At 66.0% G+C, this 57,671-nt stretch carries 43 protein-coding genes and 1 riboswitch (2 of these 44 running past the window's edge); of the genes, 18 read left to right on the top strand and 25 right to left on the bottom strand.

Annotation, left to right across the window (positions count from 1 at the left end):
* Together ACETPF_RS12160 and ACETPF_RS12155 are read left to right on the top strand one after the other, a co-directional pair.
* Positions 1–1,658, top strand: partial view of a putative porin gene (locus ACETPF_RS12160; RefSeq protein WP_373934748.1) — the 3' portion only. It extends 232 nt beyond the left edge of the window; 1,658 of the gene's 1,890 nt are visible here — the last part of the coding sequence; its start codon lies beyond the left edge, outside the window; its stop codon occupies positions 1,656–1,658.
* A 39-nt stretch (positions 1,659–1,697) separates the two neighbouring features.
* Positions 1,698–14,339, top strand: coding sequence for a filamentous hemagglutinin family protein (locus tag ACETPF_RS12155; RefSeq protein ID WP_373934747.1), 12,642 nt, complete (start codon positions 1,698–1,700; stop codon positions 14,337–14,339).
* A 21-nt stretch (positions 14,340–14,360) separates the two neighbouring features.
* On the opposite strand, the gene ACETPF_RS12150 is transcribed toward ACETPF_RS12155, so the two are convergent.
* The 11 genes from ACETPF_RS12150 to ACETPF_RS12100 are packed head-to-tail and all read right to left on the bottom strand — an operon-like array spanning position 14,361 to position 24,040.
* On the bottom strand, positions 14,361–15,221 hold the full coding sequence (locus tag ACETPF_RS12150; RefSeq protein ID WP_373934746.1) for a type II secretion system minor pseudopilin: 861 nt from the start codon (positions 15,219–15,221) through the stop codon (positions 14,361–14,363).
* Complete coding sequence (gene gspD, locus ACETPF_RS12145; RefSeq protein ID WP_373934745.1) at positions 15,208–17,220, bottom strand: type II secretion system secretin GspD; 2,013 nt, start codon at positions 17,218–17,220, stop codon at positions 15,208–15,210. Before gspD ends, ACETPF_RS12150 begins: the two co-directional genes overlap by 14 nt.
* Positions 17,221–17,228: 8 nt before the next feature.
* Positions 17,229–17,723, bottom strand: a complete 495-nt coding sequence (locus ACETPF_RS12140; RefSeq protein ID WP_373934744.1) for a hypothetical protein — start codon at positions 17,721–17,723, stop codon at positions 17,229–17,231.
* Complete coding sequence (gspM, locus tag ACETPF_RS12135) at positions 17,683–18,234, bottom strand: type II secretion system protein GspM (RefSeq protein ID WP_373934743.1); 552 nt, start codon at positions 18,232–18,234, stop codon at positions 17,683–17,685. Before gspM ends, ACETPF_RS12140 begins: the two co-directional genes overlap by 41 nt.
* Positions 18,231–19,253 carry a PilN domain-containing protein gene (locus tag ACETPF_RS12130; protein WP_373934742.1) on the bottom strand — a complete coding sequence of 341 codons (1,023 nt, stop codon included), beginning with the start codon at positions 19,251–19,253 and terminating at the stop codon, positions 18,231–18,233. The genes gspM and ACETPF_RS12130 overlap by 4 nt, the downstream gene beginning before the upstream one ends.
* Positions 19,250–19,903: a prepilin-type N-terminal cleavage/methylation domain-containing protein gene (locus tag ACETPF_RS12125; RefSeq protein ID WP_373934741.1), complete on the bottom strand. Its 654-nt coding sequence runs from the start codon at positions 19,901–19,903 to the stop codon at positions 19,250–19,252. Before ACETPF_RS12125 ends, ACETPF_RS12130 begins: the two co-directional genes overlap by 4 nt.
* Positions 19,900–20,253, bottom strand: a complete 354-nt coding sequence (locus ACETPF_RS12120; protein WP_373934740.1) for a hypothetical protein — start codon at positions 20,251–20,253, stop codon at positions 19,900–19,902. The genes ACETPF_RS12125 and ACETPF_RS12120 overlap by 4 nt, the downstream gene beginning before the upstream one ends.
* A complete protein-coding gene (locus ACETPF_RS12115) occupies positions 20,250–20,645 on the bottom strand; it encodes a GspH/FimT family pseudopilin (protein ID WP_373934739.1) in 396 nt (131 codons plus the stop codon). Before ACETPF_RS12115 ends, ACETPF_RS12120 begins: the two co-directional genes overlap by 4 nt.
* 6 nt (positions 20,646–20,651) lie before the next feature.
* Positions 20,652–21,098 carry a type II secretion system major pseudopilin GspG gene (gene gspG, locus ACETPF_RS12110; protein WP_373934738.1) on the bottom strand — a complete coding sequence of 149 codons (447 nt, stop codon included), beginning with the start codon at positions 21,096–21,098 and terminating at the stop codon, positions 20,652–20,654.
* A gap of 2 nt (positions 21,099–21,100) precedes the next feature.
* A complete protein-coding gene (locus tag ACETPF_RS12105; protein ID WP_373934737.1) occupies positions 21,101–22,300 on the bottom strand; it encodes a type II secretion system F family protein in 1,200 nt (399 codons plus the stop codon).
* A gap of 6 nt (positions 22,301–22,306) precedes the next feature.
* Positions 22,307–24,040 carry a GspE/PulE family protein gene (locus tag ACETPF_RS12100; protein ID WP_373934736.1) on the bottom strand — a complete coding sequence of 578 codons (1,734 nt, stop codon included), beginning with the start codon at positions 24,038–24,040 and terminating at the stop codon, positions 22,307–22,309.
* A 391-nt stretch (positions 24,041–24,431) separates the two neighbouring features.
* Between ACETPF_RS12100 and ACETPF_RS12095 the strand changes: the two genes are divergently transcribed.
* Together ACETPF_RS12095 and ACETPF_RS12090 are read left to right on the top strand one after the other, a co-directional pair.
* A complete protein-coding gene (locus ACETPF_RS12095; RefSeq protein ID WP_373934735.1) occupies positions 24,432–26,189 on the top strand; it encodes a substrate-binding domain-containing protein in 1,758 nt (585 codons plus the stop codon).
* A 203-nt stretch (positions 26,190–26,392) separates the two neighbouring features.
* Positions 26,393–26,872, top strand: a complete 480-nt coding sequence (locus ACETPF_RS12090) for a hypothetical protein (protein ID WP_373934733.1) — start codon at positions 26,393–26,395, stop codon at positions 26,870–26,872.
* 413 nt (positions 26,873–27,285) lie between these two features.
* On the opposite strand, the gene ACETPF_RS12085 is transcribed toward ACETPF_RS12090, so the two are convergent.
* Positions 27,286–29,067: an aminopeptidase P family protein gene (locus tag ACETPF_RS12085; RefSeq protein WP_373934732.1), complete on the bottom strand. Its 1,782-nt coding sequence runs from the start codon at positions 29,065–29,067 to the stop codon at positions 27,286–27,288.
* A gap of 109 nt (positions 29,068–29,176) precedes the next feature.
* Between ACETPF_RS12085 and ACETPF_RS12080 the strand changes: the two genes are divergently transcribed.
* From ACETPF_RS12080 to ACETPF_RS12070, 3 genes are all read left to right on the top strand, one after another.
* Positions 29,177–31,237, top strand: coding sequence for a S9 family peptidase (locus ACETPF_RS12080; protein WP_373934731.1), 2,061 nt, complete (start codon positions 29,177–29,179; stop codon positions 31,235–31,237).
* On the top strand, positions 31,237–31,638 hold the full coding sequence (locus ACETPF_RS12075) for an acyl-CoA thioesterase (RefSeq protein WP_373934794.1): 402 nt from the start codon (positions 31,237–31,239) through the stop codon (positions 31,636–31,638). The genes ACETPF_RS12080 and ACETPF_RS12075 overlap by 1 nt, the downstream gene beginning before the upstream one ends.
* 62 nt (positions 31,639–31,700) lie before the next feature.
* Positions 31,701–32,318: a hypothetical protein gene (locus ACETPF_RS12070; RefSeq protein ID WP_373934729.1), complete on the top strand. Its 618-nt coding sequence runs from the start codon at positions 31,701–31,703 to the stop codon at positions 32,316–32,318.
* 19 nt (positions 32,319–32,337) lie between these two features.
* Here the strand turns inward: ACETPF_RS12070 and ACETPF_RS12065 are convergent, their stop codons facing one another.
* The 6 genes from ACETPF_RS12065 to ACETPF_RS12040 all read right to left on the bottom strand — a co-directional run bounded on the left by ACETPF_RS12065 (position 32,338) and on the right by ACETPF_RS12040 (position 38,754).
* Entirely contained in the window at positions 32,338–34,185 is a 1,848-nt protein-coding gene (locus ACETPF_RS12065; protein WP_373934728.1) for an ABCB family ABC transporter ATP-binding protein/permease, read from the bottom strand.
* A 168-nt stretch (positions 34,186–34,353) separates the two neighbouring features.
* Positions 34,354–34,644: a LysR family transcriptional regulator gene (locus ACETPF_RS12060; protein ID WP_373934727.1), complete on the bottom strand. Its 291-nt coding sequence runs from the start codon at positions 34,642–34,644 to the stop codon at positions 34,354–34,356.
* 28 nt (positions 34,645–34,672) lie between these two features.
* Positions 34,673–35,077: a type II toxin-antitoxin system death-on-curing family toxin gene (locus ACETPF_RS12055; protein ID WP_373934726.1), complete on the bottom strand. Its 405-nt coding sequence runs from the start codon at positions 35,075–35,077 to the stop codon at positions 34,673–34,675.
* Positions 35,078–35,305, bottom strand: coding sequence for an AbrB/MazE/SpoVT family DNA-binding domain-containing protein (locus tag ACETPF_RS12050; protein ID WP_373934725.1), 228 nt, complete (start codon positions 35,303–35,305; stop codon positions 35,078–35,080).
* A gap of 410 nt (positions 35,306–35,715) precedes the next feature.
* Entirely contained in the window at positions 35,716–37,611 is a 1,896-nt protein-coding gene (thiC, locus tag ACETPF_RS12045; RefSeq protein ID WP_373934724.1) for a phosphomethylpyrimidine synthase ThiC, read from the bottom strand.
* Positions 37,612–37,651: 40 nt separating this feature from the next.
* Positions 37,652–37,779, bottom strand: a riboswitch (TPP riboswitch).
* A gap of 105 nt (positions 37,780–37,884) precedes the next feature.
* Positions 37,885–38,754: a substrate-binding domain-containing protein gene (locus ACETPF_RS12040; RefSeq protein ID WP_373934723.1), complete on the bottom strand. Its 870-nt coding sequence runs from the start codon at positions 38,752–38,754 to the stop codon at positions 37,885–37,887.
* On the opposite strand from ACETPF_RS12040, the gene ACETPF_RS12035 reads away from it, so the two are divergent.
* Complete coding sequence (locus ACETPF_RS12035) at positions 38,659–40,701, top strand: TonB-dependent receptor (RefSeq protein ID WP_373934793.1); 2,043 nt, start codon at positions 38,659–38,661, stop codon at positions 40,699–40,701. The two genes, ACETPF_RS12040 and ACETPF_RS12035, sit on opposite strands and share 96 nt — an antisense overlap.
* Positions 40,702–40,909: 208 nt before the next feature.
* Here the strand turns inward: ACETPF_RS12035 and ACETPF_RS12030 are convergent, their stop codons facing one another.
* The gene (locus ACETPF_RS12030) at positions 40,910–41,851 is read right to left on the bottom strand and encodes a GlxA family transcriptional regulator (protein ID WP_373934722.1); all 942 of its coding nucleotides are present in this window, start codon (positions 41,849–41,851) and stop codon (positions 40,910–40,912) included.
* A gap of 126 nt (positions 41,852–41,977) precedes the next feature.
* On the opposite strand from ACETPF_RS12030, the gene ACETPF_RS12025 reads away from it, so the two are divergent.
* Complete coding sequence (locus tag ACETPF_RS12025; RefSeq protein ID WP_373934721.1) at positions 41,978–42,778, top strand: SDR family NAD(P)-dependent oxidoreductase; 801 nt, start codon at positions 41,978–41,980, stop codon at positions 42,776–42,778.
* Positions 42,779–42,823: 45 nt separating this feature from the next.
* Positions 42,824–43,588: an SDR family oxidoreductase gene (locus tag ACETPF_RS12020; protein ID WP_373934720.1), complete on the top strand. Its 765-nt coding sequence runs from the start codon at positions 42,824–42,826 to the stop codon at positions 43,586–43,588.
* 124 nt (positions 43,589–43,712) lie between these two features.
* Here ACETPF_RS12020 and cofC read toward each other — a convergent pair whose 3' ends face one another.
* Genes cofC through ACETPF_RS11990 form a run of 6 tightly spaced genes read right to left on the bottom strand, consistent with a single transcriptional unit; the run spans position 43,713 to position 49,962 of the window.
* Complete coding sequence (gene cofC / locus ACETPF_RS12015) at positions 43,713–44,321, bottom strand: 2-phospho-L-lactate guanylyltransferase (RefSeq protein WP_373934719.1); 609 nt, start codon at positions 44,319–44,321, stop codon at positions 43,713–43,715.
* Position 44,322: 1 nt separating this feature from the next.
* Positions 44,323–45,126, bottom strand: a complete 804-nt coding sequence (locus tag ACETPF_RS12010; RefSeq protein WP_373934718.1) for a crotonase/enoyl-CoA hydratase family protein — start codon at positions 45,124–45,126, stop codon at positions 44,323–44,325.
* On the bottom strand, positions 45,123–46,052 hold the full coding sequence (locus ACETPF_RS12005; protein ID WP_373934717.1) for an LLM class F420-dependent oxidoreductase: 930 nt from the start codon (positions 46,050–46,052) through the stop codon (positions 45,123–45,125). Before ACETPF_RS12005 ends, ACETPF_RS12010 begins: the two co-directional genes overlap by 4 nt.
* 22 nt (positions 46,053–46,074) lie before the next feature.
* A complete protein-coding gene (gene npdG, locus ACETPF_RS12000) occupies positions 46,075–46,731 on the bottom strand; it encodes an NADPH-dependent F420 reductase (protein ID WP_373934716.1) in 657 nt (218 codons plus the stop codon).
* Positions 46,732–46,744: 13 nt separating this feature from the next.
* Positions 46,745–49,120 (bottom strand): 5-amino-6-(D-ribitylamino)uracil--L-tyrosine 4-hydroxyphenyl transferase CofH, encoded by a 2,376-nt coding sequence (cofH, locus tag ACETPF_RS11995; protein ID WP_373934715.1) that lies wholly within the window; start codon positions 49,118–49,120, stop codon positions 46,745–46,747.
* An 11-nt stretch (positions 49,121–49,131) separates the two neighbouring features.
* Positions 49,132–49,962, bottom strand: a complete 831-nt coding sequence (locus ACETPF_RS11990; protein WP_373934714.1) for an IclR family transcriptional regulator — start codon at positions 49,960–49,962, stop codon at positions 49,132–49,134.
* Positions 49,963–50,116: 154 nt separating this feature from the next.
* Here ACETPF_RS11990 and ACETPF_RS11985 point away from each other — a divergent pair, with 154 nt between their 5' ends.
* The 8 genes in view from ACETPF_RS11985 to ACETPF_RS11950 are tightly spaced (at most 26 nt apart) and all read left to right on the top strand, a layout consistent with a single transcriptional unit that may run on beyond the window.
* Entirely contained in the window at positions 50,117–51,772 is a 1,656-nt protein-coding gene (locus ACETPF_RS11985) for an AMP-binding protein (protein WP_373934713.1), read from the top strand.
* Positions 51,773–51,775: 3 nt separating this feature from the next.
* Positions 51,776–52,570, top strand: coding sequence for an enoyl-CoA hydratase/isomerase family protein (locus ACETPF_RS11980; protein WP_373934712.1), 795 nt, complete (start codon positions 51,776–51,778; stop codon positions 52,568–52,570).
* Positions 52,571–52,596: 26 nt separating this feature from the next.
* Entirely contained in the window at positions 52,597–53,487 is an 891-nt protein-coding gene (locus ACETPF_RS11975) for a 3-hydroxyacyl-CoA dehydrogenase NAD-binding domain-containing protein (protein WP_373934711.1), read from the top strand.
* A complete protein-coding gene (locus tag ACETPF_RS11970) occupies positions 53,484–54,665 on the top strand; it encodes a thiolase family protein (protein ID WP_373934710.1) in 1,182 nt (393 codons plus the stop codon). Before ACETPF_RS11975 ends, ACETPF_RS11970 begins: the two co-directional genes overlap by 4 nt.
* Before the next feature lie 24 nt (positions 54,666–54,689).
* Positions 54,690–55,691, top strand: a complete 1,002-nt coding sequence (locus ACETPF_RS11965; protein ID WP_373934709.1) for an aldo/keto reductase — start codon at positions 54,690–54,692, stop codon at positions 55,689–55,691.
* On the top strand, positions 55,688–56,869 hold the full coding sequence (locus tag ACETPF_RS11960; RefSeq protein WP_373934707.1) for a thiolase C-terminal domain-containing protein: 1,182 nt from the start codon (positions 55,688–55,690) through the stop codon (positions 56,867–56,869). Before ACETPF_RS11965 ends, ACETPF_RS11960 begins: the two co-directional genes overlap by 4 nt.
* On the top strand, positions 56,866–57,309 hold the full coding sequence (locus tag ACETPF_RS11955) for a Zn-ribbon domain-containing OB-fold protein (protein ID WP_373934706.1): 444 nt from the start codon (positions 56,866–56,868) through the stop codon (positions 57,307–57,309). The genes ACETPF_RS11960 and ACETPF_RS11955 overlap by 4 nt, the downstream gene beginning before the upstream one ends.
* Positions 57,306–57,671, top strand: the beginning of a protein-coding gene (locus ACETPF_RS11950) for an acyl-CoA dehydrogenase family protein (RefSeq protein ID WP_373934705.1). The gene runs 786 nt beyond the window's last position; only the first 366 of its 1,152 coding nucleotides appear in the window; it begins with the start codon at positions 57,306–57,308; the stop codon falls past the right edge of the window. Before ACETPF_RS11955 ends, ACETPF_RS11950 begins: the two co-directional genes overlap by 4 nt.

The following is a 57,671-nucleotide window of genomic DNA, read 5'->3' as shown; positions in this document are numbered from 1 at the left end:
CCGCGCCGCCGCCCCCGCCGGCTGATGGCGCGGTGCGCGTCCCCTATGTGCCGCAGGTGGTGAAGGACCAAATTCGCGACGAGGTGCGGCAGGAAGTTCTGGCGCAGGCCAAGACCGAAGGCTGGGCGACGCCGGGCAATGTCCCAGACTGGGTGCGCCGCGTGAAGATCACCGGTGATGTGCGCTTCCGCAGCCAATCCAACCTGTTCGCCCGTACGAACGCAAACGACTTCATCGACTTCCAGCGGTTCAATATCAACGGGCCGACCGACTATCAGGAAACCGCTGACGCCAACACCCTGCCGCTTCTTAACACGCGGGAGGACCGGATCAGCCAGTTGTCGATCCGGGCGCGCCTCGGCATCGAAGCCGATCTGGTCCCCGGCGTGCGCGCGGGCATCCGCCTAGCCAGCGGGCAGGACAATGGCCCGGTATCGACCACCAGCCTGCTCGGCGGCGGCTTCGGCAAGAAGGACATCTGGCTCGATCAGGCGTTCATTGCCGTCAGCCCGACCGATTTCGCCACGGTCACCTTCGGTCGTATGCCCAATCCCTTCGTCAGCGGCGGGCAGCGCACCAATACCACCCTCACCAACGCGCTGCTGGCGGGCAGCCGCGATCCTTCGCGCTTCGGCGTCAGCGATCTCATTTTCGACGAAGACGTGAATTTTGACGGCGTGGCCGTGACACTCGACAGCGGCGAGCGCTTTGGTTCGGGCCTCAACCTTGCCGTCACCGGCGGCGCATTCCCGTTCGAGCAACTGGGCGACGATGACCCGGTCACTGCCTTCGACAAGACCGACGCACCGTCCAAATGGATTTTCGGCGGTCAGGCGCGGCTGGCCTGGAATGCCGAGGATTTCGGCGCGAAGCTTGGCGTCGGCTATTTCGACTTCTTCAAGGTGCGCGGCCAGGTTTCCGAGCCCTGCCTTGCCTATGTCGGGCAGGTCGATTGCTCGACCGACTATACCCGCCCGGCATTCGTCACCCGCGGCAATACGCTCATGTATCTGCGCCAGATCGTCGCGGATCCGAGCAACCCCAATTTCTATCCCAAGCCGCAGTATGTCGGCTTGGTCGGTGACTATAATGTCCTGGAGGTTACCGGCCAGCTTTACGCCAATGTCAGCGAAGACATCCGCGTCTCCATCAACGGCAGCTATGTGAAGAACCTCGCCTTCGACCGCAAGGACATCTGCGCCAACCAGCCTTTTGGCATTCCCCTGACCAATGTGACCGGCGTGACCGTCTCGGTCCCGGCGACCACCGGCGGGCGGACCAATGTGCTGAACTTCAACCCATGCACCGCGCTTAAGGACAGCACTTCGGTCAATGGCGGGCCGCTGCTCGCCCGCTATGACAGCGGCGACACCGCATGGATGGTGCAGGGCTGGGTCGGCAGCCAGGGGCTTCGCAAGGGTGGCGAATGGAGCCTGGGCCTGGGCTATAAGCGGATCGAGCCCGACGCGGTGCTCGACAGCCTAGCCGACAGCGACTTCCACTTGGGTGGCACCAACGCGCAGGGCTATATCGTGACCGGCAACTACATGCTGTTCGATAATCTGCGCATTACTGGCCGCTATCTCAGCGCCAATGAAATCTATGGCAATCCGCTCGCCATCGACGTGCTGCAGATCGATCTGGTCGCGGCCTTCTAAGCCGCGCGCAGAGCCAATCGAAACAGGGTGAACAAGGGCATGATGCTGGACAGTCGCAACCGCCGCCGTACGGGCTTGCTGATCGGGGTGAGCCTGGCGGGGATGTGCGTGGCGATGCCGGCGATCGCCCAGGTCGGCGCCCTGCGCGGCGCGGCCGGCGTGCGCGCTCCAATACCCTCGCCGGTGCCACAGCGCCCGACCAGCGCCGGCCCGCTGGCCGCCGCGCAGCAGCAGGCGCTGGCCGCGGCGCAAGCCAATCAGGCGAAGGCCGCCGCGCAGCTCAACCTCGCCCAGCAGGCGCAGGCCGCCGCCCGCGCGGCAGTGGCGGGCGCAGTGCCCAACGGCCTGGTCAAGGGCGGGCTGATGCCCGTGCCCAGGGTGGTGCGCGCCGCCGCTGACCTGACCGGCAATCAGACATGGGAGGGCGCGCTCGCCCCCGTCGAAACCGTGTCAGGCGGTAAGAGCGATATCGTCGTCACCCAGACCACCAAGCGCGCGATCCTGTCCTGGGAAAGCTTCAACGTCGGGGCGAACACCACGCTCACCTTCAGTCAGAAGGAGAATGGCGTCGCGCAGAAGGACTGGGTGGCGCTGAACCGCATCGTCGGGGAAATCGACCCCGCGACCGGCCAGCGCACCGGCGCGGCGATCGATCCGACCCGGATATTGGGATCGATCAAGGCCGACGGCACCGTCCTGATCCTCAATCAGGCGGGCGTGATGTTCGGCGCGAGCGCCCAGGTCAACACCCACTCGCTGCTCGTGTCGAGCATGGAGATCGGCCGTGCCACCGCGCTCCAGGGATCAACCAGCCGCGCCCTGACGCTGGCGCAGCGCAATCAGGAATTCCTCAGCTATGGCCTGCTTGGCTTTCGCGACCAAGCATCAGCGATCGAGCGGACGTCGGCATACAGCTTCTCGCCGATGGCTAACGCGATCGGCACCGAGGGCGGCATCCGTATCGACCGGGGTGCGCAGATCACGAGTGGCGACTCGGGCTTCATCCTCGCGCTCGCCCCAACCGTCACCAATGCCGGCACGCTGACATCGCCCAACGGACAGGTCACGCTACAATCGGGCCGTCGCTTCTTCCTCGACCGGTCGGAAGGGACGAGCACCAGCATCAATCCGTTCGTCCGCGGGCTGATTGCCAGCAGCCAGGCCGTGACCGGCGACGCGCCTGATTATGTGACCAACAGCGGCATCCTGAACGCCCCTCGCGGCTATGTCTCGCTCGGCGCATCGGAAACCGGCGCGGTGCTGCAAGGCGGCATCCTTCAGTCCAGCACCAGTGTCGCGCGCAATGGCTATATCGGCATTTCGGCTGGCGACATAAGGCTCGATCCCGGCAGCCTCATCCTGCTCAATCCCGACAGCGGTGGCGAGACCATTCCCCAGTCGGCCGATTCGGTCTCCAGCTTCAAGACGTCGCAGATCACGATCGGCAGCGCGACCTCCCGGATCGAGATCGGCGGCGGTAGCCTCCTTCTCGCGCCGAGCGCGGACGTAACGATCGGCGCTTCCTCGGGCGTCGACGGCCTCCTGGTTGATGATGCGGGTGCGCTGCGTTCGCGGGTATTCATGGACAGCGGCGCGACGATCGATGTCGGCGGGGTCAAGGACTATGTCGTCCCCGCCAGCCGCAATCTCATCCGCATCTCGCCGGTCAAGGGCAACGAACTGCGGGACACGCCGCTCTACCGTGCGGAATTTCTGAACGGTACGACGGTGCTGGTCGATCCCCGCCTGTCGGGCGTGCGCGAGGATGGCGTGCGCTGGATTGGGTCGCCACTGATCGAAGCGGCAAGCTATTACGCGCAGGTCGGCGTGACCGCGTCCGAGCTGATGACCAGCGGCGGCAATGTCACGCTGGGGGTGGCCGGCTTTGGCGGCGGGACGGCCGCGAACGCATCGGACATCATCGTAAAGGCGGGCGCAAAGATCGACATTAGCGGCGGCTGGGTGCGCTACGAAGGCGGATCGGTGCAGACCACCCGCCTCGTCACCCGATCCGGCCAGATCGTAGATATCGGCGCGGCAAACCCGAACGGCGATTATATTGGCGTGCTGGAAGGCTTCACCGAAAGCCAGCCGCGCTTCGGCCTTTCGACGACCTATGCCAACCCCGTACTGCTCGGCACCCGCGCACAGGCCGCCTATAGTGAGGGTCGCGATGCGGGGTCGCTGACGCTCAAAGGATCGGCCATCGCCTTCGATGGCACGCTGAGCGCGCAGGCCTATGCCGGTGCATTGCAGCGCGCGAGTGCCGATGTCGGCACGGCGATCTCCAGCGTCTATGGCGACACCCGCACGCTCCAGGGTGCGCCTTCCGAACTGCCAGCCTCGGGCTATCTCAACGTCCAGGGACTGTCGCGCTTCACCGACGACGTGCTGACCGGCGCGGGCGACATCGTCGTCACCCGCGCGGCGGCGATCGAGGCGGTGCCAGCCGATCTCAGCTTCGGCCAGTCGTTCGCCTTCGACGAAAGCGGCGGATTGGTCATTCCAGCCCGCGACAGCGACAGCCTGCTGGCCGAGGGACGGCGTGATCGGATTAAGCTGTCCGCCGGCCTCATCAATGACGCCGGGCTCAGCAATGTGACGCTTCAGACGTCGGGCGGGATCAGCATCGCTAGTGGAGCGGACCTGACCCTCGCGGATGGCGGCGCATTCACCGGGATCGCAGGGCGCGCGATCACAGTGGACGGCAGCCTCACGGCGCTTGGAGGCCGCATCGATCTGCGGACGCTTCAGATTACCGAAGGGTCGGCGTTCGCCGACGACCTGCCGGCCGCCGGCAGCTTCGACATCGCGATCAACGGCACACTGTCCACGCGGGGGCGCTGGGCCAATGACTATGGCAATAGCGGCCTCATCGATGGCGCGGCCTATCTGGACGGCGGTTCGATCAGCCTGCGCGTCGCGCCGCGCGTGGCTGTGGCGATCCCCGGCGACGATTCGGCGCGCACAGATATTTCGGGCAGCATCCTCATCAACGACGGCGCTCTGCTCGACGTGTCTGGCGGTGGCTATGTCGCGGTTGATGGGCGGGTCGATACCAGCGCGCGCGGCGGCGACATCAGCCTCGTCAACCAGACCAGCTATTTCCAGATTTCGCCGGTCCCGATCATCGGCCTGGAAACCGACGGCAATGTGCCCGGCATCCGCGTGACCAACCATCCCGCGATCGACGCCGCCGCCAACCCCGGCGCGATCACCGCGCGCGTGACCATCGCCGACGGCGCGATCAAGGCCCATGGCTTTGCCGGCGGCGGCACCTTCTCGCTGGAAACGCCTGCCATTTCGCTAGGCGAGGGCGCGGTGGACAGCGGCACGCGGCTGTCGCTCGACTTTTTCGAAAAGACCGGCTTTGCCGATTACGCCATCACCTCCTACGGCACGGCGCTGATCGAGAACCGGTTCAACAATGGCCTTGGCGGCTATAATGCGCTGCTGGCGACCCAGACGCTGACGATCGGTGCGGGCGAGACGCTGCGCCTGACACAGAGCCGCTTCAACCCAATTCTCACCACCGACTCGCAGTTCGCGCTCATGAGCCTGACGACCGGGGGCGATCTCTATTCGGTGCTGACGCCGCAGGTGCCTGGCAACGCTTATGACCGGCTGGGGGTCAGGCTGACGCTGGGCGGGCTCACCGAACTGCATGTCGAACAAGGCGGCCGCATCGCCGGCGACGCCGGATCGGCGCTCACGATTTCCAAATTGTGGAACGAGGGCAGCATCCGCCTGGTCGGCGGCAGCCTCACCCAGTCGGAAGCGCTGCCCTCGCTCTATGCCGGCGCGCTCGGCGGACGCAGCCTGTCCGACTTCTTCACCGCCAATGCAGACGGCAGTTTCGACGAAGCCGCGCTGAACGCGGCGGGCGCCACCGATGCCGGGCGAGTGCTGACCAACGCCGAACTAGCGCTCCGCCCGCTCTACCTGACCGGTCTGCTGGACCAAGGCGAAGGCGTGCGCCTGTCGGCCGGCAGCACCATCGACCTGTCGGGCGCGAGCATCCGCAATCCGCGCGCGCCGTTCATCGCCGGCACCAGCGGGATTCGCGCTGCCGGCAAGATCATCGATGGCGGGACGCTCACCACCGCGACGACCCTGATCAACGCCGGCGCAGCCTTCGACCGGCCGTTGCTGGGCGAAGGCGTCTATGCGAGCGATCTCATTACCCTCGACACGGTGCGGATCGCCCGCGCGATCGATGCAGGCCAGGGCGCCAATATCGACCTGTCCGGCGTCAGCGACACCTATGAAATCGTTAACAGCGCCAATCGCTACGTGGATCAGCCGGTGTGGAGCGCGGGCGGGACGCTGGCGATCGGCGGGGGCGGCACGATCAACGGCGCGGCCATCAATGCCCGTGGCGGCGCGGCGGTGGCGCGCGGCGGCACGCTGAGCTTTGTCGATCCGACGCTGGTGCAATCGACCGCCGACGTAACTTCGGCGGGGCAGATCGCCGCTGACCAGATCTCGGCCTCCGGCTTCGACACGATGATCGCCTATGGGTCGCTGGCGGGCCAGGGCAATGTGGCGCTGACGCTGGGGCGGGGCTTTTTCCTCGAATCGCGTCCCTTTACGGGCGATGACACCGACTTCACCCCCTATCTGCCGGTGGTGTCCGCGACCGGCGACCTGTCGATCACGGCGCCCTTCATCGGCTTTTCCAGCCTGTTGCAGCAAATGGTCGATCCGAATGTCGGAACGGCGGGCACGGCCAGCGCGCGCTTTTCGGCCAGCGCCTTCGACCTGCGCGGCGCGGTGCTGTTCGACCGCAGCATCGGCAACGTGACGCTCGAGAGCAGCGGCGATCTCCGGCTGAGCGGCGCGGTGCCGATCGAACTCAGCCTTGGTCTCGACAGCTCGGTGAGCAGTTCGCTGCTGGGGCAGCTGGTCGTGAACGGCGACCTGACGCTCAATTCGGCCCGCACTTATGCGACCACTGGCTCGTCCTTCCTGATCGCCTCGACCGCCGAGGACGGGTTGATTCGCTTCGGCCGCGCCGCCGGCACATCGGCGAGGACGCCTTATTCGGCCGGCTCCAATCTGCTGGTCCAGGCCGCGACGATCGAGCAGGGCGGCGCGCTCTATGCCCCGCTCGGCACGTTGACGCTTGGATCGACCAGCGCGTTGGTCGGGGGCAGCGGCTTCGTGTCGGCGGGCGAGGGCTGGTTCGCGCCGGCGACCAGCTCGGTCACGCTCGATCCGGGCAGCACCACCTCGGTCTCGGCCAAGGGGCTGTCCATTCCCTACGGCACCACCACCGACCAGATCGAATATTATTTCAGCCCGACCAGCACCAATCCGCTGACCGCCGCGCCGGTGGGCACGCTGAAGCTCGCCGGCACCGACGTGACGGTGAGCGCGGGCGCCGGCGTCGACATCAGCGGCGGCGGTGACGTCTTCGCCTATGAATTCGTCCCCGGCACCGGCGGCTCGCGCGATGTGCTGGACCGTTTCAACGCCGACCCGTTCAGCGGCAATGACGGGTTGGCCTATCCCGACGGGCGGCAGGTTTATGCGATCGTGCCGGGCCTCAGCGCCGATGCGGCGGCGGCTTTCGATCCGATCTACGGCGCCGACTATGCCGATCTTTACGGCGCGTCGGCCGTGGGGCAGAGCGTCTATTTCGACAGCGTCAGCGGCCTGACGCCCGGCTGGTACACGCTGCTGCCGGCCAAATATGCGATCCTGCCGGGCGGCCTCCGTGTCGTCGAGCAGACCGGGATGCAGGCCGTCGCCGGCGGCACCGAATCGCTGCTCGACGGATCGCAGATCGTTACCGGCTATTTCGGGTCAGCGGCCACCGGACAGCGCGAATCGACGCTACGGACCTTTTCGGTCCAGACATCAACAACATTCCGCCAATATTCCAACATCGTCACGACGTCGGCGACCAAGACCTTCAACGATCGCGCGACCCGCGACGGGCTGGCGTTGCCGCGCTCGCCGCTCGATGCCGGGCGGATCGTGCTGGAGCCGATCGCCAAGCTGGTGCTCGAAGCGTCGCTTTCCACCCAGGCGGGCAGCGGCGGACGCGGCGCGCAGGCGGACATCAGCGGCCAGGCCTTCCGTATCGTCTCGCAACTGAGCGACGATGCCGGCAATGGCGGTCCCATCCAGTTGACGGCAGACGGGCTGACCGGGCTCGGCGTCGAAAGCTTGCTGATCGGCGGCATCCGAACGCAGGGCAGAGACGGCGTCACATCGCTGGCGATCCGCGCCAGCAGCATTTCCATCGAGAATGACGCCACTCATGTGCTCCGCGCGCCCGAACTGCTGTTCGCGACGGACGGCAGCGGATCGGCCCTGACCGTCGCCGACGGCGCGGTCGTGACCGCAAGCGGCACTTTAAGCGACGCCTCGACCAGCGATTATCTGATCGACGGATCGGCCGACGGCATGACCGGCCAGGGGGCGTTCCTGCGCCTCGCGAGCGGGCCGGAGCGGCTGGTGACGCGTATCAAGCGCGATGCCGTCGCCGCAACGCCGACCATCGCAGTTGGCGCGGCAAGCCTTACCGCCACGTCCGTGCTCATCAGCTCGGCCGGCGAAGTCGGCATCGATCCCGATGCGCGGATCGGCGCGGACAATCTCGCGCTCGACGCCGCGCAAATTAGCTTCGCGGCGTCCGCTGACGGCCTAAGCGGGCTTGTCATCACGCCGGGCCTGCGTGCCGCCTTTGCCGCCGCCGACCGGCTTACCTTCCGCTCGCCCGGCGCGATCCGGTTCGAATCGACGGGCAGCGGCGGCACTAGTTACAGCTTCGGCGCGGTGACCTTCGACGCGGCGGGCTTCGGCACGCTGGGCGGTGTTGACGCCGATGTCACCCTCAGGGCCAGCGCGCTGCGGATCGCCAACAGCAGCGGCGCCGCCGCGCTTTGCACCACCCTCTGTGGCGAGGGCGCGCTGACCATAGAGACGGGGAGCCTCAGCTTCGGGTCGGGTACGGTCGGGCTCGACGGTTTTGGCCGATCGCTGACGATCCGCGCGAGCGAGGGCATCCGCTTCGATGGCGTCGGCGGCCTTAATGCCGGCGCGGCCGACATTGCCATCACTGCTCCCTATATCGCCGATGCGGCCATCACCTTGCTGCCGGGGGTGGAAGCGACGCTGCCCTCGCTCGGCATCGCCACGACCGGCGCTCTGCGTATCGACGGCGCGGCAGGCGCCGCCCTGCCGGACGGCACGCCCGGCGCAAAGCTGGCGCTCAGCGCGGGCTCGATCAACATCAGCGGCGCGCGGCTGCGCGCAACGGCCGGGCTGCTCGACGTCAAGGCGAGCGGCAGCATCAGCGTGGGCGACGGGGCTATCCTGGAAGCGCCGTCCTACGCCAAACAGTTTGGCGACGACGCCGATCCCTATTTCGTCTCGGCCGGCGGTGGTCGCCTTTCGCTCACCAGCCTGACCGGCGACGTCGTGACGGGCGCGGGCACGCTGCTCGACGTGGGCGGCGCGCAGGGCCGCGCGGGCAGCCTGACGCTGCGCGCGGCGGGGCTCGTGACGCTTGGCGGCGCAATCAACGGCGCGGCTCCGGCCGGCGGCGGATCGCTCGGCATCGACAGCGGGGGCGGCTTCGATTTCGACGCTTTCGCCGCCGCGCCAAAGGGCTTTACCGGCGCAATCGACATCAGGGTCGGCGCGGGCGACCTCATACTCGGTAGCGGACGGCGACTGGCAGCGACCAGCCTGCTGCTGGCTGCGGAGGATGGCCGGGTCGCCATCGACGGCACGATCGACACATCGGGCGTCAATGGTGGCGATGTGTCGCTTTACGGCCGCAGCGGCGTGCGCCTTGGCGCAAGCGCGCGGATCGACGCCAGCGCCGACGGCTATGCCGCGACCGACTCCCGGCAGGCGAGCGCTGGCGACATCATCCTTGGCACCGATGGCGACGGCGCGGTGAACGTCGCAAGCGGCGCGCAGATCGATCTGCGCGCGCTTCGCACCGGCAATCGGCTGGTACCGGTGATCCGCAACGGCGAGACATTGTTCAGCTATGTCGACAGCGACCAGGGCGGCACGCTGACCTTGCGCGCGCCGATCATCGAACAGGATGGACCGGACAGCGTCAACATCGTCTTTGGCGGGACGGTGACCGGCGCGCGGGGCGTGGCGGTCGAAGCCTATAAGCGCTGGGATTTGGGCGCGGTCGCGGCCGACAGCGGCTTTACCGGCGTCACGATCAGCAACGGCGCGGCAGTGCTCGACACGGCGCAGACAGCCGGCGGGGCGGTCAATTTCCTGTCCGGTCGCGGTGCCGGCACCTTATCCGATTTCATCCAGGGCTTCGATATTTCCACCGCCTATGCCGCGCTCGGCGGCCTCGCCGCTGATCCCGCCTTCGTCGCGCGGCCGGGCGTGGAACTCGGCTATGACGGCGATATTCGCCTACGCTCGAACTGGAACTTTGCTGCCGCCGACATCGACGTCGACGGGGCGCTCGCTGCCGGCGTGCTCCGCAACTCGGCCGAACTGACGGGCAAGCTTGTCGTCAATCCGGGCCGCGAGGCTGAGTTGCTCGAAAATCATGCCAACTTCCTCTACCGGGTGGGCGGCAGCATCCATGGCGCGGCGGGCGCGCTGACGCTGCGTGCGGGCGGTGACCTCACCATCGCCGGATCGATCAGCGACGGCACCTTCACCTTCTATGACCAGAGTGACCCCGATTATCTGGGCACGGTCCTGGGCGGCGGCGGTGGCGGGCGTCAGGTGGTCGTGCCTTTCAGCTGCTTCGGTCCGCAAAGCTGTCGCGGCGTGGTAAACTTCACCAATTCGACCCAGTTCCTGCGTGCGCTGGTCAATTTCAGCGGCATCACAGCGGCCAGCACTGGCGGCGCGACGCCGGCCCGGCCGCTTCCCAACGATATGCCGTTCAACCCGCTGGCGAACGGCGCGGCGGCGCTGGGCGCGGGCACCGATGGCGCGGGCGATCCACTTGGTTCCGCCAGCCTTTTCCCAATTCTGTCTGACGGCAGCTTCGCCTCCTCCTGGAGCTACGCCTTCGTCGGCGGGGCCGACCTTTCGAGCGGCGGCAAGAGCAATGCGCCGTCGATCGATCCGCTCCGTACCGATTTCGCCACTTCCGGCTCGGTCTCGGTGGAAGGGCAGCGCCAGTATAGCTATGGCGGACGATCGGGAGGGTCGGTCGCCGACGAGGTGCTGCTCAGCAACGGCGGCTTCACCTATCAGCTCGACGAATTCGTCACGCGCGACAATGATCCGCGTCGTCCGCGCGCGACCGGCTATTCTACTATCAACCTGACCGCCGGCCGCTTCGGTGCGATTACCAATTTCCTCAAGGCGCGCGCCATCGCCTTCTTCCGCACCCGCCCGGCCGGCACCTACCGTTATGACGGGGCGGCGACCAATCCCACGGCCGTCAGCACCAGCGCGGCCGTCGCCGAGCAGTTCTTCGCATCGATCGAAGCGGACCTGACTGCACTGGTGCTCGACCCGACGACCGGCCTGGTCAGCGACGGGACGCCGCAAAATGTGATTACCGCGACGGTCCGGTCGCTGGTCCGCACCGGGACGGGCGATATCGCCATCGCCGCATCGGGCGATGTTGATCTGACCAATGGCGCAGTCACGACGACGCGCGTCGGCGCGACCGCCTATCAGAATGGCGGAACGGCGGTTTATACGCTGGGGCGTCTGGCCGACAGCCGAGCGACGACGGCCACCGACATGACGACCGGCGTTGCCTATCAGGTCGATCCGACCGCCTATCTTGCGACAGCGCCGAGCGATATCGAAACCGCCGCTTTCCGCTATGGCCGGGGCGACCAGAGCGCGCTTGCAGGACTGGTGGTGACCGACCCGGTCTATCTGACCGGTGGCGGCGACCTGTCGATCGGGGCGGGCGGCAGCGTCCTTGGCCGGCGCGACGTGTTCAACGAAGCGCGCGCGACCAGCGCCGGCTTCTCCTTCATCGGCGCGAGCGACCAGCCCTGGCGCATCGGGTCGGTGGGCACAACGGTCAATCTGCGGGTCAATCCACAGCTCTTCACCTCCGGTGTCGGCGCGCTTGGCGGCGGGTCGATCGACCTCGGCGCTGGCGGGGACATTACCGACCTGACCCTGTCGGCTCTGTCCAGCGTCACGACGGCCGATGCGACCAGCGGCAGCGGCGCGGCGGTAAAAACGCTCGTCACCTGGGGCAGCGGCAATCTTTCGGTCAATACCGGCGGTGATCTCGCCGGCGGCACGATCGATCTGGCGCATGGCGAAGGCGCACTGGCGATCGCCGGGTCGATCCGCACCGGCAGCGCGCTCAGCGCGGTGCCGACCGGCGACTTGCTCGGCAATCTGCTGCGTGTTCGAGTGAGCGACGCGCGGATCCGGTTCGACGTGGGCGGATCAGCCACGCTTCAGGGCATCGCCGCGCTCGGGGCACGGGGCGATGGCGCCAACCCCACAAGCGTCCTTAACAGTTTCGGCTTCTATTCAGCGGCTTCGGCGATCGACCTGACCGCCAATGGCCGCATCAGCATAGCTGACCGTGGCATCAGCGTTGTCACCGGCCGCACTGGTGAGCCGGAGACGGCCGTCTATCCCGCGACGGTCAATTTCGCGTCGCTGACCGGCGATCTGGTGCTGAACGCCGACCGCAGCTTGCCGGGCGGGGCGCGCTCGATCAATCTCTTCCCCAGCAGCACAGGCCAGCTTCGCCTGTTCGCTGGCGGCGACATCACGACCGCGACCATCACCATGGAGGATCGCGATCCCGGCCAGTTACCGGGTTATTTCTCGGCCTACAGCGTGATCGAGCCGTCGATCCGCGTCGCAGGTCAGGATTTCAACTTCCCCGTCGTCCTGCCCGACACAAGCTCGGCCGAGCGGGCGGCGCTGCACAACAGCGCGATCACCCATTTGAACGATGCGGAGCCGGTACGGATCGCGGCGGGCGGCGACGCGCTCGACCTCATCCTTTCGCTGCCGAAGCAGGCGCGGATCAGCGCTGGGCGCGACATCATCAACATGATGCTGTTCAGCCAGAATATCAGCAGCAGCGACATTACCCGAGTGACCGCCGGACGCGACATCGTCGCCACGACCCAGCTGACCCGCGCCTTCCTGCCCGGTGGGACATTCGGCGATCCGCTGCCCGCGCTTCAGGGCAATAGTTTTGTGATCGGCGGGCCGGGCTCCTTCATCCTGGAGGCGGGCCGCGACGCAGGACCGTTCCTCAATTCCGCCGTGGTCGATCCCAGCCGCATGAAGAATGGAGAGATCGACTTTTACGGCAGCCTGTCGGTGGGCGGCGGCATCCTGTCGCTGGGCAATGAATGGAACCCGGCGCTGCCCGAGGCGGGCGCGGACCTGACCGTCCTGTTCGGCGTCGCCAAGGGCGCGGACTATGCCGCGCTGCGCGACACTTATCTCAATCCGGCCAGGATCGACGCCCTGCCGGACGATCTGTTCGTGCAGCTGGAGGATGTGAACGGCAATCTGATCGCCGACCGCACCCGGCCCATCTACAGCCCGCTGCTGGTCGCGTGGATGAAGGCGAATGCCGCCGACCTGCTGACGCAGACCTATGGCTCGACCAATGTCACCGCGCAGCAGGCTTACGACGCCTTCGTTACCCTGCCTGATCTCCGCCAGCGCAGCTTCCTGCTCAAAGATGTTTATTTCAACGAGCTGGAGATGACCTCACGGCCCGACGGCCCCTCCTATCTCCAATATAGCCGTGGCTATCGGGCGGTGAACATGCTCTTCGCGCCGGACCTCGGCTATACCAAGAATAATCTGGAGGGCGGGGAAGCGGGGGCGTCCGGCACGGTGCTAACCGGCAATCTCGACCTGCGTCTTGCCACCATCCAGACCGCGCGCGGCGGCGATGTGGCGCTGCTGGGGCCGGGCGGGCGTATCCTCGCCGGTTCGACCGTTCGCACCTCCGACCAGGCGGCGCGTCGCACCTATGACGGCACCCGGCTCTATTCGGGCGACCGCGCCATCGGCCTTGGCGCCAATGACAATCCGCTGCTGGGCTTCAGCCAGGCGAGTCCGTCGACCATATCGGCGATCCCGACAGGCTATGAAGGCATCATCACCCTGCGCGGCGGCCGGGTGCTCAGCTTCACCGACGGCAGCCTGCTGCTAAACCAGAGCCGCCTCTTCACCCAGGGCGGTGGCGACATCACGCTCTGGTCCTCCAATGGCGACCTGAACGCCGGCCAGGGTCCGAAGAGCGCGGCGAGCTTCCCGCCGGTGGTCGTGCGGATCGACGAAAATGCCTTCAGCCAGGTCGATGCGGTTGGCGGTGTGTCGGGCGCGGGCATCGCCGCCTTCTCGCCGGGCGTGGGTATCACGCCGCCCGACGTGTTCCTGATCGCGCCGCGCGGCACGGTGGACGCGGGCGACGCGGGTGTGCGCGTCGCGGGCAATCTGTTCGTCGCGGCGGCAGCGGTAGCCAATGCCGACAACTTCCAGGTCGGTGGTTCCTCGATCGGCGTTGTCTCCTCGCCCGTAGTGGATGCAGGCGCGGTAGCGGCGTCCAACGCCGCCTCCGCCGCCGCGACCGAAGCGGCGCAAGCGGCGACGGCGGGCCAGAACAACGAGCAGCGGGTGCAGATTTTCGTCGATGTGCAGGGCTATGCCGGCGGCGGGGAGGCGGATCGCTGCAAGCAAACGCCACGCCCGGCCGACTGTCCGGACCGCTGAGGGGGCGCGCCGGGCGCGCCCTCATTCCTGATAGCGTATCTCCCAGCGTCGCAGCGTCGCGTCGGGAAACTCGATGATCGTCGCCCGCTCCAGCCGCGCGCCCTGTCCGTCCTCAGCCAACACCCGCACCGTGAGCGGCCGGCCGCCAAGCAAAGGCGGCGCATCCGGCTCCAGCGCGGTGCGTTGTCCCGCAAGCGCGCGCTGCCGTTCGATCACCTCGGGCGATCCCATGCCCGTTTCCAGCATCACGGCAAGCGCCAGCGGATGAGCGTTGGCGGGGTCGAATCCGCCGGCTCCGCCGAAGAACACGGTCGCGGCGGGCGCGATCCGGTCATAGATGGCGCGGTCCATTCCCCGTATCAGCGCCAGTTCGCTTATGGTCCGCAGCCCGCCATTACGCGGCTGATAGCCGAGCCAGGCATAGTCCGCCGCCTCGGCGCCATAGGGGCGGGGTTCATCGTCCGCGTCGGTCCAGTCGAGAAAGGCGTCGGTTATTTCGTCCAGCCGCCGCCCGCCGACGCCCGCGCCCTCGAACATCAGCCGCGCTTGCGCTTCGGTAAGGTCGTTAAGGCGGATCTTGCCGCGCTCATCCTCGATGCGGATGGTGAGCGATACGCCGCCAAGAGTGGCCCGATAGGGGCGACCGTCGATCCGCCAGCCGACAAGGCCCGTGTCTCGGCCCGAAAGATGCGCCGCGGCCAGTACGACGCCCGCGTCCGCCGCCGTCGTCAGCCGCGCCTGCTCGGTCTGCGCCACCGTGCCGGCCAGATTGCCCTTCTCCGCCGCCAGCATGGCGAATGCGACGCCGGCGAACAGCGCCAAGGCGATCAGCGAGGCAACCAGCGCGAAGCCGTCCTCGGACGCGGGCTTAGAGGTCCGCACCCCGGGTGCCCGGCTTGAGCGACTGGATCTTCTCTTTCAGTTCTTCGGTGATGGCGCGGCCGTCGTCGCTGGTCCGCACCACGCGCGGGCGCAGCAGCACCAGCAGTTCGGTGCGGCGTTCCTCGTTGGTCTTGGTGCCGAACAGCGCGCCGAGCACCGGAATACGCGAGAGCAGGGGTATGCCCTCATTGCCCCGTGTCTTGATCGCGCGAATGAGGCCGCCGAGCGCGATCGTCTGATTATCCTGCACCGCGATCGAGCTGGCGAGGCGGCGGGTGGAAATGGTCGGCGAATCGATGTTGGAGCTGCTGGTGGTCGACACGTCGCTGACCTCCTGGCTGATGTCGAGCAGCACCAGCCCGCCGCTGTTCACGCGCGGCGTGATCTTCAGGATGACGCCGGTATCCTTATATTCGATCGCGTTGACGATGGGCGCATTGGGATTTTCGACACTGACCGCCGACGAGGAGGAGATCGGCACCTGATCGCCGACCTGAAGCGAGGCGGTCTGGTTGTTGATGACGAGCAGCTTGGGCGCGGACACGACGTTGATCTTGGTCAGCCCCTCCAGCGCGTTGAGCGTCGCCTGCACGCTGCCGCCGTTGGAATAGCCGAGCGACAGGCCGGGGAAAATGCGCGTGGGCGTCGCGGTGGTGCCCCGCGTCAATGCCGCTTCGTCATTGCCGTCGCGAAACAGCCATTGCACGCCGTAGCGCAACTGGTCGTTGAGCGAGACTTCGGTGATCGCCACCTCGATCATCACCTGAAGCGGCGGAATATCGAGTTTTCGCAACGCATCCTCGACGATCGCGTAGGTCTGCGGCGTTGCATAGACGACCACGGCGTTGTTCGCCTCGTCGCTGGTGATGGTCATGCCGTTGGGTGGCCCGCTGGCCGGCTGCTGCGCGTTCGCGGCGGCGGAATCGGCGGGTGGGGAGGGATTCAGTGGCGATCCGGTCGGCGTCGCGCTCTGGCTCTGGTCTGGGGTAAAGAGGCCGGGGGCGATGCCCCCATTCTGCCCCTGCGGCCCCGGCTGCGCTCCCGTCGACCGACCCCCCATGCCGAAGGCGGCGAGCAAGGTCTTGGCAAGGTCCGACGAGCGGCCATTCTGCACCCGATAGACGAACAGGCGGGGCTGGCTGTTCTCTCCTTCGCGGTCGAGAATATCGACCCAGCGGCGCACATCCTGAAGATATTGGGGCTGGGACGACACGGCGAGAATGCCGTTCAGCCGGTCCATCGCGATCAGCTTGACGAGGCCAGCCGTCGGCGCGCCGGGGCTGTCGACCAGCTTCTCCAGCTCCGGCACGATCAGCCGCGCATCGGTCCGGCGCGGCACGTAGAGCGCGAAGGACATGTTCCGCAGCCAGTTGACGTCGAACCGCTCGACCAGGTCGCGCACCGCGCGGCGTTGCCCGGTGGTGCCGGCGACGGTCAGGATATTCTGGCTTTCATCGACACTGGCGACGAGGCCGGGCAGCACCGATTCGAGCACCTGCTGGAGCAATTTGGCGCTGACGAACCTGAGTGTGAAGGCTTCGTTGCCAAAGCCGCTATTGGCTTCGCCCACGAGGCCTGCCTGCTGCCGCGCCTGCTCGACCGTGGTGACGACATAGGTCCCGTTGCTGTTGAGTATGGCAAGGCCCGATGCCCGGAAAGCGCCCTCCAGGAAAGGGAGAACGGACGATCGGGCGATCGGTCGGTCGGACACGACCGTCACTGGCGTGTCGAGCGACGGGTCGATGCTGAATGGCACGCGCAATATGTCACCGAACACGGCGCGCGCAACCTGCTGTACGCTGACGCCGGGGAAGTTGAGCGTGATGTCGCCGCGCGCGATCGGCTGGTCGGGCAAAGGCGCGCGGGGATTGGGGATCTGACCGCTGCCCGGCACGATCGTCGCGCGGACATCGCGATCGCCGGCAGGTTCTGCCTGCTGCGCCGGCGCGCCGCTGGCGAGCGAGGCCAGCGCGGCCAGGGCGACGCCGCGGTTCAGCATCGCCCGCCTCATTCGTCGCCGTCCGCCGCTGATGGCGCAGTGCTATCCCCCACTCGCAGCGTCAGGCTGCGCGATCCATCGTCTATCCGAGCGGATGCCGCGCCGATGCCGGTCACGCGCCAAGGGCCGACGCGCCCGCCGAGGGGAACCGCAACCGCAGCCCCGTCAGCGCCGCGCAGTACCGCTGCGCCGCCCCGCCTCGATCGCGCAACGCCCAGCAGGGTGATCGCGCCCGATCCAGCCGCTGTCGCCTTGCCGCCGCCGCCTCCGCCGGGCGCGAAGATGTCGCGTGCGGCCAGCGCCGGGGGAACCGAGGCCGGCAGCGACTCGGCCGTGCGAAGCTCCGGCGCCTTCATCGCCCGCATCGGCACGTCCGGCAGGTCGACTGCTGTCGGCAGCAGCGACTGAAACAGCAGGGTCAGCGCCAGCAGCGCCGTCAATGCAGCCGGCAGGGGCGCTTCCTCAACGGATCGCCGCAGCGTCGAAAGGCGCGGAAATTTCAAGTTGGACCTCCATCGGCGCGGCGGTTCCGGCCTGGAACGCCGCGTTGGCGGCGATGTTGGTCGCGTCGATCAGGAGGAGAGGCTGCTCATTCTGCACGTCCGCCAGGAAGCGCGCGAAAGGAGCCATCCCCACCACCATGGTCACGCGCAAACTTGCCCAACCCGCTTTGCCATCGGCGCTTTGCGACATTTTCGTGACGATCTCGTGACGCAAGGCCGTGCGACGAATCAGATCGCGCAACCGATCGGTCGCCTCGTCCTGATTGCGCGCCGGCAGACCGAAACGCGGCGAGTCAGCGCGCTGGCGGCGTGCTGCGGCGCGCAGCAGCGGCAGCGACGCGGCGATCTGCTGGTTGCGCTGATGCTGCGCCAGCAATTGCGCTTTCGCTTCGCGCCGTTCCGCAAAGCCGTCGACGATCGGCTGGACGATGCAGAGCCAGGCCAGCGCCACCAGAGCAACGAGGATGAGGATGGCGATCAGCCGCTGCTCGCGCGCGTTTGGCGTCTTCATCTGCGCCGCTCCGGAAGATAGACGGCGCTGATGTCGAAGGCGCGCATCTGGTCAGCGGCGGCAGCCGGTGCGCCCTCCGCGTCATTTTCCACGATCGCCCGCAGCCGGGGCGACTGGCGCAGCGCTTCTGCCACATCCGTCGCGCCCGGCGCAAAGCCGACCAGCCGCACCTGCCGCCGCCGATATTCAAGCCGCTGGACCCAGGTGCCGGGCGGCAGCGCGGCGCTCAAGGCGGCGAGCAGCGGCAGCGGGTCTTGCTCGGCGCGCGATCGCACCAGTCCTTGCCGCCGCTGCTCCTCCTTTTCGATCCGCTGGCGGATCAACAGCGCGGTGCGGCCGGCAGGCGCCTGCTCCTCGACCGCTGCCTGCGTGGCTTCGAGCGCGGAGACGTCGCGCCAGATCAAAGCGCCGATGTTGAGCGCGAACAGGGCGGCGACCGCGACCCACCAGCGCCACGCGCCGCTGTCGGCCTGGGCGATGCCTGCAGCCTTCAGCAAGTCGAAATGATAGCCGTCCTCCTCCGCCAGCGCGATCCGCGAAGGGCGGATGTCGATGGCGTCCAGCGCCTCGATCCAGGCCATCAGCCGGTGGCGCGGCACCATGCCCACCCGCACCGACAGACGCGCGTCTGTTCGTTCGACCATCTCGAAATCGAAAGCGGCCTGCTCGTGCGGGATCGGACCGATCCGGTCGATGTCCATCGCCAGCATCTGTCGCAACTCGCCACGCCCCAAGGGAGGCACGTCGATGGTGCGGCAGAGAATGTCGCCGGGCTGGAGGGCGGCGAGCAGCCCCCGCCGTTGCCCCGCGCTCAGCATGTGCGCGCTCTGCCCGGTCCCGACGATTTGCCAGCCGGAGGGATCGGCGGGATCGCGGATGATCACGGCCCCGCGATGCCGGTGCCGCCATGCCCCGCCGGGCAGCAGCGCCGCCAATTGCCCGGTCCACCATTCCCATCCCTGCGCCAGCCAGCGGCGCAGCGTCGGCATGTCCGCCGCCAGCAGTTCGCGCAGCGTCATGCCCGACCCCGGCATTTGCCCGTTGCGGGGACATAGACGCACAGAGTGTCCACGGTCGCGGCGGGTTGCACGATCAGGTCGGGCCAGACCCGCCGATCGCCGTTCGCGAAGCGCACGCGCACGCGAATCATCTGGGGCAGGGCGCTCTGCCCCGCCCACCGCCCGCGCCAGCGGGGTCGCATGTCCGGCGCGGCCGGGCCGTAATAAGCGAACTCCAGCCCGGTGATGCCGGTGGTGAGGGTCGCCCGTTCGCTCATGCGGTCCGGTGTCAGCGTCAATGTCGGCTGGCTGTCAAGCACCAGTGCGCCATCAGCCGCCAGCCCGAGCCGGTAAAGCTGAGGCGGGGCGGGCGCTTTCGCGTCGGGGGAGGCGGACTGGAACAGCATCTCGCGCGCATCCCCGGAAAAAAGGATGCGCGGCTGGCTGCCGTTGAAGCTGCCCTGCGGGAAGATGCGCCAGACGAGCGTGCGCAGCGCGGCCTGTGTCGCCATCACGTCCTCGCCGGCGCGGGTGCGCGCCTCGATCCGCCGCCAGCCGCTGCGCCCGCTGGCAAGGCCGGTCAGCAGCATCGCCGAAACCATGGCGAGGATGGCAAGGCTGACGAGCAGCTCGATCAGCGTGAAGCCGCTTTCGGACCGGCCTTTGTTCATATCGCGGGACGCAGACTGTCGAGCCGGACGCGGAGCGAAGGGTCGCGCGGGCTGGTGATTGATACAGCGACTTGGACAGTTGTTTGGCGGTCGCCGCCGTCCGCCGGGACGACATCGACGCGCCAGAGGAAGCCCTGGTCGGAACCGCTGCGGCTGCCGCGGGCGGCGGGGCGGTTGAGCGGATATTCAGCAAGGCGCGACTGGGCGATCAGCAGGGCGATGCGCTGGTCCGACACGCGCCGGGCGCGGCGGGCGCTGTCGTGCAGAGTCTGGAAGGCGGCGGCCAGGATCATCGCCAGGATGGCGGTGGCGATCAGCGTTTCGACCAGGATGGAGCCGCGCTCGTTCACCGCGCCGGCGCTTCCGCTTCAACCAGCCCGGTCACAGGGCGGATATGCAGCATCTGCGTCGCGCGCGGGCCGGTCAGCGCCAGCTGGGCCGCACTGGCCGAGCCGTCGGGATAGAAACTGATCCGGGCGGGCCGGGCGCGCAGCACCAGCGGATCGGGCAGGTCCACGACGGTCGCGCCGATGCTGTAGCGCCTGCCGTCGGCGGAGATCGCCATCGCGACAGGCTGGCCGCCCCGCACAGCCTGTGCCCGCGCGACGCGCAGATTGGCGAGGAGGGTGGAGGCGGCGCTCGTCTGCCGGCTGCTTTCCCATGCGCTGTCCATCGCCGGGAAGGCGATGGAGGCGATCAGCACCGATATGGCGACCGCGATCAGGGCTTCGATCAGCGACATGGGGGTTTACCAGTTGCCGACATCCTTGGCCTCGCCCGTGCCGCCTGGCGCGCCGTCCGATCCCAAGGTGAAGATGTCGTAATCGCCATGCTCGCCTGGCGCTTTCAGCGCATAGGGCTTGCCCCAGGGATCGATGAGCGCGCTTTCCTGCGGCAGATAAGGGCCGTTCCAGGCGGCCGCGCCCGGCGGCGCCTTGACCAGCGCCTGCAACCCCGCGTCGGCGGGCGGCAAGCCGCCATTGTCGAAGCGGTAGAGTTCCATGGCCGACGCAATATTCTTGATCTGCACCTTTGCGGTCTGGCTTTTGGAGCTGCCCAGATAGCGCAGCGCCTGCGGCGCGACGATGGCGGCGAGCAGTCCCAGGATCGCGATCACGACCAGCAGTTCGAGCAGGGTGAAGCCGCCTTCGCCGGGGCGGCCGGGCCGATGCGGGGGGCGGGGCGAGGATGGCATGGTTACTCCAGGGCGAGATCGTTGAAACCCAAAATGGCCGTCATGATCGACCCGATCACGGTCGCCACGATGATTCCCATCACCACGGTGATGACCGGCGTCAATATTGTGACAAAGCGTTTCAGTTTGACGGCAATTTCGTCATCCAGCGCATCCGCCAGCCGTTCCAGCATGGCGTCGAGCCGCGCCGTCTCCTCCCCCGTCCGCATGAAGCTGATGGCGAGGCGCGGGAACAGGCCCGATTCGGCCGCCTGTTGCGAAAAGGTCGCACCCTCGCGCACCCGTTCGACGATGCGGGCGACGGCATCCGCCATCACCTGGTTGCCGATCGTGCGCTGCGCCAGCGCCAGCGCGGGGGCGAGCGCCACGCCGCCGCTCAACAACGTGCCCAACACGCGCGCGAACCGGCCCGTCTCGATCCGGCGGATGAGGTCGCCGATTCGGGGCAGGGCGATCAGCCGCCGGTCGAGCATGGCGCGGGCGGCCGGCTGACGCAGCCAGCTTCGCACCAAAAAGCCGATACCGACCAGCGCGCCCAGCATCAGCAGGCCATAGGCGCGGAAGGTGCGGCTGGCGTGCATCACGATCTGCGTCATCGGCGGCAAGCGGTCCTCGCCGCCCGCGAACAACCCTTCGAACTGGGGCACGATGAACAGCAGCATCAGAATGATGACCGACAGGCCGATGCCGGTCAGAATGATGGGGTAGATCAGCGCCGACACGATGTCGCTGCGCAGCTTCTGCGCGCGCTCCAGCGTGGCGGCGAGCTTGCCCAGCGCGGCGGGCAGGGTGGCGCTCGCTTCCCCCGCCGCGATCATCGGCGCGGTGAGCGGGGGAAAGCCGGCACGCGCGGCGGCCAGTGCCTCCGACAGGGGCGTGCCTTCCTTCACCAGGCCGTGGATGGCGGACAATTGCTGGCGCAGCGCCGGCGACTCGGCATTGTCGATGGCGATGGCGAGCGCCCGGTCGAGCGACAGGCCGGCGTCGAGCAATGTCGCCAGCTCGCCGAACAGCTTGGCCACATGGCGGGGGTCGAGCTTCGCGCCACCGCCGTCCTTCCGCGCGGCGGCCGCGGTCACGCCGATCGGTCGCAGCCCTTGGTTGCGCAGCAGCGCGACCGCCTGCGCGGCGCTGCCCGCCTCGACCGCGCCTTCGCGCATCGCGCCGCTGGCGGTCGCGGCGCGATAATGGAATTGAGGCATGGCGACCTAGCTTTCCCGCGTCACGCGCAGCACTTCCTCGACCGTCGTAACGCCGAGCGCCGCCTTGGCAAGCCCGTCCGCCAGCATCGATCGCAAGCCTTCCTGCTCGGCGGCGCGGTGGATGTCGCGCGCTTCGGCGCGCGCGATGATGAGGTCGGCAATCGCCTCGCTGATTTCGAGCAGTTCCACCACCGCGCTGCGCCCGCGATAGCCCGACTGACCGCATTCGTCGCAGCCGACCGGGCGGCGGAAATCCGCGTCGGCGGGCAGCGCCGCGATCAGCGCCGGCTCGATCCCGGCCGCCTCGAGCTGGGCATGGACATGCGGCACTGGCGCGTTGCAGGCGGGGCAGAGACGGCGCACCAGCCGCTGCGCCAGCACCGCGTTCAACGTGCTGGTAAGCAGGAACGGCTCCATCCCCATGTCGAGCAGGCGCGTGACCGCTGCCGCCGCGCTGTTGGTGTGCAGGGTCGACAGGATGCTGTGCCCGGTCAGCGCCGCCTGCACCGCGATCTGGGCGGTTTCGAGATCGCGGATTTCGCCGACCATGATGACATCCGGGTCTTGCCGCAGGAAGGAGCGCAGCGCCGAGGCGAAGGTGAGGCCGATGCCGGGCTGCACCTGGGTCTGGCTCACCCCCTTGAGCCGGTATTCGATCGGATCCTCGACCGTGAGTATCTTGCGACCGGGCGTGTTGATCTGGTCGAGCGCGGCGTAGAGGCTCGTCGTCTTGCCGCTGCCGGTGGGACCGGTGACCAGCGTGATGCCATGCGGCTTGCCGATCGCTCGCAGCACCGCCCCGGTCTGGTCCTCGGTAAAGCCCAACGCGGTGAAATCGAGCGCGACACTTGAGCGGTCGAGCAGGCGCATGACGACGCTTTCGCCATGGATTGTCGGCGATGTCGCGACGCGCAGGTCAATCTCGTGCCCGCGCACGGCAAGGCGCAGCCGTCCGTCCTGCGGCAGGCGGCGCTCGGCGATGTTGAGCGAGGCCATCACCTTGATACGCGCGACCATCGCCTGCTTCATGGCGGCGGGCAGCGGCGCCATTTCGCGCATCACCCCGTCGACGCGGAAACGGACGGCCAGTCCGTCCTCCATCGGCTCCAGATGAATGTCCGAAGCCTGCATCTCGCCCGCGCGGGCGATCAAGCGGTTCACCGCGCGGATCACCGGCGCATCGCTCGCCTGATCCTTGAACCGCTCCAGATCCCCCTCGTCCAGCATATCGGTGTCGGGGTCCGGGCTCTGTTCGGCCTGGCCGTAAAGCCGGTCGAGCGCGGCGTCGATGTCCGACGACATGCCGATCGCCAGCCGCACCGGCGCGCCCGTCAGGAACGAGAGGGCGTCGCGCGCAAAGGGATCGAGCGGGTTGGCGACCGCGATGAGCAACCGCCCATCCTCCTCCGCAATCGGCAGCACATGCTGGTCGCGCAGGAAGCGCGGCGCGAGGATGCCGATGCCCAGCGGTTCGTCGGGAAATTGCTGCGGCAGCATGATGGGGATGCCAGTGGCGGTGGAAAAGAAGCGCGCCAGTCGCTGTTCCGAAACCATGCCGAGCCGCGTGACCACGGTCTCGATCCGGTCGCCGGTTTCCTGCTGCACCTGGAGCGCGCGATTGCCGAGGTCGCGCGTCAGCAGCCCGCCCGCCACCAGCCGGTCGATCACCCGTCCACAATGATAGGGCGATGAGGGAGAATCCCCCTGCTCCCGCTTAGCCGCCTTCGCCGACGCCCGCATCCTGATTTCCGACCCCCGATTGACCGCCGGCCCCACCCGACGGGATTGACCCGATCCCCGTCCCAGACAATTTTTACCTTGCGCTCAGCAACTTGGCCGCTGGCGAATCAGCTAATCATCGGACGTTGGTAAATGTCATAAAAATGTTACCGACGTCATGTTTATGAGCTTCCGCAAGACTCGGCAATAATTGTTTCGCGCCGGACCTTGTGAGGAAAGAGGGGGTGCTCTTTCCGGGGATAATGGGGGCACGATCTTGAGGGGCCAGGACTAACTTATTCTTCCTGGCGGAGTTTTCGAGACTATTACAATTTTGTGACCGATTGTTTTCGGAATGATGTCGCATGCCCAATTGGCATGACGACCCACTTCTATTGTCTATTGGAGGTTCATGATGCTTCGTAAAGCCTATCTTCTGGGCACTGCCGCGGCGTTCGTCGCCGGCAGCATGTCCGCCATCGCCGGCGCGCAGACCGTCGATACCGTCTATGGTAACGGCGCGTCGCTGCCCGCTCCCTATTTCCGCCAGGCCGCTGACTGCTACAGCGTCAAGACCGACCTGATCTTCGACGGCAACCCGCCCGTCGTGCAGACCGTTCCGGACTTCAACTATACCGGCACACCGGCGCAGGATTGCGCGACCACCGACTATATCGCCAATGACCAACTGGTCTACAAGTCGACCGGTTCGGGCGCCGGTATCGCCGCCTTCTTCAGCCATGATCCGGTCCGCGCGGGCGACATCAGCCCGGCCGACGGCGTGCAGCTGTTCCCGACCATCAACTATGCGCTGTCGGAAACCTCGCTCGGCACCAACGACATTGCGGCGTACAATAATGGCGGCACCGTCCAGGGCGTGACCGTCGTCGCCCCCGGCGTGACCCCCGGCACCGGCCAGTATCGCAACCCCAAGGAAGCCTATGGCGCCGCGATCCAGTTCCCGCTGCTGATCGCGCCGGTGACCATCGCCTATGATCCGGTTTACAAGAAGATCCGCAATGGCGACGGCAGCATCAGCGAATATAGCCTGAACCTGCGCTACCCGCGCGCCGACGGCTCGGGCGGCCTGCGCCTCAGCCAAGCCGCTGTCTGCGCCATCTTCAACGGCGACATCGTCAACTGGGGCGATAGCCGTCTCAAGGCGCTGAACGGCAACCGCTCGTTCGTCGACCTGAGCGATCCGGGCGCGTTCACCGTGCCGCTGCAGATCGTCGGCCGTGAGGACAGCTCGGGCACGACCTCGCTCTGGACCCGCTTCCTCGCCAACGCCTGCGCCAGCTACACCGGCAACGCCTATGCCGACTCGACCAGCCGCCTGCCGGGCGTTTATGTCGACTCGTCGGGCGCGACCCGCACCACCAGCTCGCCCAAGGATCTGGTCGGCGCGGTCTGGAACAAGAGCTCCAGCAACGCCGGCTCCGGTCGTGTGTTCTACGCCGGCAACGACGCCGAAGTCGCGGGCAAGTACACGCTCGCCAACGGCAATGACGGCGTCGCGAAGTATATCGACTTCACCGCCGAGCCGAGCGCGACCGCGGGCGCTCTCGTGCGTCAGGGCCGCATCGGCTATGTCGGTCCCGACTTCGTGCTGCCGGGCGTGCTCTACACCCAGGCGAACAACTACAACCTCCAGACCGCCGACGTTCAGAATGTCGCCGGTGCCTATCGCGCTCCGACCGCAACGACGCTTCGCGCTTCGTTCGGTTCGATCCTGCCGCCCGAATCGGACGCCAACGGCAATTATGTTCCGAACACAGCTTGCCTGAGCGGCGACGTTTCGGCCTCGTGCCGCAACCAGCCGCAAGATTGGGTCCAGGCGGCGTCGAAGAACGCCCCTCTCGCCAATCCGACCGGGTCGCTGGCCTACCCCATCGTGGGCACGTCGAACATGCTGCTCTACAGCTGCTATGCGTCGGACGCCGCTCGCACCCCGCTGGTCGGCTTCCTGAGCTTCTACTTCAAGAGCGCGACCATCAACAATACGTCGCTGGGTCTGCTGGCCTCGTCGGGCTTCCAGCCCATCCCCACGGCGTGGCGCAAGGCGATCACCGACAGCTTCGTGACCTCGACCGACCCGAACGGCACCCAGCTGACGATCGCCCGCCGTGGCGCTCGCGCCTGGTGCCCGAGCACCGTCATCGGCGGCTGATCGCCTCTTTGACTTGAATGCAGGAGGCCCGGCAGTATCTGCTGGGCCTCTTTGCCTTTGTCAGCTCTGCGGTTGACCTTCATAGAATGAGAAAGCGAACCATGCGCTCCTTGCCGATGCTGCCCGGCGTCCTGTTGGCCTTTTACCTTTCATGGGGCGCTGGGCCAGCCTTGGCCGAGCAAGCCCAGACTTCAGACATTCCGATGAACGAGGCCGCCCCCCAGGTGCCGGCGGGGCCGGTGCCGCTGCGGACGCTGCAATGCCATGTGCGGCACGCGACCAATATCGATCCGACGGCCAACCAGTCGGAAGCCGACATCCTCTATTCGGACGAGGCCGACTTCACGCTGGAGCTTGGCGCGGCACAGGTGCCGCTCGCGGCCGGCCTCGGCACCGCCAATGCGGGCGAAACGCCGCCGGCCAGCTATCGGATCGCGGCGGACCCGCAAAATCTGTTCGCCATGGCGGGGCCTAGCTTCGACCGGGTCGCCGATTATTGGCCCAAGCATGTCGAAGTCGGCAAGACGATCATGGGCAAGGCCTTTTCCTTCATCCTGCTCGACGCCGTGGAGGGCGATCCGACGCATATGACCGCCTTTGTCTCGCGCGCAGCGGATGCGGTCGCGATCGACCTTGGCTGGATCTACCGGGGCCGGTGCGAATTGGGCCAGTCGGCCCGCTGACAAGCTGAGCGGTCTTCCGTGACGGCGGCATATTCGCCATCGTCCATCGCTCTGGCGCGTTTGGACAGGGGGCGTCCCGAAACTCTTCATCGACGCAGGCGGCCACCAGAAACGGTCTTCGATACGGGATCGAGCAGGCCACCGGCGGAAGGAAGCCAGCTCTGGGGGATTTGCGCGCGTGCATTGGCGTGACCCTCAAGGCTCCATACCTGGTCGGTGCGCGCCAAGCGCTTCGGTCGTGATCCCGATCCCTCAGGCGCGCGACCTGTTTCGCACCGACTATGAAGGCGCGACCTTCCGCGCGGATCTGGGGCTGTCCGATCCGCACAATCGCTACACGGCGCAGCGCTTGGCGCAAAGTGCGGCCTTACCGGACCATCCCGCCGCCTTGACGGGCGACGGGATGCCTATATTCAGAGCGGCGCGCAGGCGGCGCCGAGCCAATCGCGCGCGGGGCCGTCGAGTTGCGGGCCGACCACGGCCACAACCTGGGCATGATAGGCGTCGATCCAGGCGCGTTCCTGCGGGCTCAGCAGATCGACGGCGATCAGCGTGCGGTCGATGGGCGCGAAGGTGAGCGTCTCAAACCCTAACATCGCCTTTTCCGCGCCGGGGATCGCGCGCTCCTCCACCAGCACCAGATTTTCGATACGGATGCCATATTCGCCGGTCTTGTAATAGCCGGGCTCGTTGGAGAGAATCATGCCGGGCACGAGCGGCTCGTCGCCGCCGCCGAAGGTAGCGATGCGCTGTGGCCCTTCATGCACGGACAGGAAGCTGCCGACGCCGTGCCCTGTGCCATGGGCGTAGTCCAGCCCCTCGGCCCAGAGATACTGGCGCGCCAGCACGTCGAGTTGGCCTCCCCGTGTTCCCTTCGGGAAAGTCGCGCGGGCGAGCGCGACATGGCCTTTCAGCACCAGGGTGAAGCGGCGGCGCATCTCGTCCGTCGGGGTGCCGATGGCAATGGTACGGGTGACGTCAGTGGTGCCGTCGCGATACTGGCCGCCCGAATCGACCAGATAGAGGCTACCGCTCTCGATCGGGCGGTTGGTCTTTTCCTCGACGCGGTAATGGACGACCGCGCCATTGGGCCCGGCGCCGCTGATCGTGTCGAAGGACAAATCCTCCAGCAGGCCCGTTTCCTTGCGGAACGCCTCCAGCCGGTCGGCGGCGGCGATTTCGGTGAGGCCGCCCTTGGGCGCTTCGACCGCGACCCAGTGGAGGAAACGGCTGAGCGCCGCGCCATCGCGCGCTTGCGCCGCCTTGTGCCCGGCGATCTCGGTGTCGTTCTTGATCGCCTTGGGCAGCACGGCGGGGTCGCGCAGGGGGAGCACCGTCGCGCCGCCCTGCTCCAGCGCCTCGAAGATGGCGGCGACGGCGCGTTCGGGATCGGCGACGACGGTCTTGCCGGCGAGGTCGGCGAGCGCGTCGGCGAAGGCAGAGCGGTCATGGATGCGGACGGCGTTGCCGAGATGCTGGGCGACCGCCTCGTCCATCTTCTCCGGCGCGACATAGAGGTCGGCGGTCGCGTCGGCATGGACGATGGCATAGGCGAGCGCGACCGGCGTGCGATCGACATCCTTGCCGCGGATGTTGAAGGTCCAGGCAATCGAATCGAGCGCGGAGAGGATAGCGGCGTCGGCCTTCTTTTCGGTCAGCCAGTCGGCCATTTCGGCGCGTTTTTCCGCAGCGTTCCGCCCGGCGAAGCGGTCATGATGGACGACCAGCTTGGCGCTGCTCGGCGCGGGGCGATCGGGCCAGATGGCGTCGACCGGATTGGTGTCGACCGCGACCAGTTCCGCGCCCTTCTCCGCCAGCGCTTCGGTCGCCTGTTTCACCCAGCTGCTTGTATGAAGCCAGGGGTCGTAGCCGATCCGCGCGCCCTTCAGCGCATGATCCTTCAGCCAGGCGGCGATCGAGGTCTGCGGCACGCTCTGATACTGCCAGTGCGTCCCGTCCACCTGCTCGCGCACCTGGAGCGTGTAGCGCCCGTCCACGAAGATCGCCGCGTCCTGCGGCAGCACGACCGCGCTGCCGGCCGATCCCTGAAAGCCCGTCAGCCAGGCGAGCCGCTGGGCATAGGCGCCGACATATTCGCTCATATGCTCGTCGGTCAGCGGCACCACGAAGCCGTCGAGCTTCTGCCGCACGAGCTGTGCGCGCAGCGCCTTCAGGCGGTCTTCATAACTGGACATCAAAATTTCCCTGGATTCAATCGGCCCTTGCACCGGGCATGAAGGCGACAACATAGAGAAGCACAAGCGCTTATGCCAGCGCATCACCTGCCTTAGCCATGGATAGTGAATGACCGATAAAATCCTGCCCCCTGTCGCCCAGCGCCGCCCGCACAGCTTCGCGCGCCATGGGATCACGATCGAAGACCCATGGGCATGGCTGCGCGACCCCGGCTATCCCGAGGTTAAGGACAAGGATGTGCTCGCCTATCTGGAGGCAGAGAACCGCTGGTTCGAGCGCGCGATGGAGCCGCGCAAACCGCTGATCGACGCGCTGTTTCAGGAGATGAAGGGGCGCATCAAGGAGGATGATAGCTCCGTCCCGCAGAAGGATGGCGACTATATCTACTGGCGCGCGTTCGAGAAGGGGGCGCAATATCGCAAATGGTATCGCAAGCCGGTGGCGGGCGGGCCGGATCAGCTGATCCTGGACGAACCCGCGCTCGCGCAAGGGCATGACTATTTCCGGCTGGGGGCGATGTCGGTCAGTCCCGACGGGCGTTACCTCGCCTACGCCATCGACACCGACGGATCGGAACGGTTCGAGGCGCGGATCAAGGATCTACTTTCCGGCGAGATCCTGCCTGAGGTCATTCCCGATACATTGTCCTCGCTGGTCTGGACGTCCGACAGCAGGGGCCTGCTCTATGGCCTGGCCAACGAGAATTGGCGGACGGACAATGCGCGGCTGCACTGGCTGGGGCAGGATGTGGCGAGCGATGTCGAGCTGTTCCACGAGGACGATGAAGGGTTCCGCGTCTCGATCGGGCTGACGTCGTCCGAAAAATGGATCGTGATCGCGACCGGGGACCATGTGACGAGCGAAGCCTGGCTGGTGCCGGCGGATGATCCCACCGCGCCGCCCTTGCTCGTGTCGGCGCGGCAGCCGGGGCGTGAATATGATGTCGATGAGCATGACGGCTCGCTCTACATCCGCACCAACGATGCCCATCCCAATTTCCGGCTGGTGAAGGCGTCGCTTGATACGCCGGGCGAGTGGGAAGAAGTGATCGCGCCGGACACGCATTTCTACCTGACCGATTTCACCCTGTTCAAGCGTTTCTATGTAACCGAAGGGCGGCAGGATGGGCTCGATCAGATCGAACTGCGCGACTACGCGACGCACACCCCCAAGCGCATCCCGTTTCCGGAGGCGAGCTATTCGGCCTCGCTGGACGACAATCCCGAATATGACGTGACAAAGCTCCGCATCGGCTATGAATCGATGGTCACGCCCGACACCATCTATGACTATCATCTGGAGAGCGGGGCGCTGGAGGTGCTGAAGGTCCAGGAAATCCCCTCGGGCTACGACGCCAGCCGCTACGCGACCGAGCGGTTGATGATAGCGGCGCGGGACGGGACCGAGATTCCGGTCTCGATCGTTTATCCCAAGGACTTGCCCCGCGACGGGAGCGCGCCGCTGCATCTTTACGGTTATGGCGCCTATGGCATTGCGATGGAGCCGGGCTTTTCGACCAGTCGGCTGTCGCTGCTCGACCGGGGCTTCGCCTTCGCGCTCGCGCATATCCGGGGCGGCGACGACCTCGGCCAGCAATGGTATCTGGACGGGAAGCTCGACAAGCGGACCAATACGTTCACCGATTTCGTTGATGTGGCGAAGGGGCTGATCGAGCGCGGCTACACCGCCAAAGGCCGGATCAGCATTTCGGGCGGATCGGCCGGCGGCGAGTTGATGGGCGCGGTCGCCAACAGCGATCCCGACCTGTGGGGCGCGGTGGTGGCGCATGTGCCGTTCGTCGATGTTCTGAACACGATGCTGGACGAAAGCCTGCCGCTGACGCCGGGCGAATGGCCCGAATGGGGCAACCCGATCGAGGACGAGGCGGCGTTCCGCACGATCCTGTCCTACGACCCCTATAGCAATGTGACGGCACAGGATTATCCGCCGCTGCTGGTGACGGCGGGTCTCAACGATCCGCGTGTCACTTACTGGGAGCCGGCCAAGTGGGTGGCGCGGCTGCGTGCGACCAAGACCGACGGCAACGCGCTGCTGCTCAAGACCAACATGGGTGCGGGCCATGGCGGCAAGTCTGGGCGGTTCGAGAGCCTGCACGAGACGGCGGAGGAATTCGCCTTCATCCTGTGGCAACTGGGGATGGCGACCTGATGGCGTCGAGCTTCACCAAGGAGATCACCGCGCTCCCCCAGCATATCGACGAACTCGGCCATGTGAACAATGCCGTCTGGGTGCAATGGATGGAGCAGGTGTCGGTGGAGCATTGGCGGCGCGACGCACTTCCGGCGCATGTCGACGCCTATATCTGGGTCGTGACGCGGCACGAGATCGATTATCGCGGCAATGTGACCGAAGGCGAGACCGTCACGGCGCGGACCTGGATACCGGAGGGGCCACGCGGCGCGCGATTCGACCGGCTGATCGAATTTACCGGGCCAGACGGCAAGGTTAAGGTCGCGGCACGATCGACCTGGGCGATGATCGACAAGCAAAGCGGCCGGCTGATGCGTGTATCGGCGGAAGTCGCCGCGCCTTTCCTGAACGCAGGATAAAGGAACCGCAAGACAAGGGCGCACGTTTCTCCGGCCGTCATCACCAATGACAGGAGAGAAACATGAAGAACATCTTCGGGTCCACCATGGGCGGCCTGCTCGCCGCCTCCGCTCTTGCCCTGACCGCCACGCCGGCTTTTGCCGGTGACGAGGAACGCGCGCTCGCCGCCATTGCCCAGGCGCAGGGCAAGCTGGATGCGGCGAGCCGGATTAATGCATCGCCTGAACTGATCGCCCGCGCCCAGGCGTCGTTGCGCCTGGCGAAGGAGCAGTATCAAAGCGGCAAGGAGCAGAAGGCGATCGCCTCCGCGCTGGACGCGCAGCAGGCCGCCGACACCGCCATCGGCGAGAGCAAGCAGAGCGCCGACATGAGCGCGCAGGCGCAGACCGAGGCGACGCTGAGCGCGCAGCAGCAGGCTGACTCCGCCAATGCCCGCGCCGATGCCGCCGAGCAGGCTGCCGCTTCGGCCGCCGCCGATGCCGCCGCCGCCCGGAACGCCGCCGCTGCCGCCGCCAACCGCCCCGCCACCACAACGGTGACGACCGAGACTGTCAAGACTGCTGCCGCCGCGCCGCGCCGCACCACCGCGCCGCGCAAGATCGTCCGCAAGACGACCACGACTGCGCCGCGCACTGCCGTCGCCGAGCAGACCACCACGACGGTGACGACGCAGAACTGATCCCGTCCGGCGCCCTCCTTCAGGAGGGCGTCGCGACCTCGAATATATCCTCAACTCCCGCTTCGCTCCGCATGTCGGCTCGCTCGGCCGCCTGCCGCGTCCACATGGCGGCATAGAGGCCATCCGACCGGACGAGGTCGGCATGGGTGCCGCGTTCCACGATGCGGCCCTGATCCAGCACGATGATCTCGTCGGCGTCCACCACCGTCGAAAGGCGATGCGCCACGACCAGCGTCGTGCGCTGGCGGCTGATGTCGCGCAGCACGGTCTGGATTTCGGTTTCGGTGCGGCTGTCTAGAGCGCTTGTCGCTTCGTCCAGCACCAGGATCGGCGGGTCTTTCAGCAAGGTCCGGGCGATGGCGACCCGCTGCTTTTCACCGCCCGACAGCTTGAGGCCGCGTTCGCCGACGCGCGTGTCATAGCCCTGCGACAGGCCCATGATGAAGTCGTGGATCTGCGCCGCGCGCGCCGCCGCCTCGATGTCCGCCTGGGTCGCGCCCTGCCGGCCGTAGGCAATGTTGTAGCCGACGGTATCGTTGAACAGCACCATGTCCTGCGGCACGATTCCGATCGCGGCGCGCAGCGAGGCCTGCGTCACGGTAGAAATGTCCTGCCCGTCAATACGCACCCGCCCGCCCTGAATGTCGTAGAAGCGGAAGAGGATGCGGGCGATGGTGGACTTGCCCGCGCCCGACGGGCCGACGATCGCCAGCGTCCGGCCCGCCGGCACGGTGAAGCTGACGCCGTGGAGGATTTCGCGTTCCGGGTCATAGCCGAAATGCACATCCTCGAACCGCACTTCGCCCCCCGTCACCGCCAGCGCGGGCGCGGCCGGCGCGTCGGCGATCTCCGCCTGGGTGTCGATCAGCTTGTACATCGCCTCCATGTCGATGAGGCCCTGGCGGATGGTGCGATAAACCATGCCGAGCAGGTCGAGCGGCCGGAATAGCTGCGAGAGAAGCGTGTTCACCAGCACGACGTCGCCGGTCGAGAATTGCCCCCGGCTCCAGCCCCAGACGGTATAGGCCATCGCGCCCGCCATCATCAGGTTGGTGATGAGCGACTGGCCGATGTTGAGCCAGGCGAGGCTGTTCTCGCTCTTGACCGCCGCGCGCGCATAGCGGCGCATGGCGTCGGCGTAGCGATCCGCCTCCCGCTGTTCCGCGCCGAAATATTTGACCGTCTCGAAATTGAGCAGGCTGTCGACGGCATGGGCGACGGCGTTGGTGTCCATGTCCACCATGTCGCGGCGCAGCTGGTTGCGCCATTCGGTGACGGTGCGGGTGAACCAGATATAGAGCGCCACCATCGCCAGCGTGGCGACGACGATCTCCACCCCGAACTTGACGAGGAAGATGGCGCACACCGCCACCAGCTCCAGCACGGTGGGGGCGATGTTGAAGAGGAGGAAATAGAGCATCGTGTCGATGCTCTTGGTGCCGCGCTCGACGATCTTCGTCACCGCGCCGGTGCGTCGGTCGAGATGGAAGCGCAGCGACAGGCGGTGGAGATGGACGAACACATCGTCCGACAGGCGGCGGCCGGCCTCCTGCCCCACCTTCTCGAAAACGGCGTTGCGGAGATTGTCGAAGAGAACGCCGCCGAAGCGGGCACCGGCATAGGCGACGACCAGCGCCATGGCGAGCCCGGCAGCGGGTTCGAGGCCGGGCGCCATCCGGTCCACCGCCGCCTTGTAGGCGAAGGGCATGAGCAGCGTCACCGCCTTTGCCAGCAGGACGAAGGTCATGGCGAGCACGACCCGGCGGCGGAGCGCGGGCGCGTCCGCCGGCCAGAGATAGGGCAGGAAGCGGCGGAGCGTCTGCCAGATCGGGGGCAGCGGCGTTGTGTCGGGCGTCGAAGGCGGCATCGGTCCCATGTAGGGATTTGTCGGGCCTGGTTACAGCAGGGATTTGGCGGGCGGGTGGGTCGGCGCGAAGTTCACACCATGGCCCGCATTTTTCGCGCGAAGCGCTCGCCTTGCGCTCGCAAAGCGCCCCCGACGCGCCACGGACGCGCCGCCGACGCGCCTCTTCCATCAGGCGCGCCGGGTGGCAGAGGCGGTCAACGCGCCGAGCGCGAGCGGGTGCGCGTGGTAATGGTCATACATGGCGAGCGCCTCGTCCCAATTCGCGTCGAATTCTGTGCCGGCAAGGCGACGGCGCAGGCGATGCGCGCTCGACGGCGACATGCCGACCGCCCGCGCCGCATCCCGCACCGAGCCGCTCTGAAGCAGCGCTGCGAGGAAGCGGGCCTGGAGGGCGGGCGTCCAGTGGCCGCGTGACGCGGCGCGGGGACGGGACGGATTGGGGTGGGGGTTCTGATCCATCTTTGAGGGTGGACCAGAGTTTTTCCTATTAGGAAAGGTGGTCGGCGCGGTGCTGGCGGAACCAGTCGGCAAGCTCTTCTTCGGAGAGGGTGCCGGCGGCGAAATCCAGCATCGTGCGCGTGGCGTCGGCGGGGTCGAAGCCGATGGCGACCTCGTTCAGCTTCAGGAACAGGCGCGCAAGAACCCATCCCGTGCGCTTGTTCCCATCAACGAAGGGATGGTTGCGGACGACGCCGAAGGCATAGGCGGCGGCCAGCGCACAGGCATCATCCTCGCCATAATTCCAGCGGTTGATGGGACGGGCCAGCGCGGATTCCAGCATGGCAATATCGCGCACGCCTTCTCCGCCGCCATGTTCGGCAAGCTGGCGATCATGGATGGCGAGCGCGACCTTCCGGTCGATCCAGATCGGCTCCTGCCGGCCGTCGTTCATCTACTTGGCGAGGACGCGCAATATGTCGCGATCTTCGCGCATGATTTCCTCGGCAAGCGCCATCTTCGTCTCGAAATCGGGATCGCCAGCGGTCAGCCGCACGCCCTCTGGGGTTTCGGTGGCGTAAAGCGTGTCGCCCAAGCCGACGCGGAGCTGCGCCAGCAGTTCCTTCGGCAGGATGACGCCGGCGCTGTTGCCGATCTTGGTGATTTTGAGGGGCATGTTCATACGCGGGTTATAACATGCTCGTTTTGAGCTGGTCAATTGTGGTCTAACTGATTCCCCAGCCCTGCTTCACGGAGCCTTGCTGACCAATCTGGAGGGCAATTCCGCGCCCGAATGCAATCAACCTCACCTACATGCATTGCATCCATCATCCGGATGAATTCTTCATCGGTTTCTGGTTGCCGCGCTACGTAGCAATGGGAATAGCTGCCATCAGGGAGCCAAGCCAGCAAGTCTGCCGCAACATCCTCCCAGACGCCGCAACTGATGCAGCAGCCATCCTCGACATAGAAGGTGCCCGGCACATTGGCGGGATGAGGCGGACGCGGTACGTACGGAGATAGCCCTGCCTTTGTCGGGGTGAACCGTCGTAACAGTTCACCTAACCAACGCCGGATCACAGCATGCGCATGTTAGTCATGCTCCCGTCCCCCAGCGCCCATATACAGCTCGCTGCCCGTTTCCTTGAACAGCCGGCTCATCTCCTCCATGCCCTTGAGCGCGGCCGCGCGGCTGGCTTCCGCCACTTCCGCGCCGGTTAGGCCCGCTTCGAGGAAGCCGTCGGCGGGCTGGTTCTTCTTCGCGGCGAAGTCGCGCACTTCCTGCGTGATCTTCATCGAGCAGAATTTGGGGCCGCACATCGAGCAGAAATGGGCGGTTTTCGCGCCTTCGGCCGGGAGCGTCTGGTCGTGATATTGCTCGGCGGTGTCGGGGTCCAATGACAGGTTGAACTGGTCGCGCCAGCGGAATTCGAACCTCGCGCGGCTCAGCGCGTCGTCGCGGACCTGGGCGGCGGGGTGGCCTTTCGCCAAGTCGGCGGCGTGGGCGGCGAGCTTGTAGGTGACGACGCCGACCTTCACGTCGTCGCGGTCGGGCAGGCCCAGATGCTCCTTGGGCGTGACGTAGCAGAGCATCGCCGTGCCATACCAGCCGATCTGCGCCGCGCCGATGGCGCTGGTGATATGGTCGTACCCCGGCGCGATGTCGGTGGTGAGCGGCCCCAGCGTATAGAAGGGCGCTTCGCCGCACACCTGCAGCTGCTTTTCCATATTCTCCTTGATCTTGTGCATGGGCACATGGCCGGGCCCTTCGATCATCACCTGAACGTCCTGTTTCCAGGCGCGGTGGGTCAGTTCGCCCAGCGTATAGAGTTCGGAGAATTGCGCTTCGTCATTGGCGTCGGCGATCGAGCCGGGGCGCAGGCCGTCGCCCAGCGAATAGGCGATGTCATACGCCTTCATGATCTCCGTGATCTCGTCGAAATGGTCGTAGAGGAAGGATTCCTTGTGATGGGCGAGGCACCATTTCGCCATGATGGAGCCGCCGCGCGACACGATGCCGGTGACGCGCTTCGCCGCCATCGGGATGTAGGCCAGGCGCACGCCCGCATGGATGGTGAAATAGTCGACGCCCTGCTCGGCCTGCTCGATCAGCGTGTCGCGGAAAATGTCCCAGGTCAGCTCCTCGGCGATGCCGCCGACCTTCTCGAGCGCCTGATAAATGGGGACGGTGCCGATCGGGACCGGCGAGTTGCGCAAGATCCACTCGCGCGTGTCGTGGATGTTGCGGCCGGTGCTGAGGTCCATCACCGTGTCCGCGCCCCAGCGGATCGACCAGACCAGCTTGTCGACTTCGCTTGCCACGTCCGAGGCGACGGCCGAATTGCCGATATTGGCGTTGATCTTCACCAGGAAATTGCGGCCGATCGCCATCGGCTCCGATTCCGGGTGGTTGATGTTGGACGGGATGATGGCGCGGCCGCGCGCGACTTCATCGCGGACGAATTCGGGCGTCACATAGTCGGGGATGGACGCGCCGAAGCTCTGGCCGTCGCGGACATATTCCGCGAGGCGGGCGCGGCCGAGATTTTCGCGCTCGGCGACATATTCCATCTCGGGCGTGATGATGCCGCGGCGGGCATAGTGCATCTGCGATACGTTGCCGCCGGCCTTGGCGCGGAGCGGCTGGCGGACGACGTTCGGGAAGGGCTGAACGCCGCCGGTGCGATCCGGGCCTTTGAGGCCGTTATCCTCCGGCTTCACCGCGCGCGCCTCATAGGCTTCCACGTCGCCGCGGCCGATGATCCAGTCGCGGCGCAGCGCGGGAAGGCCCGCCATGATGTCGATGCGCGCGTTGGGATCGGTATAGGGGCCGGACGTGTCATACACCCGGACCGGCGGCTCGCCGCTGGAGGGTTCGAGGTCGATTTCCCGCATGGCGACGCGGAGCGGGCCGACATGGATCTTGCGGCTGCCACGGATGGGGCCAGTGGTGACGCGCATTTCGGTGCGGGCGGGAACGTCTGCCATGAAAAACTCTCCTTCGGGCGGAAAGAGAGCGCGGGCGGTGTCAATGCGCGCTTACCCTCCCTACGCCGGTGTCAGCCGGATCAGGTTCAGCGGGTCGCGGCCCCGCCCCTTGTTCAAGGAAGCCAGCCGCCTCTCAACCGTCTGTGGACGGTCCCCCGGGGATGCGGGCGGGTGTAGCGCAAGCGGGGGGAGAGTTAAAGCCCCCTGCGGTCGGCATGGATGGCAGGTGCCTTAACAGCACCGGCCACGGGGACAGCGGCCCGTACCATCTGCCTAACTGCTGCGGTTTTTCTTTGGCGATGCCGGGGAGCCTGTCGACGCGCGATGCACGATCCTGTGCGCGAATATATGCTCCTGATTGCCTTCACCGGGGGTCAGCTGTAGCTCCAGCATCATCCTCAACGTCGCGGCCGCCATGGTTCGAACGGGTTGCCGCACGGTCGTCAGCGCCGGCCACAGCGTCACCGCAGTCGACGTATCGTCGAAACCGACAATGGAAACGTCCAGCGGCACATTCAAGCCGCGGCGGTGAGCGACCGATACCACGGCTGCGGCCATATCGTCATTACTGGCGACGATGGCGGTGGGCGGACAGTCCATGGATAATAAGCGTTCCCCCGCAGATAATCCGGACCCGTAGGTGAAGTCCCCCTGGCAAAGCTGAACGTTGGCACCGCCGACTTCACGGATGGCGTCGTAAAAGCCCAGCATGCGCTCCGCGCTTGCCGCCTGATAGGGATTGCCGGCGATGAAGCCGAAGTTTCGATGACCAAGGGCCAGCAGCGAGCGGGTGAGATCATACGACGCTTCGCGGTCGTTGATGCGACAGGAGATGGTCGCGGCGGGATTATAGGCGCCGACGACAGCCGTCACGCACCCGGCCTGGGCAAAGAATGACATGAGATCGGCGTTGTCGCCAAAAGGCGGCGCGAGCAGGGCGCCGCCGCGACTCGCGGCAGCGAATTCCGCCACCGCCGGCTCGTCCAGGCCCGCGGGTTGTTCCATTTCAAGGAAGTGCAGCCTGATTCCTGATGACGCCGCCGCTTCATATGCCCCGGCCAGAAATTCAGAGATAAAGCCACCTGTCCCGTTCGGATAGACGACGCCGATTCGCGCACCCCGACTCCCACCGGCGGCCTGCAACAGAACCTCTCGCGCCGCGACCGCGATGAACGGGCGGTCACGACCGATTATTCGCTCAACTACAAGTGGGATGTGTCGCCTCGTCTGCACCTGGGCCTGGACGGCCAATATGTGCGGTCGAGCAGCCGCGCGGCCGACTTCACGTCCTACACCGACACGTTCGCGGATCAGGAGTTGGATCTCACCGGCTCTCTCCCGATCGCGACGCTGCACAAGCCGGTGAACGGCCTGTCGAACGTCGCCGCCCAGCAGCAGACGGACGATCAATATTTCGCCGACCCGGCCCATTATTTCTACCGGGCCGCGATGGACCACCGAGACGAAAGCAAGGGTCGGGAATGGGCGTTCCGGGCCGACATATCCTACGACATCGATAACGATATTCCGTTCCTGGAAAAGATACGGGTCGGCGGCCGTTATTCCGACCGCAGCCAGACGGTGAAATATTCGCCCTATAACTGGGGATATCTCAGCGAAATCTGGAACGGGACCGGTGAAGCGGTCTATCTCAACCAGTTCGGGCAGGAAGGATCGGAGCTTTTCACCTATGATGGCTTCTTCCGTGGCAAGCTTGCAGCGCCCCAGGGATGGTTCCACGCCGGCAACCAGCTCAAAAATTACGAGCAGGCCGCCAAATTCTTCCAGCAGGTGAACACGGTCTGGCAACAGCAGAATGGCGGCTTCGCCGGCGGCTGGACGCCGCTGGCACAGCGGTCGGGCGTCGTCGCGGGAACATCCTATCTGCCGGGCGAGATCAGCAGCACCAGCGAAAAGACCAGTTCCGCCTACGCCATGCTGGACTTCGGTTCGAAAGACCCGATCTTCGGTGATGTCACCATCCATGGCAATATCGGGTTGCGATATGTCGAAACGCGGGATTCCTCGGCCGGTTCGATCACGTTTCCGCAGAACACGCTCGGCGGCACGTTCGCCCAGACTTGTCTTGCCGGCGGGTCTCCACCGGCGATCTGTTCACGCGGGGAGCAATTCTATAACAGCCTGATCGCCTTCAGCGACAGCGCGTCGACCGGGTCGAACGTCAAGAACCGGTATCATAACTGGCTTCCGAGCTTCAACCTGATCGTCACGCCGGTTCGAGACGTTCAGCTCCGCTTTTCCTACGCCCATCAGATCCAGCGGCCCGACTTCGGGTTCCTGCGCAACTACGTCAATCTGGCGGTTAATACCGGCGAAGTTCCTGTGACGGCGGCGGCAGGCAATCCGTTCCTGCGGCCGGCGCTGTCGAAGCAGTGGGACATCGGCGCCGCATGGTATTTTTCCAGGGTGGGATCGATCACCTTCGATTATTTCCAGAAGAGTGTTCACGACTTCTTCTACCAAAGCACCGTCCAGCGTAACTTCACCAACAATGGCGTGACGCAGACCGCCTTCCTGATCGCGCCTGCCAACTTTGACGGCGTCGGCAAGATCAAGGGTTTCGAAGTAGGCTATCAGCAGACGTTCGACTTCCTGCCGGGAGTGTTGAGCGGCCTTGGCGCGGGTGCGACCTATACGAGGGTCAAGAGCAGCGGCATTCCCAATTCGCTGCTGCCCAACGTATCCGATTCGCCGGCGGCTCAACCCAGCACCGGGCGAGGCAATCTTCCGTTCGAAGGCTTGTCCAAGCATAACGTCAACCTGACGGCCTTCTATGAAAAGGGCCCGATTTCCGCGCGCGTCGCCTACAGCTGGCGATCGAAGCATCTGCAGACGGCGGTGGACCAGCTCTACCCCTATTTCCCGGTCTATCTGGCCGGAGCGGGACAGTTGGACGCATCGCTGTTCCTGAGTGTGAATGATCGGATCAAAATCGGCGTGCAGGGCGTGAACCTGACGAACACGGTCACCAAAACGCTGCAGCAATTCACCTCTTCAGGCATGCTGGCACCGCTGTCCTATTTCGTCACCGATCGCCGCTATGCTTTCATAGTGAGGGGCGCATTCTGAAATAGCACCGCGTCTGATCGGGGGCGGGGGCCGGCCGGGCATAACGCCAGGCCGGCCCCTTTGTGCTTGGCGAAGGCGCGGTCGGGCGATGGTGTCTCGTCAGCGGCATGCGAACGCGTTTTGGCACTGTCAGGCAAACGCCGCCTTTTCCGCGGGTCGGTGCAACAGGCGCGTGCCGAACATTTGGCGACCGAGCCGGATGGAGCATCTAGTCCGCCCTGGCCAGCCTGCGCAGGGTCTGGGGCGGCTGGCCATATTGCCGCATGAAGGCTTCGCGCATACGACGGACGTCGACGAAGCCCGATTCCAGCGCGATCCGGTCCATCGGGTGACGGGTCTCCTCGATCATCAGCCGCGCTGCCTCCAGCCGCATCTGCTCGACCGCCTTGGCCGGGGTCTGCCCGGTTTCGGCGCGAAAGGCGCGAGCGAACTGGCGGGGGGAGAGGGCGGCGACCTGAGCCAGTTCATCCACCGTCAGCGGATTGGCGAGGTGGGCCTTGGCAAAGATCACCGCCTTTTGGATACGGTCGCTGCTGGGGGCCAGTTCGAGCAATTCGGAGTGCTGCGACTGCCCGCCGGCGCGGCGGTGGTGCATGACGAGGCGGCGGGCGATCGCGTCGGCCACGTCTCGACCAAGATCCTTCTCGATCAGGGCGACCGCGAGATCGAGCCCGGCGGTGAGGCCGGCGGAAGTCCACACCGCGCCCTCATTGATGAAGATGCGATCGTCCTCGACCCGCACGTTGGGGAAATCCTCGCGCATCTGCCGGGCATAGGACCAGTGGGTGGTGGCGCGGCGGCCATCGAGCAGACCCATCTGCCCGAGCAGGAAAGCGCCGGTGCACAGCCCTGCCACCCGGCGTGATTGGCGCGCCATGATCCGCAGCGTGTCGAGCGTGGCTTCGTCCTGCCGGGGCGGGGGCAGGAGCCCGGCGAGCAGCAGCAGGGTGTCGACCTGCCCGACGTCCGCGAGCGGCACGGTGGGAACGGCAAAGCCGCTGGAGGATGTGACCGGCCCGCCTTCGACCGACGCGATCGACAAGCTGTAGTAAGCCTCACCGGTCACGGCGTTGGCGAGTTCGAACGCGGCCTGCACGCCCAACGCCAGGAACTGGAAGCCGGGGGTCAGCACCATGGAAACATGCGGCATGCGGCCTCCAAACGGGAATGTCCTGAAAACGTAGTTTATACGTCATATCAGCCATGGCCGTTCGCGTCCATAAGGGTCGTGTCGAGAGCGATGACGCTCTCCCAAAAACTGGAAAGGACCACGACCATGACCCCGACATCCCAGGGAACCGCTCTCATCACCGGCGCATCGACCGGCATCGGCGCGATCTACGCCGACCGTCTTGCCGCCCGCGGCTACGACCTCATCCTCGTTGCCCGCAACAAGGACAAGCTGCAGACGCTGGCCGCACAAATCTCCGACAAGACCGGCCGCTCGGTCGAAGTGCTCTCCGCCGACCTCGGCGACGCGGCCGATCTTGCCCGCGTCGAGAAAATCCTGCGCGAGGATGCTAGCGTGACCGCGCTGGTCAACAATGCCGGCATCGGCACCCACACCACGCTGCTGGAAAGCGATGTCGAGAAGATGGCGGCGATGGTCCAGCTCAACGTGACCGCTCTGATGCGGCTGACCTATGCCGCGGTGCCCGGCTTCGTGGCGCGTGGCGGCGGCACGGTGATCAACATCGCGTCGATCGTCGCGGTCGCGCCGGAACTGCTCAACGGCGTCTATGGCGGCACCAAGGCCTTCGTCCAGGCTTTCACCACCTCGCTCAACCATGAACTGGCCGACAAGGGCATCCGCGCCCAGGCGGTGCTGCCCGGCGCCACCCGCACCGACTTCTGGGCGCTGGGCGGGCTGCCGGTGGAGCATCTGCCGAGCGAGATCGTGATGGATGCGCAGGACATGGTCGATGCGGCGCTTGCCGGGTTCGATCAGGGAGAGACCAGCACGATCCCGGCGCTACGCGACATCGAACTGTGCAACGCCTTCGAAGCGGCCCGCGCCGCGCTTGGCCCCCAGCTTTCCGCCACCCGTTCCGCCCCGCGCTTCCACGTCGCGGCCTGATCCCCCCCCTTCCGGACATCTTCTGCCAACCAAGGATAATTCGACATGAAACTTACCGGCAACACCATCTTCATCACCGGCGGCACCAGCGGCATCGGCCGTGGTCTGGCCGAGGCGCTCCACAGGCTGGGCAATCAGGTGATCATCTCGGGCCGCCGCACCGCGCTGCTTGACGAAGTGACCGCAGCCAATCCCGGCATGGCCTCGATCCAGCTGGACGTGACCAGCCTCGACAGCATCCGGAATGCGGCGAGCGAACTGACCCGCCGCTTCCCCGACCTCAACGTCGTGTTCAACAACGCGGGCTTCATGCCGTTCGACGATGTGAGCGGGCCGGTGGACGACGATCTGGCGCAGGAGCTGATCACCACCAACCTGCTCGGGCCGATCCGGGTCACATCGGCGCTGATCGAGCACCTCAAGACCAAGACCGAAGCCACCATACTCTATACCAGCAGCGTGCTTGCCTATGTGCCGATCGCCAGCAACGCGATCTATTCGGCGACCAAGGCGGCGCTCCATTCCTACGCGCTGTCGCAGCGTTTCCAGCTGCGCGATACCGGAGTGCGGGTACAGGAGATCGCGCCGCCATGGGTCGACACCGACCTCATCTACAAGAGCGGCGATCCGCGCGCCATGCCGCTGCCCGACTTCATCGACCAGACGCTGGTGGCGCTCGCCACCGACGCGCCCGAGGTGATCGTCGATGGCATCAGGGCGATGCGCGACAATCCCGGCGCCGATGAACACGCCCTGTTCGAAGCCTTCAACCAGAGCCTTGTCGAAAACCCCATCCCGACCGGCGCGTAACCCGCTGCCTTCCTCGACCTGCGCAAATAGCGAGAGGAACGGACCATGTCCTGTAGCACCGTCCCCGACACCGCAACGGCTTTCGAAGGAAGCACCTCCACGGTCCTTCACTCGGGACGTCAGGTCAGCATTCTTGCCTCTGCCAAGGGTGATGCAGTTGCAAAGGGGCATGCCATTGGCCGGGGAAGTCAACATCGCGCGACAGGCCGTCACGGCGGACCAGCGTGAAGCGCAGCTTCGCCTCGCGCGCCGCCTCCAGATGCCGCCACAGGCTGTTCTCGCCGTGGCAATAAGGCAGGCGGTTCGGCGCCATCAGCATGGCGTTCGTGCCGGTGCCTTGTTCGTCGGGGGCCAGCACGACGTCATTGCCGGCGAAGGCGTCCAGCATCGCGCGCAGATCATCCGCCGTCAGGTCGGGCAAATCTGTGGCAACGGACAGGACGGCCTCCGCGCCGCGATCTTCGGCGAAGCGCGCCCCTTCCCCAAGAGCGGCGTTGAGATCGCCATGCGCGCCTTCCAGCAGGCAGCGGGCGCCGGCTCGCCGCGCGATGGTCAGCGCCGCCTCGTCCCGCGTCACCAGCACGACATGGCTCGCCGGCAGGACCGACGTGACACAGGTCAGCACATGCTCCAGAAAGTGCCGGTTGATCGCGATACGCTGTTCGTCGGGCAGGTTCAGCCGCGACTTGCCGAGCAGGAAGGGCTTGGCTGGAATCACTGCCCAGACGGCCATATCATCCTCCCGTGAAACGTGGAGCCCGCCGTTCGCCGAAGGCGGTGATCGCTTCGTCATGGTCGGCGGTGGCATGGGCCGCGGCCTGCATCGCGGCCGACATGTCCAGCACCGACGACAGGCTGCTGTCCTGGGCCTGCCGGATCAGCCGCTTGGCCATGCGCACGGCATGGGGCGGATTTTCGGCGATCTGCCGGGCGATGGCGGTGGCTGTCTCCATCAACGCGTCGGCGGGCACGACCCGCGACACCAGTTGGCAGGCCAGCGCCTCCTGTGCGTCGATGATCGCGCCTGTCAGGGTCATTTCCGTCGCCTTGGAAAGGCCGACGATCCGTTGCAGCAGCCATGCGCCGCCATCGCCGGGGACCAGCCCGATCTTCACGAAGCTCTCGGCAAATTTGGCGTTTTCCGAAGCGATGCGGATGTCGCACATGCAGGCCAAGTCGCATCCCGCGCCGATCGCCGGCCCGTTGATGGCGGCAATGATCGGCACTTCGAGCGACTGGAACAGGATCGGCAGGCGCTGGATGCCGTTGCGATAGTTGCGCCGGGTCTGCGCCGGCAGTTCGTCGCGCAGACCGCCGCCGACGCGCATCTTCTTGACGTCGCCACCGGACGAGAAGGCGCTTCCCGCCCCCGTCAGGATGATGGCCCGAACGGCGATGTCGGCATCGGCCGCCTCCAGCACGGCGACCAGCGCGTCGATCACCGCTATCTCGGAAATGGGGTTGCGCTTTTCCGGCAGGTTCAACGTGACCGTCATGATGCCGTCGGTCACGCTCGACAGGACTGGATTTTCGCTCATGCAGCGGCTTTCAGAAAGCTGTCGCGAATGCGCGCGAAATCCCGGATGAAGTCCAGCTGCCCTTCCAGCCCTTCGTCGGGGAAGCGGGCATGGACATGGGTGACGCCGATCGACCGCATATAGTCGATCTCATGCATCACCTGATCGTCGGACTTGCCGTGCGGATACAGGCCCAGTTCCAGTCGAAGCGAAGCGGGATCGCGGCCGTTGGCCTCCATCATCGCGCGTACCGTATCCAGCGCTTCCATATGCTCGGGCACCAGCTTGCCGGTCGCGTCGTCGATGCGGAACAATGGCATGAAGCCGTCAGCATATTTGGCGATGCGTTCCAGCACCTTCGGCGGTGGGACGGGGTTGGCCGTGCGGCCCGCGCCCATGAAGATGGGGATGGGCTTCTGGATCGGCAGCGGATTGACGTTGACGTCATTCAACATGTGGAAACGGCCGGAAAAACTTACCTCCTCCTGTGTCCAGAGCGCGCGCAGCACGTCGATCTGCTCCTCCACGCGCGGCGCGCGGGTCTTGAAGTCGGCGCCCATCGCCTCGAACTCGACGGAATTATAGCCGATGCCCACGCCCAGGATCAGCCGGCCACCGCACATGATGTCGACCTGCGCCGCCTGCTTGGCGACCAGCGCGGTCTGCCGCTGGGGCAGGCCCAGCACGCCGGTGATGAAACCCAGATTTTCGCACATGGCGGACAGGTGCGCCATGAGGGTGAAGACCTCCAGAAACTCGCTCTTGTGCGTATAGGGGGTCTTTTCGATCTCCGGATGCTTGTCCGCGACATAGCCGACCACATGGTCGAGCAGGCGCAGATAGTCATAGCCCAGGCGGTCGGCCTCCTTGGCGAAGGGGATCATCGCCGAAAGGCCGGCACCATTGGTGAAGGCATTGCCGTTCACCGTGAATTTCAGCTTGCTCATGGCAATCCGTCTCCCTGTTGGATCAGACCGCGGTCAGGCGAATGCCGGCACCGGGGCTCTTATATTTTCGGTTGATGAAGATCAGCAGCGACGTCAGCGCCTCGGCCGCGGCGCTGTTGGCGATGCCGCCGGCATGGAAGCCGCGCATTCCGATCGCCTCGATCAAGCCCACGACCGTATCGCAGGCATCGGCATCGTCGCCGCACACCAGCACGTCGCAATCGACCGGGTGGCCGATGTCGTTAAGATGGGCATGGCTGACATTCTGGAATGCGGACACGAACCTGGCGTCGGGCAATTGCGCCTGTAGCGCCGCGACGGCCGATCCGCCGTCGGGCAGTTGCACCTTGCTGACCTTGGGCGGCACCAGCGGCACGGTCGCGTCGATCACGATCTTGCCGGCGAGCTGGTCGCGCAGGGCCAGCGCAGTGGCCTGCTGCCCGGCAAAGGGCACCGCCAGGACCACGATGTCGCCGGCGGCCGCTGCCGCTTCATTGTCCGCGCCCGATGCGTTGGCGCTGCCGATCTTCGCGTTCAACGCATCGGCGGCTGCCTGCGCCTTCGCGCCGTCGCGCGACCCGATGACGACCGGATAGCCGGCGTGGCTGAAACGTGCGGCCAGGCCGCCGCCTTCCTGACCGGTGCCGCCGATCACGGCGATGGTGGGGGTGTCGCTCAAGTCAGCCTCTCCATTATGTGAAGTGCAGCGGCGCCAGCGGCGCGGCGGCGAAGGATCGGGCCTGCTGGTTTGCCAGTGGTGTCCCGTATAGCGTGGTGCGCTGGCGCGCGGTGCGGCCGGCGATGGCGGCGATGGCCTCGATCCGGGGGGGCGGCAGTTCCTGCCCGTGATTGGCTCCGGCCGCGCGCGAAATGCTCTCGTTCATCAGCGTGCCGCCCAGATCGTTCACCCCCGCGGCCAGCGCACGCAATACGCCTTCCTCGCCCAGCTTTGTCCAGCTCGCCTGGATGTTGGGGATCAGCGGACCGAGCACCAGTCGCGCGACGGCATGGACCAGCATCGCCTCGCGGAATGTCGGCCCGCGCCGGGTTGCGCCCTTCAGGAACATCGGCGCTTCGGCATGGACGAAGGGCAGGGGCACGAATTCGGTGAAGCCGCCGGTGCGCGCCTGCAGGTCGCGAATGGCGAGCAAATGCTCGGCGACATCCTCATAGGCCTCGACATGACCGAACATGATCGTCGCCGTCGTGCGCAGGCCGACCCTGTGCGCCGTGCCGATGACGCGCAGCCAGCCAGCCGTGTCCAGCTTGTCCGGGCAAATCCGCGCGCGTATTCGGTCGGTCAGTATCTCCGCCGCGGTGCCCGGCAGCGAACCCAGACCCGCGTCGCGCAGCATGGACAGGAAGGTCTCTTCCGAAAGGTCCAGCGTGGTGGCGCCATGATGGACTTCCAGGGGGGAGAAAGCGTGGACATGGATCGTCGGTACGGAGGCCTTGGCTGCGGTCAGCAGGTCAAGATAGGCCTGGCCGGTGAAGCGCGGATGGATGCCGCCTTGCATGCAGACTTCGGTCGCGCCCCGATCCCATGCCTCGGCCACGCGCCGCCCGACTTCCTCGATCGGCAGGTCATAGGGCTTGCCGCGCAGATGCTCGTGCGTCTTGCCCTTGGAAAAGGCGCAGAAGCCGCAGCGATAGGCGCAGATATTGGTGTAGTTGATGTTGCGATTGACCACATAGGTCACGCTGTCGCCGGCCTGGGCGCGGCGCGCCTCGTCGGCGGCAGCGACGATCGCGTCGAACGATCCGCCGCGTCCCGCCAGCAACAGGGCGATGGACACGGGGCTCAGCCGATCGCCCGCCAGTGCGCGGGTCAACGCCTGGTCGATGGCGGGCGCCGTCGCGGTCAGGGCCGGCGTGGCGGGAGGGACGGCGCGCGAACTGTCGCCGGGATACCAGTCATCCTGCCGCAGCAGACCCGCTCCATCGGACAGGCGTGCAACGACCGGTGCGACCGCCGGGTCGATCCAGCGTGCAAAGTCCTGGCTCCAAGCGGGATAGATGGGCATGCGGGGCGTAAGGTCCAGTCCGAAGCGGGCGCTCTCGCGCCGCAGCGTCTCGACATGCGGCCAGGGCGCCTCAGGGTTCACATGGTCCGGCGTTACCGGCGATATGCCGCCCCAGTCGTTGATGCCGGCATGCAGCAACGCGCCGAAGCGCTCGAAGCTGAGATTTGGCGGCACCTGGAGGTTGATGTCCGCTGGCAGAATCAACCGCGCGACAGCGGTGGTCCACAAAAGGTCATCCAGGTCCGGCGCATCCTGTGCGGCGCTCTTCGTATCCGGCTTGGGCAGGAAATTCTGGACGATGACTTCCTGGATATGACCGTGACGGGCGTGCAGATCACGGATCGCCAGCAGCGATGCGATACGTTCGGCCCGCGTCTCGCCGATGCCGATCAAGATGCCGGTCGTGAAGGGCACGGCCAGAGCCCCCGCCGCATCGATCATCGCCAGCCGGATCGCCGGAGCCTTGCCGGGCGATCCGAAATGCACGCCGCCTCGCTCGCACAGGCGCGGGCTGACGTTTTCCAGCATCAGTCCCTGCGATCCCGACACGGCGCGGAATGCGGCGATATCCGCCGCATCCATGATGCCGGCGTTCACATGCGCGATCAGGCCGAACTCGCGTTGCACCATGTCGGCCATGGCGGCGCAATAGGCATTGGTGCTGGAATAGCCCATTTCCGCCAGCTCCCGCGCCGCGGCGGCATAGCGTTGTTCGGGCGCCTCGCCCAGGGTGAACAGCGCCTCGCCGCATCCTGCCGCCACGCCCTGTCGCGCCACGGCGCGAATCTCGTCCGCCGTCATATAGGCCCGCTCACCCTTGCGCGGCGGATGGGCGAAGGCGCAATAATGGCACACATCGCGGCACAGGCGCGTCAGCGGGATGAAGATCTTGGGCGAATAGGTGACAATGGTCCCATGCGCCGCCCGCGCGCGTTCCCATGCCTGGGACAGCAGCGCGGCCAGCGGCTGTCCTTCGAACGACGGCAGCATATGCGCCGCTTCGTCGTCCCATTGATGGGGATTGAGTGGGGGGGGAGACGACATGGGATGCTTCATCACATATAGGGCAGGGCGGACGTCAGCAGAGAGGCCGGGCGGCCCAGTTCCCTGGCCAGCTGCTCCGCCCTTTCCAGGGAATATTGGGCCGAAAACATGGTCGCGGTGAAGGCGAAAATCGCTTCGCCCCGCTCGTTGAGAACCGGAACGGCGACGGACGATGCGCCGACGGTATAACGTCCCTCGTCGGTCGCCCAACCACGCTGGCGGGCAGCCTCCACCTCATCCATGAACTCGCGGAAGGTCTGGCGATCGCCTAGCCGGATCGCCCGATATTGTTCGCTCAACTCCTCTTCGTCGAGCGCGGAAAAGGCACCCATCAGCCGGCCGGCCGCGCCCACCAGCAGGGGAAGGCGCTGACCGACATTCATCTTGATGCTCATGCCGGCGGGCAGCGATTCGAGGACCAGCATGATGCGGTCGCGCTGGACCCGGCGCCACAGCGTCACCGTCACGCCCTCAGTATTGGCGATCAGGTCGGTGACGGCGCGCACGGCGCGCATGTCGCCGCCCTGCGCCAGGGCGCCGCTCACCAGTTCCAGCACGCCCAGCCCCATGGAATAGAGCTTCGACTGCGGGTCGAAGATCAGGTAATTTTCGTTCGCCAGCGTGCGCAGGATGTTGAGGCAGGTGCTGGGATTGAGCCCCAGGTCACGGGTGATGCGTGATAGCGGCAAGGGCCCGTTCGCAGTCGCCATGTACCGCAGGACCGACAGTCCGGCCAAAATCGCGCCAACTGGCTTGTGCGACTGACCAGCAGGCCGTTCGGCACCATCGGCAGCAACGGCGCTGGTCGCGTCCTTTGCTGTGATGGCGTGCTCGATCTGCATGTCTTCGCTCTCCTCGCGATCCCGTTTCGATCGCTTGCCTCTTATCTCCATACAGAACGTCCTTCGCAATAGAGAAAATTCATGTTGATAAAGAATGTGAAATGGGTCTAGTCAGGAACAGAAGCACAGATAGGCAGGAGGGGCCAGAAGAGCCATGACGGAGATCCTGACATTTCCGCATTTCGAACCGCATTTTCCCCGCGATCAATGGGCGTTGCCCACGGTTCTTGAATATCAGGCGCGCGAACGGCCCGATCGTCCGTGTCTGCAATGGACCGATCAGGGGCGGATACACAGCTTTGCCGAGGTAAACGCCATTGCGAATCGGCTCGCGCGCGGGTTCCGCAAACAGGGGGTGAAAAAGGGCGACTTCGTTGTCATCTTCCTGCCCAACTGCCTGGAATATGTCTTTACCTGGTATGCGCTGGCAAAGCTCGGCGCGATCGAGGTAACCGTAGGCGACAGCTACAAGGGCGCGTTCCTGCGCCATCAGGCGAGCCTCAGCAAATCGCCGATCGTCGTGACTACGCCCGACCTGGCGCCGCGCCTCGCGGAGATCGAGGATGAGCTAGACTATATAGAGCATTGCATTCTCGTAACGGAAGAGGCCGCGCCACCGCTGCCTGCCTTCACCAAAATCCGGACCAGCCTTTACGCGGACCTGTACGATCCCGACGACAGCAATCTCGGCATCGCCGTGGGCCCCCGCGACCCGGCGGCGGTGCTGTTCACGTCCGGCACGACTGGCCTGTCGAAGGGCGTGCTGATGGCGCATTCTCACTTCTACTTCTTCGCGGAGGAGGATGCGCAGCTGGTCCGGCTGACGGACCAGGACGTCTATTCGACCAGCTTCCCCCTGTTCCACGGCAACGCCCAGTTCCTGACCGTCTATCCCAGCCTGATCGCGGGCGCGCACTGCGTGCTCTATACCAAGTTCAGCGCGTCCGACTTCATCGGCCGCATTCGCCGTTCCGGCTCCACGGTCTGCAATCTCCTGGGCGCGACCATGGCCTTCATCCTGTCGCAGCCCGAGCGGGACGACGACAAGGACCATCGGCTGACCCGCATCTATGCGGCGCCATTGGCCCCCGATCTGGCGACCAAATTCGTCGATCGATTCGGCGACATCACCTTCGTCGACGGTTTCGGCCAGACCGAGATCAGCAATGTCTTCCAGACGCCCTGGCAGGCCGAACGGCCAGCCGGCTCGTCGGGCGTGCTGGTCGATCAGTTTTTCGACATCAAGCTGGTCGACCCCGACACCGGCGAGGAAGTTCCGGACGGCGAGAGTGGCGAATTGCTGGTGCGTCCGAAGATCGACGGCATCACCTGCCTCGAATATCTCGGCATGCCGGAAAAGACCGTGGAGACGTGGCGCGACCTGTGGTTCCACACCGGCGACGCGCTGCGCCGGGACGAGAAGGGCTGGTATTATTTCGTCGACCGGGTGAAGGACGCGCTGCGCCGTCGGGGCGAGAATATCTCCTCCTTCGAGGTGGAATCGGTCGTGCGCTCCCATGCGGCCATCGCCGAATGCGCGGTCGTGGCGGCGGATGCGGACGAGCAGGGCGGCGAGAATGAAGTCAAGGCATTCGTCGTGCTCAATCCGGGGGAAACGCTTGACTATGATGACCTGGCTGCCTGGTGCGATGCGCGCATGCCCAGCTTCATGGTGCCGCGCTATGTCGAGGTGATCGACGTCCTGCCGCAGACGCCGTCGCAGAAGGTGCAGAAGAAGGAACTGCGCGACCGCGGCAACGGGCCGAACACCTGGGACCGCAACCGCCGTTCGGTCGTACAGGAGGCCTGATCCATGAACCTTTCGGCGGACACCTCCGTCAGGATCGAGCGCGATGCCGGCGTGATGATCATCAGCCTGGCCCGGGCCGACGCGATGAACGCCGTCAACGACGCGATCCGCATCGGCCTGGTCCGTGCGTGCGAGGAAGCGGCCTCCGATGACAGCGTGGGAGCGGTCCTGATCCGCGCGGATGGGGACCGCAGCTTTTGCGTCGGCGCAGACATCAAGGAAGAACGGCCCCAGTTGTCACAGGCGGAATCGCGGACCCCGCCGGCGGATCGCGACTATACGACCGCCATCGCCGCGATGGTCAAGCCGGTGGTCGCCGCCGTCCATGGCTTCTGCCTGGGCGCGGGGCTGGAGATTGCGCTTGCCTGCGATATCCGTGTCGCCAGCGCCTGCGCGACGTTCGGCCTGCCGGAAGTCAATCTGGGGCTGATCCCCGGTGCGGGCGGGACGCAACGACTGACCAATCTGATCGGCATCGGCCGCGCGATCGACATGATGCTGACTGGCGAGCGAGTGAACGCGCAGCGCGCACTCGATTGGGGCATCATCACGCGGCTGGTCGGTGACCGGGCAGAACTGGATGCTGTGGCGCTCGCCCTCGCCAAGGGCTTGGCCGCCAAGGCGCCGGTGGCGGTCGCCTATCTTAAGGAAGCCGTGATGGCAGGCATCGGAACCGATCTTGCGACCGGACTTGCACGGGAACGCGACCTTTTCACCTTGCTCAAGGCGACGGAGGACAGCCGCGAGGCCGCCGAAGCGTTCAAGACGAAGCGCGCACCGGTATTTCGCGGCCGTTGAGCCGCACTCTAGGGGATTTCAACAGGATGAGCGAAAAGATAGTCGTCGTAATCGGCGCCGGACAGATGGGCACCGGCATCGCCCATGGCTTCGCCGTGGCGGACGCCCGGGTGCTTCTGGTCGATGCCAAGCGCGACGTAGCCGAAAAATCCGTGGCCGACATCGGCGCGATCCTGGATGGCGCGGTCAAGATCGGCAAGTTGGAGGCGGACGCCGCCGACGCGGCAAAGGCGCGGATCGAGATCGTCGATGATCTCGCCGCCGCATCGAAGCGCGCCGACCTCGTCGTCGAGACCGCTTCGGAGAATATCGCGATCAAGCTCGACATCTTCCGCATCGTCGATGACAATGCGCGCGATGGCGTCATTCTCGCCTCGAACACCTCAGCGCTCAGCGTCACGGAACTGGGCGCGACGACGAAGGCGCCCGATCGCTTCGCGGGGCTGCATTTCTTCAATCCGGTCCACAAGATGAAGCTGGTCGAGATCATCAAGGGTCTCGCCACGTCGGAAGAAACGGTCGCCGCGCTGCGCGGCTGGTGCGCCGCGATGCAGAAGCAATCGATCGTCGTTGCCGAAAGCCCCGGCTTCACCACCAGCCGCATGAGCGCGCTGGCGGGCAATGAAGCCATGTACATGCTGGAATCCGGCGTCGCGTCGGCCGAGGATATCGACACCGCGCTGCGGCTGGGCTTTGGCCATCCGATGGGGCCGCTGGAACTGGGCGACCTGACTGGATGGGATACGCGCTTTGCCGTCCTGCAATATCTGCATCGCACGCTGGGCGAAAAGTTCAGGCCCTGCCCGCTCATCGAAAAGATGGTGAAGGCGGGCCGCTATGGCCGCAAGGTCGGCCATGGCGTCTATCGCTACGAAGATGGCAAGAAGGTTCCGAATTCGGGGCTGTCGCCACGATGAGCAATCCTAACGATATCGTGATCGTCGGAGCCGTTCGCACGCCGATGGGCCGTTTTCGCGGTGCGTTGGCGCCGGTCCGCGGCGATCATCTGGGCGCGGTCGTGCTGAATGCCCTGCTGGAGCGGACGGGAACCACGCCTGATCAGATTGACGACGTGATCTTTGGCTGCGTCACCCAGATCGGCGAGCAGTCGGCCAATGTCGCGCGCACCGCGCTATTGTCGGCCGGCTGGCCCGACAGCGTGCCGGGCATCACCATCGACCGCAAGTGCGGATCGTCCGAGGCCGCCGTGCACATGGCTGCCGGTCTGCTGGCGAGCGGCATGGCCAGGATGGTGGTCGCCGGTGGCGTGGAAAGCATGTCCCGCGTCCCCATGGGCAGCAACCGCGACCTGCACGGCGAAGCGTTCGGCTGGCTGGTGCAGGAGCGCGCCGAACTCCCGTCCCAGGGTGAGGCGAGCGAACGCATCGCGGACAAGTGGCACCTCTCGCGCGACGATCTGGACGGCTTTGCCGTGCGCAGCCACGCCAAAGCCGGGGAGGCGGCGGATCGCGGCGATTTCGACGCGGAGATCGTGGCCGTGGACATCACCAGCGTCGCTGAAAAGGACATGGACGTCGCCATCGAAAGCCTGACCGCCGACGAGACCATCCGGCGCGGCTCCTCGAAGGAAAAACTCGGCACACTCAAGACCGTGTTCCGCGAAAATGGGCGGATGACGGCCGGCAATGCCTCGCAGATCAGCGACGGCGCGGCCGCGCTGCTGCTGACGACGCGCGCCCATGCGCAAGCGCTGGGCCTGAAACCCCGCGCCCGCGTGGTCGCCTTCACCTCCGTCGGTGCCGATCCGGAACTGGTGCTGACCGGCCCGATCCCCGCGACCGCCCGGGTGCTGGACCTGGCCGGCATGACGCTCGACCAGATCGACCTTTATGAGGTGAATGAGGCCTTCGCCTCCGTCCCCTTGGCCTGGCTCAAGGAAACGGGCGGCGACCCGGACAAGCTCAACGTCAATGGCGGCGCCATCGCGCTCGGCCATCCGCTGGGCGCCAGCGGCGCGCGGCTGATGACCACGCTGCTGCACGCGCTGGAAAGCCGGGAGGCGCGGTTCGGCTTGCAGACCATGTGCTGCAATGGCGGTCTGGCGACGGCGACGATCATCGAGCGGCTGGACTGAAAAAGAACAAGGCGGAGAGAAGCGATGAGAAAGGCGGAACTGGGGAAATCGGGCCTGATGAGCTCGGTCCAGGGCTTTGGCGCGATGGGAATGTCCGAATTTTACGGCGCCGGCGACGAAGCGGAATCGCTGGCTACTCTGGCGCGCGCGGTGGAGCTTGGCATCAACCATCTCGACACGTCCGACCTCTACGGCAAAGGCGAGAATGAACTGCTGCTCGGCCGCTTCCTCAAAGGCCGCAGGCGCGAGGATATCCTGCTCGCCTCGAAATTCGGCGTGGTCCGCGATCCGGACGGCCCGTCCGGCAGTACCTACGACCGCAATCTCGACAACAGCCCCGCTTATGCCCGCGCCTGCTGCGAAGCGTCCCTGAAGCGGCTCGGCACCGACTATATCGACCTCTATTATGTCCATCGCTACGATCCGTCGATGCCGATCGAGGAGGTCATCGGCGGTCTGGTTCCGCTGGTCGAGGAAGGCAAGATCCGCGCGATTGGCCTGTCTGAAGTGTCGTCCGACCTGCTGCGCCGCGCCGCCAGCGTCCATCCGATCGCCGCGCTCCAGACGGAATATTCGCTTTTCGCTCGCGCCGTGGAGGACGATATATTGCCGACTTGCCGGAGCCTCGGCATCGCCTTTCTTGCCTATGGCCCGCTGGGCCGGGGAATCCTCGCCGGCAAGATTCGCTCGCTCGATGACCTCGAGCCGGGCGATCTGCGCCGACAGGCGCCGATGTATGCGCCGGAAAATCTGCCGCGCAACCTGGAATTGATCGACAGCATCAACGCCATGGCCGCCCCGCGCGGCGCCACGGCGGGTCAGATCGCTCTCGCCTGGCTCCATGCCCAACCCGGCGTCTTCCCGCTGCCGGGAACCAAGCGCGTCAAATATCTGGAGGAGAATGTCGGCGCTGCCGCCATCGTCCTGACCGATGACGAGATGGCGCAGATCGAGATGGTGCTAGCTGGCGGGGCGGCGGGGGCGGGCAAGTGGAGCACGACCCAGACGGAAGAAACGGCGCAATGACCAGCGGCTTTGGCCTCAAGGACAAGACGGCGATCGTCGGCCTGGGCTACACCCCCTATTGGAAACGGGGCAAGTCCGCCCCGCGCAGCTTGCAGGAACTGGTCTGCGCCGCAATCATCGACGCAGCCGACGACTGCGGCATCGCCGTGCCTGATATTGACGGCTTCGCCTATTTCGCGGCGGATTTCGACACCGGCGGACTGATGGAGACGCTCGGCATAAAGGAAGTCGGCTTCTCCTCGATGCTGACGGGCAGCGGCGGCGGATCGGCCGGCGCGGTCGGCCTTGCTTCGGCGGCGATCGTCGCGGGCCTTGCCGAGACCGTCGTCGTCATATGCGGCGTACAGCAGGGCGAATTGCGCTACGGCGCGATGCCCTCCACCTACGACGCCAGCCCGGAAAGCTGCTTCTACCAGTCCGCCGGCCTTGTCGGTCCCGGCCATATGTTCGCGCTGCTGGCGCAGCGGCACATGCATCTCTACGGCACGAAGCGGGAGCACTTCGCCGAGGTCGCGATGTCGACGCGACTGAATGCCCTGACCCATCCCGACGCGCTCATGAAAACGCCCATGAGCCTCGACGATTATTTCGCCGCGCCGATGATCTCGACGCCCCACTGCCTGTTCGACTTCTGCCTGGAAACGGATGGCGCTGTCGCGGTGATCGTCACCAGCGCGGAACGGGCGAAGGACCTGCGGCAAAAGCCCGTTCTCGTCCATGCCTCCGCGCAGGGCGGGGCAGGGGAGTGGGGCCGCTCCATCTACTGGATGAACATGCCCGACGCGAGTTTCGCTTCCTCGGGCCATGCCGCCGTCGCGCGCCAGCTCTACGCCCGGTCGGACTTCGGCGCGCAGGGCATCGATGTCGCCCAGATTTACGATCATTTCTCCAGCCAGGTCATCCTGCAACTGGAGGATTATGGTTTCTGCAAGAAGGGTGAAGGCGGCCCCTTCGTGGCGTCCGGCGCGATCCGGCGGGACGGCGGCGCCATCCCGGTCAACACCGATGGCGGCCAGCTTAGCTGCGGCTATATCTGGGGCATGAGCCATGTGCGCGAAGCCGTGGAGCAACTGCGCGGCACCGCGCACAATCAGATCATGAACGCGAAGACCTGCCTCGTCACGGGCGGCCCGTCGGACATTCCGATGAGCGCGCTGTTGCTGAGGACCGACGCATGAGCCGGATCGCCAAACGCCCGCCCGATGCTTTGGTCCGCATCGTCGCCGACAGCTGGACCGCCCCCTTCTGGACAGCGGCCGGACAAGAGCGGCTCACCTGCGCGCAATGTGGCAATTGCGGCCAGTTCCGCATGCCGCCGACGCCCTTCTGCCCGCATTGCCGCAGTCAGGCGATCGATTGGCCGACCCTGCCGGGCACGGGGCAGATCTACAGCTTCACCATCGTCGAACGCGCCGTGTTGCCGGGAACGGAGGACACCGTCCCCTATGTGGTCGGCGTCATCGACCTGGACGATGCGGCGCCGGCACGGATCATCGCCAATATCGTCGATTGCGATGTCGAAGCCCTGCATGTGGGCGCGCGGGTGCGTGTGCTGTTCGATTCCTATGGCGACGGCATCGGCGTGCCGCGCTTCACCCTTGACGGAGACGGGGCATGAGCTTCTCGCCCATCTGGAACACGCCCTTCCTAGACGACCGACACCGCGAACTCGCCCAGCGGCTGCTCGAATGGGAGATTCCGCAAGTCGATCACGAACCGGCCGACTTCGGTCCGCCCGTCCGCACGATGCTGAAGGCCATGGCGGCGGAGGGCCTGCTGGAATATATCATTCCCCAGAGCGGCAGCGGCCCGATGCGCGTCGATCTGCGCTCCATCTGCCTGATCCGCGAAACGCTCGCCTATCGCAGTGGCGGCCTTGCCGACACGAGTTTCGTGATGCAAGGCATCGGCACCGCCGCGATCTGGCTGACGGGTAGCGAGGCGATGGGCGCATCCACGCTCGACAGCGCGCGCCGGGGC

It is taken from the genome of Sphingobium agrisoli, from assembly GCF_041877245.1.
Classification (GTDB): domain Bacteria; phylum Pseudomonadota; class Alphaproteobacteria; order Sphingomonadales; family Sphingomonadaceae; genus Sphingobium.
Note: the sequence above shows the minus strand (reverse complement) of the source record. Positions and strands in the feature narration are given on the sequence as shown.

Bases quoted from the DNA above. Each gene is read 5' to 3' on its own strand.
- ACETPF_RS12080 (WP_373934731.1), top strand. From the start codon at position 29,177: ATGACCGATAAAATCCTGCCCCCTGTCGCCCAGCGCCGCCCGCACAGC.
- ACETPF_RS12010 (WP_373934718.1), bottom strand. From the start codon at position 45,126: ATGAGCGAAAATCCAGTCCTGTCGAGCGTGACCGACGGCATCATGACG.
- ACETPF_RS12075 (WP_373934794.1), top strand. From the start codon at position 31,237: ATGGCGTCGAGCTTCACCAAGGAGATCACCGCGCTCCCCCAGCATATC.
- ACETPF_RS12030 (WP_373934722.1), bottom strand. From the start codon at position 41,851: ATGCCGCATGTTTCCATGGTGCTGACCCCCGGCTTCCAGTTCCTGGCG.
- gspM (WP_373934743.1), bottom strand. From the start codon at position 18,234: ATGAAGACGCCAAACGCGCGCGAGCAGCGGCTGATCGCCATCCTCATC.
- ACETPF_RS12115 (WP_373934739.1), bottom strand. From the start codon at position 20,645: ATGTCGCTGATCGAAGCCCTGATCGCGGTCGCCATATCGGTGCTGATC.
- gspD (WP_373934745.1), bottom strand. From the start codon at position 17,220: ATGCTGAACCGCGGCGTCGCCCTGGCCGCGCTGGCCTCGCTCGCCAGC.
- ACETPF_RS12005 (WP_373934717.1), bottom strand. From the start codon at position 46,052: ATGAGCAAGCTGAAATTCACGGTGAACGGCAATGCCTTCACCAATGGT.
- ACETPF_RS11970 (WP_373934710.1), top strand. From the start codon at position 53,484: ATGAGCAATCCTAACGATATCGTGATCGTCGGAGCCGTTCGCACGCCG.
- ACETPF_RS12060 (WP_373934727.1), bottom strand. From the start codon at position 34,644: ATGGATCAGAACCCCCACCCCAATCCGTCCCGTCCCCGCGCCGCGTCA.
- ACETPF_RS11965 (WP_373934709.1), top strand. From the start codon at position 54,690: ATGAGAAAGGCGGAACTGGGGAAATCGGGCCTGATGAGCTCGGTCCAG.
- ACETPF_RS12020 (WP_373934720.1), top strand. From the start codon at position 42,824: ATGAAACTTACCGGCAACACCATCTTCATCACCGGCGGCACCAGCGGC.
- ACETPF_RS11985 (WP_373934713.1), top strand. From the start codon at position 50,117: ATGACGGAGATCCTGACATTTCCGCATTTCGAACCGCATTTTCCCCGC.
- ACETPF_RS12025 (WP_373934721.1), top strand. From the start codon at position 41,978: ATGACCCCGACATCCCAGGGAACCGCTCTCATCACCGGCGCATCGACC.
- ACETPF_RS11990 (WP_373934714.1), bottom strand. From the start codon at position 49,962: ATGCAGATCGAGCACGCCATCACAGCAAAGGACGCGACCAGCGCCGTT.
- ACETPF_RS12085 (WP_373934732.1), bottom strand. From the start codon at position 29,067: ATGTCCAGTTATGAAGACCGCCTGAAGGCGCTGCGCGCACAGCTCGTG.
- ACETPF_RS12105 (WP_373934737.1), bottom strand. From the start codon at position 22,300: ATGCCTCAATTCCATTATCGCGCCGCGACCGCCAGCGGCGCGATGCGC.
- cofC (WP_373934719.1), bottom strand. From the start codon at position 44,321: ATGGCCGTCTGGGCAGTGATTCCAGCCAAGCCCTTCCTGCTCGGCAAG.
- ACETPF_RS12155 (WP_373934747.1), top strand. From the start codon at position 1,698: ATGATGCTGGACAGTCGCAACCGCCGCCGTACGGGCTTGCTGATCGGG.
- ACETPF_RS11980 (WP_373934712.1), top strand. From the start codon at position 51,776: ATGAACCTTTCGGCGGACACCTCCGTCAGGATCGAGCGCGATGCCGGC.
- ACETPF_RS12125 (WP_373934741.1), bottom strand. From the start codon at position 19,903: ATGAACAAAGGCCGGTCCGAAAGCGGCTTCACGCTGATCGAGCTGCTC.
- gspG (WP_373934738.1), bottom strand. From the start codon at position 21,098: ATGCCATCCTCGCCCCGCCCCCCGCATCGGCCCGGCCGCCCCGGCGAA.
- ACETPF_RS12090 (WP_373934733.1), top strand. From the start codon at position 26,393: ATGAACGAGGCCGCCCCCCAGGTGCCGGCGGGGCCGGTGCCGCTGCGG.
- ACETPF_RS12095 (WP_373934735.1), top strand. From the start codon at position 24,432: ATGATGCTTCGTAAAGCCTATCTTCTGGGCACTGCCGCGGCGTTCGTC.
- ACETPF_RS11975 (WP_373934711.1), top strand. From the start codon at position 52,597: ATGAGCGAAAAGATAGTCGTCGTAATCGGCGCCGGACAGATGGGCACC.
- ACETPF_RS12050 (WP_373934725.1), bottom strand. From the start codon at position 35,305: ATGAACATGCCCCTCAAAATCACCAAGATCGGCAACAGCGCCGGCGTC.
- cofH (WP_373934715.1), bottom strand. From the start codon at position 49,120: ATGTCGTCTCCCCCCCCACTCAATCCCCATCAATGGGACGACGAAGCG.
- ACETPF_RS11955 (WP_373934706.1), top strand. From the start codon at position 56,866: ATGAGCCGGATCGCCAAACGCCCGCCCGATGCTTTGGTCCGCATCGTC.
- ACETPF_RS12070 (WP_373934729.1), top strand. From the start codon at position 31,701: ATGAAGAACATCTTCGGGTCCACCATGGGCGGCCTGCTCGCCGCCTCC.
- ACETPF_RS12055 (WP_373934726.1), bottom strand. From the start codon at position 35,077: ATGAACGACGGCCGGCAGGAGCCGATCTGGATCGACCGGAAGGTCGCG.
- ACETPF_RS11960 (WP_373934707.1), top strand. From the start codon at position 55,688: ATGACCAGCGGCTTTGGCCTCAAGGACAAGACGGCGATCGTCGGCCTG.
- ACETPF_RS12130 (WP_373934742.1), bottom strand. From the start codon at position 19,253: ATGACGCTGCGCGAACTGCTGGCGGCGGACATGCCGACGCTGCGCCGC.
- ACETPF_RS12065 (WP_373934728.1), bottom strand. From the start codon at position 34,185: ATGCCGCCTTCGACGCCCGACACAACGCCGCTGCCCCCGATCTGGCAG.
- ACETPF_RS12100 (WP_373934736.1), bottom strand. From the start codon at position 24,040: ATGCGGGCGTCGGCGAAGGCGGCTAAGCGGGAGCAGGGGGATTCTCCC.
- thiC (WP_373934724.1), bottom strand. From the start codon at position 37,611: ATGGCAGACGTTCCCGCCCGCACCGAAATGCGCGTCACCACTGGCCCC.